This is a genomic window from Desulfovibrio sp. (assembly GCF_009712225.1).
In the GTDB taxonomy this organism is placed as follows: domain Bacteria; phylum Desulfobacterota; class Desulfovibrionia; order Desulfovibrionales; family Desulfovibrionaceae; genus Desulfovibrio.
Genome location: NZ_WASP01000003.1, coordinates 187,289 through 235,950 on the forward strand (window position 1 = coordinate 187,289; position 48,662 = coordinate 235,950).

44 protein-coding genes, 1 other RNA gene and 1 pseudogene are annotated in these 48,662 nt (G+C 57.4%); 25 read left to right on the top strand and 21 right to left on the bottom strand.

The features are described from left to right. Nucleotides 1-111 precede the first annotated feature (111 nt). The 4 genes from F8N36_RS01875 to F8N36_RS01890 are packed head-to-tail and all read left to right on the top strand — an operon-like array spanning nucleotide 112 to nucleotide 3,725. The gene (locus F8N36_RS01875) at nucleotides 112-1,020 is read left to right on the top strand and encodes a branched-chain amino acid ABC transporter permease LivH (RefSeq protein ID WP_291331052.1); all 909 of its coding nucleotides are present in this window, start codon (nucleotides 112-114) and stop codon (nucleotides 1,018-1,020) included. A gap of 2 nt (nucleotides 1,021-1,022) precedes the next feature. Continuing rightward, the gene (livM, locus tag F8N36_RS01880) at nucleotides 1,023-2,243 is read left to right on the top strand and encodes a high-affinity branched-chain amino acid ABC transporter permease LivM (RefSeq protein ID WP_291331053.1); all 1,221 of its coding nucleotides are present in this window, start codon (nucleotides 1,023-1,025) and stop codon (nucleotides 2,241-2,243) included. Next, nucleotides 2,243-3,028 carry an ABC transporter ATP-binding protein gene (locus F8N36_RS01885; RefSeq protein ID WP_291331054.1) on the top strand — a complete coding sequence of 262 codons (786 nt, stop codon included), beginning with the start codon at nucleotides 2,243-2,245 and terminating at the stop codon, nucleotides 3,026-3,028. Before livM ends, F8N36_RS01885 begins: the two co-directional genes overlap by 1 nt. Next, complete coding sequence (locus tag F8N36_RS01890; RefSeq protein WP_291331055.1) at nucleotides 3,021-3,725, top strand: ABC transporter ATP-binding protein; 705 nt, start codon at nucleotides 3,021-3,023, stop codon at nucleotides 3,723-3,725. Before F8N36_RS01885 ends, F8N36_RS01890 begins: the two co-directional genes overlap by 8 nt. A gap of 162 nt (nucleotides 3,726-3,887) precedes the next feature. Here F8N36_RS01890 and F8N36_RS01895 read toward each other — a convergent pair whose 3' ends face one another. Further along, nucleotides 3,888-5,546 (bottom strand): ribonuclease J, encoded by a 1,659-nt coding sequence (locus F8N36_RS01895; protein ID WP_291331056.1) that lies wholly within the window; start codon nucleotides 5,544-5,546, stop codon nucleotides 3,888-3,890. A 44-nt stretch (nucleotides 5,547-5,590) separates the two neighbouring features. Beyond that, entirely contained in the window at nucleotides 5,591-7,027 is a 1,437-nt protein-coding gene (locus F8N36_RS01900; protein WP_291331057.1) for a TolC family protein, read from the bottom strand. A 553-nt stretch (nucleotides 7,028-7,580) separates the two neighbouring features. Here F8N36_RS01900 and tolQ point away from each other — a divergent pair. From tolQ to ffs, 9 genes are all read left to right on the top strand, one after another. Next, nucleotides 7,581-8,276: a protein TolQ gene (gene tolQ, locus F8N36_RS01905; protein ID WP_291331058.1), complete on the top strand. Its 696-nt coding sequence runs from the start codon at nucleotides 7,581-7,583 to the stop codon at nucleotides 8,274-8,276. A 1-nt stretch (nucleotide 8,277) separates the two neighbouring features. Next, complete coding sequence (gene tolR / locus F8N36_RS01910) at nucleotides 8,278-8,730, top strand: protein TolR (protein WP_291331059.1); 453 nt, start codon at nucleotides 8,278-8,280, stop codon at nucleotides 8,728-8,730. Nucleotides 8,731-8,739: 9 nt separating this feature from the next. After that, entirely contained in the window at nucleotides 8,740-9,723 is a 984-nt protein-coding gene (tolA, locus tag F8N36_RS01915; protein ID WP_291331060.1) for a cell envelope integrity protein TolA, read from the top strand. A gap of 185 nt (nucleotides 9,724-9,908) precedes the next feature. Continuing rightward, complete coding sequence (locus F8N36_RS01920; RefSeq protein ID WP_291331061.1) at nucleotides 9,909-11,117, top strand: TonB family protein; 1,209 nt, start codon at nucleotides 9,909-9,911, stop codon at nucleotides 11,115-11,117. 32 nt (nucleotides 11,118-11,149) lie between these two features. Continuing rightward, nucleotides 11,150-12,463, top strand: a complete 1,314-nt coding sequence (locus F8N36_RS01925; protein WP_291331062.1) for a translocation protein TolB — start codon at nucleotides 11,150-11,152, stop codon at nucleotides 12,461-12,463. 230 nt (nucleotides 12,464-12,693) lie between these two features. Next, nucleotides 12,694-13,161: a peptidoglycan-associated lipoprotein Pal gene (gene pal, locus F8N36_RS01930; RefSeq protein ID WP_291331063.1), complete on the top strand. Its 468-nt coding sequence runs from the start codon at nucleotides 12,694-12,696 to the stop codon at nucleotides 13,159-13,161. A 336-nt stretch (nucleotides 13,162-13,497) separates the two neighbouring features. Next, nucleotides 13,498-14,466, top strand: coding sequence for a D-2-hydroxyacid dehydrogenase (locus F8N36_RS01935; RefSeq protein WP_291331064.1), 969 nt, complete (start codon nucleotides 13,498-13,500; stop codon nucleotides 14,464-14,466). 9 nt (nucleotides 14,467-14,475) lie between these two features. Further along, entirely contained in the window at nucleotides 14,476-15,309 is an 834-nt protein-coding gene (locus F8N36_RS01940) for an amidohydrolase family protein (RefSeq protein WP_291331065.1), read from the top strand. Between the two features lie 32 nt (nucleotides 15,310-15,341). After that, an RNA gene (gene ffs / locus F8N36_RS01945) (signal recognition particle sRNA small type) lies at nucleotides 15,342-15,427 on the top strand. A 235-nt stretch (nucleotides 15,428-15,662) separates the two neighbouring features. Here the strand turns inward: ffs and F8N36_RS01950 are convergent. Beyond that, entirely contained in the window at nucleotides 15,663-16,457 is a 795-nt protein-coding gene (locus F8N36_RS01950; RefSeq protein WP_291331066.1) for an FCD domain-containing protein, read from the bottom strand. A 331-nt stretch (nucleotides 16,458-16,788) separates the two neighbouring features. On the opposite strand from F8N36_RS01950, the gene F8N36_RS01955 reads away from it, so the two are divergent. Next, the gene (locus F8N36_RS01955) at nucleotides 16,789-18,036 is read left to right on the top strand and encodes a malic enzyme-like NAD(P)-binding protein (RefSeq protein ID WP_366247026.1); all 1,248 of its coding nucleotides are present in this window, start codon (nucleotides 16,789-16,791) and stop codon (nucleotides 18,034-18,036) included. Between the two features lie 509 nt (nucleotides 18,037-18,545). On the opposite strand, the gene F8N36_RS01960 is transcribed toward F8N36_RS01955, so the two are convergent. From F8N36_RS01960 to F8N36_RS02005, 10 genes are all read right to left on the bottom strand, one after another. Next, entirely contained in the window at nucleotides 18,546-19,925 is a 1,380-nt protein-coding gene (locus tag F8N36_RS01960; protein WP_291331068.1) for a sigma-54 dependent transcriptional regulator, read from the bottom strand. A 9-nt stretch (nucleotides 19,926-19,934) separates the two neighbouring features. Next, nucleotides 19,935-21,392: an ATP-binding protein gene (locus tag F8N36_RS01965; protein WP_291331069.1), complete on the bottom strand. Its 1,458-nt coding sequence runs from the start codon at nucleotides 21,390-21,392 to the stop codon at nucleotides 19,935-19,937. Between the two features lie 287 nt (nucleotides 21,393-21,679). After that, nucleotides 21,680-23,020 carry a glucose-6-phosphate isomerase gene (locus tag F8N36_RS01970; RefSeq protein ID WP_291331070.1) on the bottom strand — a complete coding sequence of 447 codons (1,341 nt, stop codon included), beginning with the start codon at nucleotides 23,018-23,020 and terminating at the stop codon, nucleotides 21,680-21,682. Nucleotides 23,021-23,061: 41 nt separating this feature from the next. Then, the gene (locus tag F8N36_RS01975; RefSeq protein WP_291331071.1) at nucleotides 23,062-23,445 is read right to left on the bottom strand and encodes a hypothetical protein; all 384 of its coding nucleotides are present in this window, start codon (nucleotides 23,443-23,445) and stop codon (nucleotides 23,062-23,064) included. After that, on the bottom strand, nucleotides 23,445-23,957 hold the full coding sequence (locus tag F8N36_RS01980; protein ID WP_291331072.1) for a YchJ family metal-binding protein: 513 nt from the start codon (nucleotides 23,955-23,957) through the stop codon (nucleotides 23,445-23,447). The genes F8N36_RS01975 and F8N36_RS01980 overlap by 1 nt, the downstream gene beginning before the upstream one ends. Before the next feature lie 181 nt (nucleotides 23,958-24,138). Beyond that, nucleotides 24,139-25,035: a hypothetical protein gene (locus F8N36_RS01985; protein ID WP_291331073.1), complete on the bottom strand. Its 897-nt coding sequence runs from the start codon at nucleotides 25,033-25,035 to the stop codon at nucleotides 24,139-24,141. A 56-nt stretch (nucleotides 25,036-25,091) separates the two neighbouring features. After that, nucleotides 25,092-25,403 carry a hypothetical protein gene (locus F8N36_RS01990; RefSeq protein WP_291331074.1) on the bottom strand — a complete coding sequence of 104 codons (312 nt, stop codon included), beginning with the start codon at nucleotides 25,401-25,403 and terminating at the stop codon, nucleotides 25,092-25,094. 98 nt (nucleotides 25,404-25,501) lie between these two features. After that, entirely contained in the window at nucleotides 25,502-26,098 is a 597-nt protein-coding gene (locus F8N36_RS01995) for a DUF4881 domain-containing protein (RefSeq protein ID WP_291331075.1), read from the bottom strand. 13 nt (nucleotides 26,099-26,111) lie between these two features. Continuing rightward, complete coding sequence (locus F8N36_RS02000; protein WP_291331076.1) at nucleotides 26,112-27,176, bottom strand: sulfite exporter TauE/SafE family protein; 1,065 nt, start codon at nucleotides 27,174-27,176, stop codon at nucleotides 26,112-26,114. A gap of 15 nt (nucleotides 27,177-27,191) precedes the next feature. Next, nucleotides 27,192-27,497 (bottom strand): DVU0150 family protein, encoded by a 306-nt coding sequence (locus tag F8N36_RS02005; protein WP_291331077.1) that lies wholly within the window; start codon nucleotides 27,495-27,497, stop codon nucleotides 27,192-27,194. Between the two features lie 262 nt (nucleotides 27,498-27,759). Between F8N36_RS02005 and F8N36_RS02010 the strand changes: the two genes are divergently transcribed. The 8 genes from F8N36_RS02010 to F8N36_RS02045 all read left to right on the top strand — a co-directional run bounded on the left by F8N36_RS02010 (nucleotide 27,760) and on the right by F8N36_RS02045 (nucleotide 38,563). Continuing rightward, nucleotides 27,760-30,450 (top strand): sigma 54-interacting transcriptional regulator, encoded by a 2,691-nt coding sequence (locus F8N36_RS02010; RefSeq protein WP_291331078.1) that lies wholly within the window; start codon nucleotides 27,760-27,762, stop codon nucleotides 30,448-30,450. Nucleotides 30,451-30,618: 168 nt separating this feature from the next. After that, complete coding sequence (locus tag F8N36_RS02015; RefSeq protein ID WP_291331079.1) at nucleotides 30,619-33,183, top strand: PEP/pyruvate-binding domain-containing protein; 2,565 nt, start codon at nucleotides 30,619-30,621, stop codon at nucleotides 33,181-33,183. Nucleotides 33,184-33,260: 77 nt separating this feature from the next. After that, on the top strand, nucleotides 33,261-34,520 hold the full coding sequence (locus F8N36_RS02020) for an MFS transporter (RefSeq protein ID WP_366247024.1): 1,260 nt from the start codon (nucleotides 33,261-33,263) through the stop codon (nucleotides 34,518-34,520). Between the two features lie 164 nt (nucleotides 34,521-34,684). Then, nucleotides 34,685-35,317 carry a DUF2796 domain-containing protein gene (locus F8N36_RS02025; RefSeq protein WP_291331081.1) on the top strand — a complete coding sequence of 211 codons (633 nt, stop codon included), beginning with the start codon at nucleotides 34,685-34,687 and terminating at the stop codon, nucleotides 35,315-35,317. A 5-nt stretch (nucleotides 35,318-35,322) separates the two neighbouring features. Beyond that, nucleotides 35,323-36,093, top strand: a complete 771-nt coding sequence (locus F8N36_RS02030) for an ATP-binding cassette domain-containing protein (protein ID WP_291331082.1) — start codon at nucleotides 35,323-35,325, stop codon at nucleotides 36,091-36,093. Further along, entirely contained in the window at nucleotides 36,090-37,361 is a 1,272-nt protein-coding gene (locus F8N36_RS02035) for an ABC transporter permease (RefSeq protein WP_291331083.1), read from the top strand. Before F8N36_RS02030 ends, F8N36_RS02035 begins: the two co-directional genes overlap by 4 nt. A 13-nt stretch (nucleotides 37,362-37,374) precedes the next feature. Then, complete coding sequence (locus tag F8N36_RS02040) at nucleotides 37,375-38,019, top strand: DUF3299 domain-containing protein (protein ID WP_291331084.1); 645 nt, start codon at nucleotides 37,375-37,377, stop codon at nucleotides 38,017-38,019. Continuing rightward, the gene (locus F8N36_RS02045; protein WP_291331085.1) at nucleotides 37,991-38,563 is read left to right on the top strand and encodes a hypothetical protein; all 573 of its coding nucleotides are present in this window, start codon (nucleotides 37,991-37,993) and stop codon (nucleotides 38,561-38,563) included. The genes F8N36_RS02040 and F8N36_RS02045 overlap by 29 nt, the downstream gene beginning before the upstream one ends. A gap of 121 nt (nucleotides 38,564-38,684) precedes the next feature. Here the strand turns inward: F8N36_RS02045 and F8N36_RS02050 are convergent, their stop codons facing one another. From F8N36_RS02050 to F8N36_RS02075, 6 genes are read right to left on the bottom strand one after another with little or no spacing between them, the layout of a single operon-like run. Next, a complete protein-coding gene (locus tag F8N36_RS02050; protein ID WP_291331086.1) occupies nucleotides 38,685-39,068 on the bottom strand; it encodes a 4Fe-4S binding protein in 384 nt (127 codons plus the stop codon). Between the two features lie 6 nt (nucleotides 39,069-39,074). Then, nucleotides 39,075-40,157: a nickel-dependent hydrogenase large subunit gene (locus tag F8N36_RS02055; RefSeq protein ID WP_291331087.1), complete on the bottom strand. Its 1,083-nt coding sequence runs from the start codon at nucleotides 40,155-40,157 to the stop codon at nucleotides 39,075-39,077. Further along, nucleotides 40,154-40,630, bottom strand: a complete 477-nt coding sequence (locus tag F8N36_RS02060; protein WP_291331088.1) for an NADH-quinone oxidoreductase subunit C — start codon at nucleotides 40,628-40,630, stop codon at nucleotides 40,154-40,156. The genes F8N36_RS02055 and F8N36_RS02060 overlap by 4 nt, the downstream gene beginning before the upstream one ends. Before the next feature lie 18 nt (nucleotides 40,631-40,648). Continuing rightward, nucleotides 40,649-41,209: an NADH-quinone oxidoreductase subunit B family protein gene (locus F8N36_RS02065; RefSeq protein WP_291331089.1), complete on the bottom strand. Its 561-nt coding sequence runs from the start codon at nucleotides 41,207-41,209 to the stop codon at nucleotides 40,649-40,651. A gap of 12 nt (nucleotides 41,210-41,221) precedes the next feature. Beyond that, nucleotides 41,222-42,073 (bottom strand): NADH-quinone oxidoreductase subunit H, encoded by an 852-nt coding sequence (locus tag F8N36_RS02070; RefSeq protein WP_291331090.1) that lies wholly within the window; start codon nucleotides 42,071-42,073, stop codon nucleotides 41,222-41,224. Continuing rightward, entirely contained in the window at nucleotides 42,073-44,028 is a 1,956-nt protein-coding gene (locus tag F8N36_RS02075) for an NADH-quinone oxidoreductase subunit L (protein WP_291331091.1), read from the bottom strand. Before F8N36_RS02075 ends, F8N36_RS02070 begins: the two co-directional genes overlap by 1 nt. Nucleotides 44,029-44,340: 312 nt before the next feature. On the opposite strand from F8N36_RS02075, the gene F8N36_RS02080 reads away from it, so the two are divergent. After that, nucleotides 44,341-44,484: a hypothetical protein gene (locus F8N36_RS02080; RefSeq protein WP_291331092.1), complete on the top strand. Its 144-nt coding sequence runs from the start codon at nucleotides 44,341-44,343 to the stop codon at nucleotides 44,482-44,484. Between the two features lie 60 nt (nucleotides 44,485-44,544). Here the strand turns inward: F8N36_RS02080 and argF are convergent, their stop codons facing one another. Both argF and F8N36_RS02090 read right to left on the bottom strand, forming a co-directional pair. Then, complete coding sequence (argF, locus tag F8N36_RS02085) at nucleotides 44,545-45,567, bottom strand: ornithine carbamoyltransferase (RefSeq protein WP_291331093.1); 1,023 nt, start codon at nucleotides 45,565-45,567, stop codon at nucleotides 44,545-44,547. Nucleotides 45,568-45,627: 60 nt separating this feature from the next. Then, nucleotides 45,628-46,176 (bottom strand): N-acetyltransferase, encoded by a 549-nt coding sequence (locus tag F8N36_RS02090; protein ID WP_291331094.1) that lies wholly within the window; start codon nucleotides 46,174-46,176, stop codon nucleotides 45,628-45,630. 255 nt (nucleotides 46,177-46,431) lie between these two features. Between F8N36_RS02090 and F8N36_RS02095 the strand changes: the two genes are divergently transcribed. Together F8N36_RS02095 and F8N36_RS02100 are read left to right on the top strand one after the other, a co-directional pair. Continuing rightward, nucleotides 46,432-47,874 carry a histidine-type phosphatase gene (locus F8N36_RS02095; protein WP_291331095.1) on the top strand — a complete coding sequence of 481 codons (1,443 nt, stop codon included), beginning with the start codon at nucleotides 46,432-46,434 and terminating at the stop codon, nucleotides 47,872-47,874. Nucleotides 47,875-48,150: 276 nt separating this feature from the next. Then, nucleotides 48,151-48,662 (top strand): annotated as a pseudogene (locus F8N36_RS02100) (hypothetical protein); the annotation flags it as partial.

A 48,662-nucleotide genomic window follows, 5' to 3' on the forward strand; every position in this document is an offset into this window, starting at 1 on the left:
CGGCCGCGCCCGCCCCCCCCCCCGGCTTTTCACGCATCTGCCGGTCGTAGACGGCATTAACGGGACAGGCGGAACGAACGGGCATTATTCCCGTACCGCTCGCGAGTTTGCATGGACATTCAATTTTTTATAGAGCTCTTTTTCGGCGGTCTGACCAGAGGCAGCATTTACGCGCTGATTGCCCTTGGCTACACGCTGGTTTATGGCATCATCGGGCTCATCAATTTTGCCCATGGCGAAGTGTATATGCTGGGCTCGTTCACAGCCCTGCTGATAGCTGGCGCGCTTGGCGTCTATGGCTTTCCGGCTGGCGGCATCCTTATTGTTGCAGCGCTGGCGGCCATTGTCTGGTGTTCGGCCTATGGCTACACGCTGGAAAAAGTCGCCTACAAGCCGTTACGCGGTGCGCCCCGCCTGTCGCCGCTCATTTCTGCCATCGGTATGTCCATCTTTTTGCAAAACTATGTGCTGCTCGCGCAGACATCTGACTTCGTGCCTTTCCCCAACCTGCTGCCCGAAATGAATTTTCTTGAGCACATCGACTATGTCATGGGTGCCAGCGATTTTCTGATTCTGCTGGTCAGCACCATTGCCATGGTTTCGCTCTCGCTCTTTATTCGCTACACCCGTATGGGCAAGGCCATGCGCGCCACCGCACAGAACCGCAAGATGGCCCTGTTGCTGGGCATCAATGCCGACCGCATCATTTCGCTCACGTTCATCATCGGTTCCGCCTTGGCGGCCCTTGGCGGCGTACTCATCGCCTCGCACATGGGGCAGGTCAACTTCGGTATCGGCTTTCTGGCTGGGCTCAAGGCCTTTACTGCCGCAGTACTCGGCGGCATTGGCTCCATCCCCGGTGCCATGGTGGGCGGCCTCGTGCTCGGCCTGGCCGAAAGTTTCACCACTGGCTACTTCTCTGGCAACTATGAAGACATGCTGGCCTTCGGCATTCTTATTCTCATTCTCATTTTCAGGCCCGACGGCATTTTGGGCAAAGCCACAGTGCAAAAGGTGTAGCCATGCAGCGCATTATCAAAGCCGCCATCGCCGCCCTGTGGTTCATGCTGCTCACCCTTCCGGTGCTGGGCATCAAGCTGAACGTCGCGGCAAAGAGCGTAATCTGGCGTTTTGACCGCCTGCTCGCCCTTGGCGCGGGCATATTTGTTCTCGCCCTTATCTGGGACTGGTGCTTTAGCCGCAAGGCCTCGGGAAACAAGATCATCAACCTGCCAGAATGGTTCAATCTGGGCGAAATGGTTGAAGCCTTCCGCAACCGCGCCGGCCTCAGGCTGGGCGGCCTTGTGGTGCTGGCCGTAGTGCTGGTGGCCATGCCGCTGGTCAGTTCCTTCTACCAGACCAACATCATGATCTCGGCCCTGCTGTATGTGATGCTGGCGCTGGGCCTGAACATCGTTGTGGGTCTTGCGGGCCAGCTGGTGCTTGGTTATGTGGCCTTTTACGCCATTGGTGCCTACACGTACGGTCTGCTGAACCAGTATTTCGGCCTTGGCTTCTGGACCTGCCTGCCCATTGGCGGTTTTCTTACCGTGCTGTTTGGGCTTGGCCTGGGCTTTCCCGTGCTGCGCCTGCGCGGCGACTATCTTGCCATTGTGACCCTTGGATTTGGCGAAATTGTGCGCCTCACGCTGCAGAACTGGAACAGTGTTACCGGTGGCCCCCGCGGCGTGAGTGATATCCCCCGCCCCGGCTTTTTCGGCATGAGCATGGATATTACCGCCTCCACCACCTACATTTACTATCTGGTGCTGGCGGCTGTGGTTGTGACCATTGTTGTCATCACGCGGCTCAAGAATTCGCGTGTGGGTCTTGCCTTGCAAGCCCTGCGTGAAGACGAGATTGCCTGCGAGGCCATGGGCGTGGACATCACGCGTGTAAAGCTTTCGGCCTTTGCCCTTGGTTCGTGCTGGGCTGGCTTTGCCGGTGTAATTTTTGCCGCCAAAACCACCTACATCAACCCCTCGAGCTTTACCTTCATGGAATCGGCCATGATCCTTTCCATGGTGGTGCTGGGTGGCATGGGCTCCATTGCTGGCGTGGTGATTGCCGCGCTGATTCTCATTCTTGCCCCGGAATACCTGCGGGCATTCTCTGACTATCGTATGCTGCTTTTCGGAGCCATCATGGTGATTATGATGCTCTTCCGGCCACAGGGCCTCATCAGCGGTGAGCGCAGGCGCTACCGCATCAGCAACCTGCACGGTGCTGAAGGGGGCCGCTAATGAAACCGGTGCTGGAAGTTAAAGATCTTTCGCAGGATTTTGGCGGCCTGCGGGCGCTAAACGAACTTTCGCTTACTGTTAACAGTGGCGAGATCGTGGCCCTCATCGGCCCCAACGGCGCAGGCAAGACCACGTTCTTCAACTGCGTGACGGGCATCTACACCCCCACCGAAGGGCAGATGTACCTGCACAGCGCTGACGGCGACAAGCAGTTGCTCAACGGCAAGAAGCCCCATCTCATCACAGCCATGGGTATGGCCCGCACGTTCCAGAACATTCGCCTGTTCAGCGAAATGACCGTGCTTGAAAACGTGATGATTGGCCGCCATTGCCGCACAAATGCGGGCATCTTTGGCGCCATTGTTCGTGACGGGCGTACCCGCCGCGAAGAACAGGACTGCATTGACCGCAGCTATGAACTTCTTGAGCTGGTGAAGCTTCAGGATTTCTGGAATGAAACGGCCAACAACCTGCCCTACGGTGCGCAACGACGCCTTGAAATCGCTCGCGCCATGGCCACGGAACCGCGCATGCTGCTGCTGGACGAACCGGCAGCGGGCATGAACCCCCAGGAAACCAACGAGCTCAAAGAGCTTGTGTGCTCCATACGCGACAACCAGAAGCTTTCCATCCTGCTCATCGAGCACGACATGGGCATGGTCATGTCGCTTTCTGACCGCATCTACGTGATGGAATACGGTTCCTGCATCGCCACCGGCACACCTGCCGAAATCCGCACCAACCCCCGCGTTATCAAGGCATATCTGGGAGAAAGCGATGCTTGAGCTGCGTAATGTAGACACCTATTACGGCAATATTCAGGCTCTGCGCGATATTTCGCTCAAGATTGAAGAAGGCGAAATCGTCACCCTGATCGGGGCCAACGGCGCAGGCAAGTCCACCACGCTCATGACCATCTGCGGCATCAATCGCCCCAGAAACGGCGAGATTCTGTGGTACGGCAAGCCCATCCACCAGCTGCCCTCACACGAAATAGTGACCCTGGGCATTTCGCAGGTGCCTGAAGGCCGCCTGATTTTCCCCGACCTGAGCGTGAGTGAAAACCTCGACCTCGGCGCGTTTTTGAGGCGCGACCCCGCAGGGGTAAAGGACGATCTGGACTACGTGTTCAGCCTCTTCCCCATTCTCTCCGAACGCCGCAAGCAGGCTGGCGGTACACTTTCTGGCGGTGAACAGCAGATGCTCGCCATCAGCCGCGCACTCATGGGCCGGCCCAAGCTGCTGCTGCTGGACGAGCCATCTCTTGGTCTTGCGCCCATCATCATCCAGCAGATATTTTCCATCATCCAGAAAGTCAACGAAAACGGTACTACGGTATTCCTGGTAGAGCAAAACGCCAACCAGGCTCTGCGTATCGCCAACCACGGCTACGTTATGGAAAATGGCCGCATAGTCATGCGCGACACTGCCGCAAACCTGCTCTCCAGCGAAGAAGTACGCACGGCCTATCTGGGCATGTAGCTTCCTCTACAGCTGTCTGAATTATTCACGGCGCTTTTTCGGGCTGTTGCACTTTGCGGCATGCCCCGAAAAAGCGCCGCTTTCATTAAAAAAACCGCCGCCCGAGTATTCCAGGCAGCGGCTTTTTGCGTTTTATGACTAAAGGCAGCGATGGGCCAAGGTCTAGACCTCGCTGATGATCGGCACGACCACCGGGTCGCGCTCGAGCACACGGCGGAAAAAGCGCCGTAAAGACGAGCGTATGCCTTCCTGCATGCGTCCGAGCTGACCGGGCCGCGCTGCCTCAATTTCGTCCAGCACGAGGCACTTGGCGTCTTCCAGCAGGTGGCTGTAGTGCTGTTCAAACACAAAGCCCTTAGAGATCATTTCCGGCCCGTGCAGCACGCTGCCGGTTTCGGAATCTACCACCAGCACCACAATGACCATGCCTTCATCGCCGAGGATACGCCGTTCCTTGAGCACCGCATAGCCCACGTCACCCACACCCTTGCCGTCCACCAGCGTACACTCTACCGGCACGCGGGGCTCAAGCCTGAAGGAATCCTCAAGCAGGGTCAGGGGCTGACCGTCCTCAAGCAGAATCACGTTGTCCTGCTTTACGCCACATTCCACAGCAAGCCGACCGTGCTTTACAAGGTGCTGGTATTCGCCGTGCACAGGTACAAACAGGTTGGGGCGCACAGCTTCAAGCATGTCGCGCAGTTCTTCGCGCTGGGCATGGCCTGAGGCATGGATGGCGTGCACGCTTTCGTACAGCACCTCTGCGCCGATGCGATACATCTCGTTGATAAGCTTGGAAATGGCCTTGGCATTGCCAGGAATCATGCGCGAACTCATGACCACGGTGTCGCCCTTGCGGATCTCCAGCTGCCTATGGCCGCCGAGTACCATGCGCGAAAGAGCGGACAGAGGTTCGCCCTGCGCTCCGGTCACCACCAGCACCAGCTGGTTGTCCGGTAATTCGGGCACGCCGTTGTGGGCATTGAAAAATGACGGCGGCAACTTGGCAATTCCCAGATCGCGCGCCATTTCGATGTTGTTGGCCAGTGATTTGCCACTGATAACCACCGTGCGCCCGTGCTCGCGCGCGAGGTCAAAAACTTCCTGAATGCGCTGGATGTGGCTGGAAAAAAGCGTAATGACAATGCGCCCTTCCGCCTTGGCAAATATCTTGTCCAACGAATCCTTAACTTCACGCTCTGTCAGCGAGCGGCCATCGCGCACCACATTGGTGGAGTCTGAGAGCAGCAGACGCGCGCCTTCCGGCCCGGCAAAATTGCGAAACAGGTTCAGGTCTGTGCCGGTGGCATCAAGGGGATGCGGGTCGATCTTGAAATCACCGCTGTGCACCACGCGGCCCACAGGCGTTTCTACGCCCAGGCCGAAACCTTCGGGAATGGAATGGCAGACGGGGAAAAAGCGGAAGGTCAGATCGCCCAGCGGCAGCACGGTATTGATATCAACGGGGCAAAGTTCGACCCAGTCGAGGATCTCGCGCTCACGCAGCTTGTGCTCCACAAGGGCAAGGGTAAAACGCGAACCATAAATGCGCGTTCCCTTGATTTCAGGCACAATCCAGGGCAGCGCGCCAATGTGGTCTTCGTGCCCGTGGGTCAGCACGATACCGAGCAGCTTGTCCTTGATGGCGCTGACAGCACCAAAATGGGGGATAACAACGTCCACGCCCAGGTGGGCATCGTCAGGAAACATGAGGCCACAATCGACCATGACCACGCCGCCTGCGGTTTCCCACAGCTGGCAGTTGAGGCCGATTTCTCCTAACCCGCCGAGAGGGGTTATGTTCAGGTAAGGTTCATTCATTCGTTATCGCTTTTGGGGCGGCTCGGCAAAGGCAGTGCCCGTGCTCAACGCCGCATGAGATCAGGGTGAAATTCGCCCATGGCTACATAAATCTGCGCCAGAGCTGTCAGATAGTCGGCCTTGGCTCCTGTTAATGTCGCCTGGGCAGTGGTGAGCTTGGACGAAGCGTCCAGCACGTCAAAGTTGGTGCCCACCTGTTCCTGATAACGGGCCAGGGCCACGTTGTAGGCTTCGGTAGACTGCTCCACGCCCTTTTCCGCCACGGTTATCCGCTTTGCGGCTTCCTGCACTGCCAATAGCTTCGACTTGATGTCATAGCCAACGCTAAGCTTCAGATCTTCTTCGGCGTAGCGCATCTTGGTAACCAGCCAGCCAGCCTCTTTGTCGGCATAGTAGGTGGTTCCCCACTGAAAAGCATCCCAGGTTGCACGCGCGCCCACTTCCCACACAGCGCTGCGCGAACCACGGTCGCCACGGTTTTGCAGATCAAGCGAATTGCCGTTCTGCGTAATGTTGTAATAAGCCTCAACCTGCGGATAGTACGCGCTCTGCACCTGCTGCTGCGATTTGCCCGCAATTTCAACCGAACGGGCCGCCATGTACAGGTCGGGCCGCTGCCGGTAGGCTGCCTCGAGGCACTGCTCGAGCGAGCGGGTAAAGGGAACGTGGGTAAGCGCCCCCTTGAATTTGATCCTGGCTGTTGCAGGCAGGCCCAGCAGGGTATTCAGCTTTGCAAGGCTGGTGTCGCGGCTGTTCTCTACCTGAATAAGAGTATTTTCTGCCTGCCGCACATCAACCTCGGCCTGAAGAACATCAAGCCGGGGGCGCAGACCAACATTGAAAAAAGCTGTTGTGATGCGCAGCTGGTCCTGCAGGCGGGCCAGGGCATCGCGCTGGCTGCGCACGCTTTCTTCGTACCGCAGGTAGTTCAGAAACTGGGTCTGAACATTTTCGGTCATGGCCAGCTCAGCGTTACGCACGCTGGCCTTGTCGCTATCGGCCTGCAGGGCAGCCTTCTGGTATGTTGCCAGCAGCTGGAACCCCTGAAACACCGGTTGCGAAATTTCCACGGCCCAGGTGTACGTGCCATTCTGAGCTGGCCGGGTACTGCTGGGGGTGACAGGGTCAGTCTTTCTTTCCTGCTTTGAAACGGAATAGGTCGTTCCAAGCTTGGGGCCAAAGGCACCACGCGCTGATTTGCGCGCTTCTTCAGACGACTGGCCCTGCGCCTCTTGCGAACCAAGACTTGGATTATGCCGCAAGGCCCTATCCACAGCTTCTGGCATGGTTACATCGCCAGCAGGCAGGGGATTATCCTTGGCCGACGCGAGCTTCCTGCCGCTAAAAACGGGCACGGCTGCGCTGCCAGAGGCGTTGACGGACGAAGAAGAGGATGCGGCGAGGGCATCACTGTAGCCCACAGGGCCTGCAAGCGCGCCTACCACAAGAAAAACCAGGCTCAGTTCGGGAATGCGCTTCATATATTTGCTGCGAAAAAAATTCCGCTACCCTTTAAAAATTATTTTACGCAGATTTCATACACCGCAGTGTGCGGCATTGGCAACAGATACCAACAGATGATGTTCTATCGCAACTTGCGTAATCTGTCATTCAGTAAAAAACAGTTGCACCCCAAACAGGCACTGCAAAAAATATCCACGCATTTATTTACCGCTGAATACAAGTAAGGACCATGCAACTGTCCCCACTTCCCGGCGTGATCCCCCAATTATTCCGCGCCACACCTGTGGTTGGAGTGGAAAAAAACAGTTTTTTTTAATCAGTCCTTCTGTTGCAAAATGCACTATCCGCCCATGCAGTAAATGTCATTTTTTCAGGTTTTGTGCGGGCAGCGCGAGGATTCTAAAAAATTTCTTGAAAGTTTACCTCAACCGTAGCATGCTGCGCAGCAGAGTCCTTGCGGGATTCCGCAGCTCCGCCGTGACGGTTGGCGCGTCTTCGCGTCTGCCGTGCTGGCATTTTTTGCGGCGCACTGAAAACGACCACAGTTGTTGCGCAGATATGGAGAACCTCATGGAATTCAGTTTTTTTTCAATGATCGCCCAGGCAAGCCTGGTGGCCAAGGCGGTGCTGGCGTTTCTGGTCATGATGTCCATCGGGAGCTGGGGGCTGATGATCCAGAAATTCATCGGTCTGAGCGCTGCCAACAAAAAGGCACTCAGCGGCACAGAACGGTTCGAAAAAGCGGCCAATCTGCGCGAAGCCGTGCAGTCGCTGGGTTCTGACCCAACTTCGCCGCTCTACTACATTGCCCATCAGGGCGTGCTTGAATTCAACCGTTCCAAGGAACTGGGCAACAGCAGTGATGTGGTGGTCGACAACGTTCGCCGCGCGCTGCGCCAGGGCGTGGGCACGGAACTGGCCCGCCTGCAAAGCTCGCTTTCGGTGCTTGCCACCTGCGCCAACACGGCCCCCTTTATCGGTCTGTTTGGTACGGTCTGGGGCATCATGAGCTCCTTCCACTCCATCGGCATGCTCAAGTCGGCCTCTCTGGCCACCGTTGCCCCCGGTATTTCCGAAGCCCTCGTGGCCACGGCCATCGGCCTTGCAGTGGCCGTGCCCGCCACTATTGGCTTCAACATCTTTATGGGCAAGCTTTCGCAGGTTGATACACTGCTGGTAAACTTTGCCGGCGTGTTCCTCAACCGCGTACAGCGCGAGATCAACGCCCACCGTCCCGTGCAGCGCACGGGCGCAACGGAGATGTAGCATGGGCGCTAGCGTTGGCGGCGGCGGCAAATTTGTTTCGGAAATCAACGTAACGCCCTTCGTGGACGTCATGCTGGTGCTGCTGATCATCTTCATGGTCGCAACCCCCATGATGAGCCAGGGGCTTGAAGTGGATCTGCCACAGACAAAGCAGGTGGAAGTGCTCTCTACAGAGGCCGACCACATGGTGTTGACCGTGCGCAATGACGGCAAGATGTTTCTTGATGAATACCCCGTAGATAACATGGAAGACCTTGAGGGCTACTTGCAGCGCCTGGTTAAGGAAAAGAACAAGACGCTCTTCCTTCAGGCCGACAAATCTGTTCCTTACGGCACGGTGGTTGAAGTCATGGGTCACATCAAGGCCGTAGGCATTGAAAAACTTGGCGTTATCGCCGAACAGCCCGACGATGCCGCGTCCAAGGGCGGCAAGCCCGCCCGCCCCCGAAAGTAGGATTGCTCTATGCGCCTGGCCTCATACGTTCTTTCATTCTGCCTGCACGCAGCCATATTCTTGCTGATATGGTTCTGGCCCAGTCGCCCGCCCATCAAGCTGGACACGCCCCCGGTCATGATCAGCCTGGTGGAAGGCGCTACAGGCGGTAACCGCACGCCCTCGCCCATTCTTGGGCATATGGGGCAGCCCAGCGATGGCCCTCTGGCGCCTACGCCTCCCGCTCCCAAGGCGGAAGTCGCCGCCCCAGAGCGCGCTGAAGTCAAAGAGCCCAAGCCTGTTCCGCCGCAGCCCAAGCAGGACGCGGCCGCAGAGGTGAAAAAACCGGAGCCAAAGCCGGAACCCAAACCTCAGCCCAAGCCGGAACCCAAGGAAGAAGCCAAACCCATCGCGCAGAAAAAAGAAGAAAAACCCAAACCCAAGGAAGAACACCCCAAGGAACCGCCCAAAGAGACGACCAAGGACCAGAAAAAGCCTGAACCGCCCAAGGCTGATGCCAAGAAAGACGCCAAGGAATCCAAGGACGCCAAGTCCAACACTGATCCTGTGGCTGCGGCATTACAGCAGGCGCGCAAGGCTACCTCGCGCGCAGAATCGGGCGACCGAGGCAACGCTGTGGAACAGGCCCTGGCCCAGGCCCAGCGTCGTGCCGGCGGTAACCGTGGCGGTGGCGGCGGCGAAGGTACAGGCCCCGGCGGCGGTGGCCTTGGCGATGTGTACATGGGGCAGGTCATGCTGGCCGTGCGCCCCAACTGGGGTTTTGCCTCGGCTGGCCGCGTAAATCTGCGCTGCATCATCAACGTCAAGGTAGACGCGCAGGGAAAGGTGTTGCAAACTGCAGTAACCCACAGTTCGGGAAATTCGCAGTTTGACGCCTCGGCCGTGAACGCGATTATCCGTACCAGCCAGAGCGGGCAGTTCCCGCCTCCGCCTTCGGCTGATTACGGCGACCTTGATCTTGTGTTTACACTGGACGAACTGATGGGCCGCTAGGCCCACGGATAAACAGGCGCAAGGGCAGGGCCAGCGCCACCAGCCGCCCGTATTACGGGGTTGGGTTGCCACCCGGCAGCAGGCTGATTCTACGCATCCCTGCCCGGCAAACAGGTTATCAAATTGGGGCCGCATGCGCCCCGACAGACACGCGCATCGGTAACGCGCGCACTCAAGGAGGATACATGCCTTCCCAACCGCGCACCAACCTTTACAAGGCCTGCATTCAGCCATGCCGCGGCGCCGTGGCGCTCTACCGCGCCACGGTTGCCGGGGCATTTGCAGCTTCTGCGGCCAGTGCCGACCAAAGCACCTACGCCGGAAACATGCTGGACAAGATTATCGAGATATGGGCTCCGCCCCCGGCTCTCAAAAGCGACTTCCGGGTCAGGCTCAAGGTCAGCATCAACAGCCGTGGACAGGTTGAAGACTGCAAGCCCGTCAAATCCTCGGGTCTCGAAGCCTTCGACAATTCCGTTTGCGGCGCAGTGCGCCAGATAGGTTCGTTTGGCACGCCGCCCTATGGCGCGCCCACCGACATACACATGACCTTCTGGAACGGCACGCCCAAGGGCAAACCCAGGGTGGAAACGCTTAGCAACGAAGAAGCCATGCGGGCAGAGGTCAAGGCCAGAAGCAAGGCCGAGGCGGCCATGGGCGACACCCGGGCAGAAGCCGCGGAGGACCGCGCCCGAGAACGGGCCGAAGCTATTGCCAAATCTGGCGGCAAGGACATGCCCGAAGTGCGCCCTGCCCCTGTTGCCCCCCGACCTGTGCAAAAAGCAGATGACAACAGCAAAAAAACTGCTACCAATAATCAGCGCCGCACGGCAGGCCTGAGCAACGAAAATGGCCCTGCCACACAGATTATGGGCTCAACCGGCCAACCCGGGGAAGTCAAAAGCCCAACACCCAAGCAGGCACCTCAGGCTGCAAGCCAGAGCCGCAAACCGACAGACAACCTGCCCACTTACGGAGATCCCGCCCTTGGCGGACACGGCGAGGCTGGAGAGGCAGGCGTAACGCAACAGGCCGCAACCAAGGCGGAGGCTGCAAAAACCGAGGCAACCCAGGAGCAGGCCAGTCGCCTTGTGACTCCAGCCTCTGGCGATCAGTCGGCCGACCGCGCAAAATACCGTAAAGACGTGGCGCGGCAGCTGCGAGACAACGTGCTGATTCCCGCGGAGACAGAGCCTGGCGAATACCAGACCAAGCTGCGACTTACGATTTCTCCTCAGGGAGAAATAACTGATTTCAAGGTAATTACGCCCACGGGCGACAAGCTTCTTGACAAATATGTACAGCGGGGCATACGCCGTGCAGGCAGCTTGCCCCCTCCGCCCGCCGAAGTGGGGGGAACGCTGGACATCACCCTTACACTGGTGCGCCGCTGAGGCGCGCTGCTTGAACGAGGAATACTGACGCCATGAAAAAACAGCTTCTTCTCCTGACCCTGGGGTTCTGGCTGGCTCTCGGAAGCGGGGCGCAGGCCGCCATGCGCGTGGACATTTACGGTCCGGGGCAAAACATTGTTAACCTTGCTCTGGCGGCCCCGCTCAAAGGCCCCCAGGCCGAGGCAAGCGGCATGGGCGCTGACCTGCAAAAGATTGTGCAGCAAAACCTGAGCTTTTTGCCCTTCATGCGCCTTACTGATCCCAGAGCAGTACTGGGCGGCGTTGTGCTGGCCGGTTACGAACCGCCGTCCCTCGACTTCAAGCGTTTCCAGCTTGCCGGGTCGGACATTGTGGTGACCACCTACTGGCCTGAAGGCGACAGCGGTACGCGCCCCGTGCAGATTCGCGCTTTTGAAACCAACACCGGTGGCCGCCTGTTTGGCAAGGAATACCCCAAGGTTACTTCTGGCGACCTGCCTGAAGTGGCCGACAGATTCTGTGCCGACCTGCTCGAAGCACTTACCGGTAACGGTTCTTTCTTCCGCTCTACCCTTGCCTTTGTCAAAAAGACCGGCAAGATGAGCGCCAACGTGTGGCTGGTGAAGCCCACGGGCCGCGACCTGCGCCAGATCACCAACATTCCCGGTGAATCCATGTCGCCCGCATGGTCGCCTGACGGCCGCTTTGTGGTTTTTACCCACATTGACGAAAAGTCGCACGCTCTTGGCGTGTGGGACCGTTCCAGCGGCAAGGTGCAGCGTATCCGCTTCCCCGGCAACGTGGTCATCGGGCCTGCCTTTATGCCTGACAACAAGGTTGCCGTGGCCCTGTCCAACGGCAAGTACCCTGTTATCTTTCAGCTGAACCATGTTTTCCAGAAAGAACGTGTGCTCGAACAGGGCGATTCTATTAATGTTTCGCCAACATTTGACAGCACGGGCACCAAGATGGCATTTACCTCTTCACGTATGGGCGGACCGCAGATTTTCCTCAAGGATCTGAGCAGCGGTTCCGTTACGCGCGTGAGCAAAAACGGCACTTACAACACCGAGGCCAACCTGTCTCCTGACGGAACCCTGGTGGTGTACAGCCGCATGACCGATTACGGTCATCGCATTTTTGTTCAGGATATGCTTACCGGTATGGAACGCCAGATCACTTTCGGCCCGGGCAGCGATGAACAGCCCGCTTTCTGTGCCGACAGTTATTTCATAGCGTTCTCCTCGACGCGCAGTGGCCATGGTATCTACCTGACCACTCGTCATGGCGGTGACGCCAAGCAGGTTCCTACAGGCGGGGGTTCTGTTTACTTCCCGCGCTGGGGTATGCCCGGTCAGCAGAAATAGCTGAAAATAACAGATTGGCATCTTGACCGCGTTTTTACTCGGTTTTCCCGCCCCTACGGGAAGTCATGGGTAAAAAATATTTTACGAAAGTGCGTCGAAACCCCCTTCCACGCCTTGACAAAAATTGCGGGCCAGATACCATCTGTTATGCGAGGACGAAACGGCCTCGCGTGTGCAGAAAGGAAAGGTATCAATTTTTTTGGAGAATGAGCTGTTCAGGAGGACACACAATGAAACGCTATGCTCTTATTCTCGCTCTGGTTATGGCCCTGGCCGCCGGCTTTGGCTGCGCTAAGAAAACCACCAGCGAACCCGGCTATGACGATGGCCTGACCCCCGAAATGCGTGCGGCCATCCAGCAGATCACTGACGCCCGCGTCTACTTCGCTTTCGACAAATTCGACATCAAGCCCGAATACAAAGAAATGCTGAAGACCAAGGCCGATCTGCTGAAGAAGTACTCCTCTATCCGCGTGCGCATCGAAGGCAACTGCGACGAACGCGGCACCCAGGAATACAACCTCGCCCTCGGCGAACGCCGCGCCCGCGCTTCCTACGAATACCTGGTTACGCTTGGCGTGAACCCCAGCCAGCTGGAAATGATCAGCTACGGCAAGGAAAACCCCGCTGTGCAGGGTAACAACGAAGCCTCGTGGTCCAAGAACCGCCGCGACGACTTCCGCGTGGTTGCCCACTAGTCTTAACTAGACCAGTGTTTAAAGAGCCGCCCTTATTGGGCGGCTCTTTTTTTTGCCCTGTTGCGTCTCAGGCTTAACGCAACAAGATCAAACTATTGCGCTATCATTTATTGCCAGCAGTGTCCGCACGCGCTGCACTGGCAGGAGCGCACGGCATCTTTGCCTGAATCTTGAGAGGCAAGTAAACAATTATGCACTGCATGGGGCACCATTTACTTACTATTTTATACGAAATAAAAGCCTAAATTTATGGCGCAAAGTGGCACGGACTACAACCCCAGAACCTTGCGGGCCTGCGCATCACAGGATACAGTGCAGCCAACAGAGGTTACTTGCATGAAAATAGCCATTCTTGACGGCGCCGTGCTCAACCCCGGCGATGTGGACTGGAGCCCAATCACATCACTTGGTGATGTGTCCATCTATGATGCCACCCCCACCGAAGCGGTGGCGGAGCGCACCAAGGGTGCCGATGTGGTGCTTGTCAACAAAACGGCCCTTACAGGCGCCAATCTGGAACAGCTGGACAGAAGCGTTCGCATGGTTGGCGTGTTGGCCACGGGCTACAACATAGTTGATACCGATGCGCTTGCCGCCCGTGGTATTCCCGTTTGCAATGTGGTTGCCTACGGCGTGAGCGATGTGGCCCAGCATGCCATGGCCTTGTTGCTCGAACTGTGCCGCCACACCACCTTGCACTCTGAAAGCGTAAAAAATGGTGACTGGCTCAAATGCAAGAGCTGGTGCTACTGGAAAATTCCGCCTCTGTGCCTGGAAGGCCTGACCATGGGCCTCATTGGCTTTGGTTCCATCGGCCGCCGCATGGGCGAGCTGGCCCACGCCTTTGGCATGAGCGTGCTGGCACACTGCCGCACCCCCAAGGATCCGCCTTCTTACGGCCCCTTTGCCTTTGCCACGCTTGAGCACCTGCTTTGCGCTTCTGACGTTGTATCGCTGCACTGCCCGCTCACCAAGGAAACTCGCCACATCATCAATGCCAAAACGCTTTCTTCCATGCGCAAGGGAGCCATACTGCTCAATACATCGCGCGGACCGCTGGTGGATGAAACTGCTGCGGCCGAAGCGCTAAAATCCGGCCATCTGGGCGGCCTCGGCACAGACGTTCTTTCGCAGGAGCCCCCACAGGACGACAATCCCCTGTTCACCACGCCCAACACCATCATTACACCCCACATTGCCTGGGCCACCACGCGCGCCCGGCAGAACATCATTGACCTCATGGCAGAAAATATCCGCCGCTGGCAGGCAGGCACACCGGTCAATGTGGTGAATGGAGTCAAGTAAGCTTCAGTCATGTACATCGACATACACACCCACGCCTTTCATCCCAAAATCGCGCACAAGGCAGTGGATCACCTGAATAGTTTTTATAGCCTCACCTGCTCTGGCGATGGCACCATTGCCAATCTGCTGGAACGGGAGAAGGAAGCCAGGCTGGAAAAATGCGTGGTTCTGTGCGCGGCCACCGCCCCGGCTCAGGTTATACCGGCCAACAGCTATGCCATCAGCCTGCAAAGGGAGCATCCTGACCAGGTCATTGCATTTGGCACTGTGCACCCGGGCTATGAAAACTGGGAAGGTGAACTGGCACGCCTTAAAGCTGCCGGCATTCGCGGCATAAAGCTGCACCCGGATTTTCAAAGCTTCTGGCTTGATGATCCCCGTCTTTTGCCCATATTTGAAGCAGCGCAAAATGACTTTGTTTTTGAAATCCACATTGGCGACAGGACTACGCCAGATAAAAACCCCTCCTGCCCCTACAAGCTGGCCAGCATATTGCGCCAGTTTCCCGGCATCAGGGTTATTGCCGCGCACTTTGGCGGCTACCGCATGTGGAACCACGCGCTTGAGGTTTTTGCTGGCAACCATTTTGAAAACCTGTGGTTCGACACCTCGAGCACAACGCCCTTTGCCACGCCAGAGTTGGCCCACAAGCTACTGAATGCGTTTCCGCGGGAACGCATCCTTTTTGGTACAGACTGGCCCCTCTACGACCCGGTTGAGGAGCTTGCAAGGCTGCAGGCGCTGGGCGGGCTGAGCGACAGCGAAATGGAAGTTATCATGAGCAATGCCTCTGCCCTGCTGGCCCTCAACAACGAACAGGGGAAAAGCCAGCACGACCATTGACAGTTTACCCTCTTTGCGGGTAAGTCATTTGCCAAGCCGGACGGCGGCAACACTGCCAACCCCGTCAGGTCCGAAAGGAAGCAGCGGCAACAGACGTTGCCGGGTGTCCGGCCCACAAAAAACCGCAACGGTGAACCGTTGCGGTTTTTTGCGTTTGCGAGCAGCAAAGCTGCCAGACAGGCATGTGCAAACATGGCTGCGGGCTCGTATCTTTCAGCCCGCAGAAAGATACCTGGCGGCAGGCGATGCTGCCAGCCGCCACGATCTCATGCAATTTCAGGCTGCTTCCAGCCGACTTCGGCTACTCCGCCGTATCGCCTGTCTGACTTTTTTCGAATTACAGGGCAGATCGGCTAACTCTGCTGCGCCCCATCCTGCTCGGTCTTGTCTTCCACCATCACATCCACCTGATAAATGCCACGCATTTCGTCCAGGTGGGCACGCATGGCCTTTTCCGCCAGATCGGGGTCGCGCTTTTTCAGGGCTTCGTACACGCCAACGTGGGCGCGGTATGAGCGCTCACTCTGTTTGCGCACCTGCAAAGAGGCATAGAGGGGCGTAATCAGCCAGCCAGCAAAGCCCTCTGCCAGCAGCCCAAGAAAATTGTTGCCCATGCACTCCACAAGATAGCGGTGAAAATCAATATCTGCCTCGGCAAAAGCGCGGATTTCCGTGGCATCGAGCAAACGGCGCTGGTTTTGCAACAGTTCTTCAATGTGGGCCAGCTGTTCGTCGGTGGCCTCAAGGGCCATACGCCGCACAACAGCGGTTTCAAAAAATAGCCGCAGGTCGTGCAGCTGCCGCCAGCCCTCCGCCGAGCTGGAATATATTTCAAGCGTGGCGCGCATTTCGCGCAGCAGAGGCTTGAGGGTCAGCCTGCACACGCGGGCGCGCATGCCGGGTGAAACTTCTATCAGGCCCATACGCGCGAGCCCAGAGAGAGCCTCGCGCACAGCAGGGCGGCCCACGCCAAACTCGTCCATCAGCTCACGTTCAGACGGCAGCTTTTGCCCTACCTGATAAACGCCGTTCTGGATATCATCCAGCAGGCAGCTGAGCACTTCTGTATGTACGCGCGGCCGCTGGATGCTGCGCCTTCTTGCGGCTTGTACCTCGGCATCAGTGTTTTTTGCATTTTCGGTATTCATGGCGAAACTCGCTTCTCCTTGCGCTCTGCGGACATCCCGCATCATTTAATAAATATAAGAGTTTATGCAGTTTCAGGCAATAATCCCACAAAAACGTTTACATAACTTTCATAAGATATTTCCTTACCCCGCAAATTTCTGTATACCCATAAAAGGCCACACGCGTGGAGCGTTCAGCATTTGGGCTGAAAACGGGGCTGCCCGTACCAGATGCACCGATTCATTACGTTAGTGTCTACTTCCAACTGAGGCTGCCCAGCGCCGCACCCATGCGCAATTTTTTTACTGCTTCGGCAGAGACAAACAGACCAAGGAGCAAGTGATGTCACGGATCAAGAACCTGCGGGAAGAAGCCCTTGCGATGCACAAGGAATACCAGGGCAAGATTGAGGTTCGGGTCAAAGCCCCTGTGCGCGATAACGACGACCTCACCCTGGCGTATTCTCCCGGCGTTGCCGAACCTTGCATGGAAATCCACAAAGATCCCGCAATGCTTGATGTCTATACCAATCACTCCAACTTTGTCTGCGTTGTATCAAACGGTACAGCCGTGCTGGGACTTGGCAGCATCGGCGCTGGCGCCGCCATGCCCGTTATGGAAGGCAAATCACTGCTTTTCAAAACCTTTGGCGATGTGGATGCCTTCCCCATCTGCGTGGACACCAAGGACACCGGCAAGATCGTTGAGCTTGTGGAACTCATGGCTCCGACCTTTGGCGGCGTGAATCTTGAAGACATCAAGGCTCCTGAATGCTTTGTCATTGAAGACACCCTGAAAAAGAACGGCGTCTTCAAGGGCCCCATCTTCCACGATGACCAGCACGGCACTGCAGTTGTTACCCTGGCCGGCCTGATCAACGCGCTGAAAATTGTTGGCAAGAAACTCGATGAAATCACCGTGGTCACCAGCGGTGCGGGCGCTGCGGGCATCGCCATCATCAAGCTGCTCATGGCTGTGGGCCTCAAAAACGTTATCATGTGCGATTCCAAGGGCGCCATCTGGGAAGGCCGCCCCGAAGGCATGAATCCCTACAAGGACGAAATCGCCAAGCACACCAATCCCAACAAGGTCAAAGGCGGTCTGGCCGAAGCCATCAAGGGCGCTGATGTTTTCATTGGCGTTTCCGCGCCCAATTCCCTCAACGAAGACATGATCCGCAGCATGGCCAAGGACCCCATCGTCTTTGCCCAGGCCAACCCCATTCCCGAAATCTGGCCCCTGCAGCGCGCCTTTGACGGCGGCGCCAAGGTGGTGGCCACGGGCCGCTCTGACTGCCCCAACCAGATCAACAACGTGCTTGCCTTCCCCGGTATCTTCCGCGGCGCCATCGACGTACGCGCCACCGACATTAACGATGCCATGAAGATTGCCGCTGCCAAGGCTCTGGCTGAACTCGTAAAACCCGAAGAACTCAGCCCCAGCATGATCATTCCCTCTACCCTGAACCCCGATGTGGCCCCGCTGGTGGCGGCGGCTACTGCCAAGGCGGCCATGGAAAGCGGCATTGCCCGCGTGCACATGGATCCCAATCAGGTGGCGGAAAACCTCAGAAAGCGTCTGGCCAAGCGCCAGGGCTAAGCTTTGTTGCCCAGGCTGTGGCAAACCTTTTGGTTGGCCGATAGCCGACATTCAGGGCCGTGCGAAGCGCGGCCCTTTTTTTGCGCCTGTGGGCCCGCACGGGCCGAGTCAGACACGCCTGATCTGCCAGTACGCTTTTACCCGGAAAATGCTGGCATCAATCAGCCAACATACCGGAATCACGCCCTGTTTGATTGCTCGTTCTGTCGATAGTATAACATTTTAAGAAGTGATACCACGCAAAATATTTGTGGGCAATCAGTTGCTCAAGCCAGCGGAACCTGCAGCCATTCAAGTTGCTGACTGTTTAATCAAACTATAATAAAATATAGTTTCTGTAAATACCGCTGACGCAATTTTGCAACTTGTTTTGGTGGGTTACGGGAGCCTCCTGTTTCCTATTAATTTGGTATTTCATTGTTTTTTATTATTGCTGCATGAAAAAATGTTACAAAAAAAAGACGCCCAAGACCGAAGCCGGGGCGTCTACTGCAACATATTGCGGAAGCTTAATGCCCCGTTATGCCGTATTTTTTGAGCTTGTACTGCAACAGGCTTTTTGAAATTCCAAGATACTCTGCGGCCTTAACCTGCACCAGCTCTGCCCGTACAAGGGCACGCCGTATAAGCGCCGCCTCAATTTTCTCAAGCGTATCGGCCAGATCAAGCTGCACTGGCAAAAGATCGACGGCGCTTTTGAACTGTGATTCTTCATCACGAATTTCTGCGGGCAGGTTGTCCACATCAATGATGGTGCCAGGCACCAGCACAAGGCAGCTTTCCACCACATTTTCCAGCTGGCGGATGTTGCCCGGCCACTCGTAACCCGTAAGGTAGTTGAGCGCTTCCGTGCTGAATGTTTTGGGCGGCATGGAGTTGTCGTTGCAAACCTTTTCCACAAAGTGGGCCACCAGTGGCGGAATGTCTTCGCGCCGTTCCCGCAGGGGGGGCAGGGGGATCTGCACCACGTTGAGGCGGTAGTAGAGGTCGTCGCGAAAAGCACCCTTCTCTACCAGCGAGGCGAGATCCTTGTTGGTGGCAGCCACAACGCGAATATCCACCTCAATTTCCTCACCACCGCCCACACGTTCAAAACGCCTTTCCTGCAACACGCGCAGCAGCTTTACCTGCAGATCTGGCGTGAGCTCGGCAATTTCATCCAGAAACAGCGTGCCCCCGTCGGCCTGCTCAAAGCGGCCCCGCCGCATGGCCACAGCGCCGGTAAACGAACCCTTTTCGTGACCGAAAAGTTCGCTCTCGAGCACTCCGGGGTTCAGCGCCATGCAGTTTACAGAAACAAAGGGCTTGTCCTTGCGGGGGCTTGTGTAATGGATGGCGCGGGCCACCAGCTCCTTACCCGTACCGGACTCACCGGTAATCAGCACTGTGGAGCGGCTTGGCGCGGCGCGCTCAACCATCACCAGCACATCGCGTATGGCTTTGCTGCGCCCCACAATCTTGTGCACGCCGTAGCGGTCTTCCATAACCTCCTGCAACAGTCGATACTGCCTGTGGGCACGTGAGAGCTCAACGGCATTGTGTATCGAAAGCAGAAGCTCGTCGTTGGAAAAAGGCTTTGTGATGTAGTCAAAGGCCCCGTATCTCATGACTTCCACCGCGCTCTCGATGGAGCCAAAGGCAGTCATGATAAGCACGGGTATGTACGGCCAGTTCTTTTTGACCCGCTCAAGCACCTCGCGACCAGTGACCTTGGGCATTTTCATGTCGGTCACAACCACGTCCACTTCGCTTTCGTCCAGAAATGCCAGCGCTGTTTCAGGGTCACTGATGGCCGTAACGGCATAGCCCTCGTCTTCAAGCAGGGTTTGCAATACCAGCAGGTAGTTTTTTTCGTCGTCGATAATCAGAAGATGCGCTTTTTCACTCATTATGTATTCCTATGCGCCAGCGGGGGCCTTGGGTAACAGAACCCGCACCAACGCCCCGCCATTGGGGCCGTTTTCAAGCTGAATAGTGCCGCCGTGGCTTGAGATAATAGACTGCACAATGGGCAAACCAAGCCCTGTGCCGCCGTCCTTGGTGGTAAAAAAAGGATCCAGCAGGTTGGGCAGTGTGGTGGGGTCAAAGCCGGGGCCGGAATCGAGAAATTCAATGCAAACGCGGCCGTTTTCCTCGTTGCGACCAGAAATGCGCACAACGCCCGGCCCTTCCATGGCCTGCTGGCCGTTTACAAGAATATTGTAAAATGCCCGATACAGCAAATCCTTGTCGCCGGGCGTAAACAGCGAGTCTTCGCACTGCCGTTCAAGCGCTACACCGCAGCGCCCCATTTCCCCTTCCAGAAAGGCCAGCACCTGATCAAGCACCAGGTTAACATCTACCACATCCTGCTTGGGCTGGCGAGGCCGCGCATAATCCAGAAAATCGTTTACTGTTTGTGATAGCCGCACGGCCTCATCATAGATGGCACCAAGAATACGGCGCGTACTGGCATCGGCCTTGTCTGTACGGCGCTGCAAAAGCTCTGCGCTCGAGCGGATGATACCCAGCGGGTTACGGATTTCATGGGCAATGCTTGCCACCACCCGGCCCATGCTTACCAGCCGCTCGTTGCTGTGCAGCTGGTTTTCGAGAATGCGGTTTTTGTACATACGGGCTGCCAGCACACGCTCAGACCTGTGAATGAGCATGAGCAGCAGGCCAAACATCACCACCGAAGAAAGCAGGCACATGACAACAATAATGCCCTGAAAGGTCAGCACCTGCTCATAGTCGCCGGTAATATCCTGTGTAAGCTCCAGCGCCCCCATAATCGGGGGTTCTTCGCCAGGGTGCAGAGGCTCCCCGCGCAGGGGATAGAGCACGCGCAATACAAATGACCCTTCCTGAAGGGGAACGCGAAAAGGTGCCTGCCACCCCGGCATGGACGAAATAATCTCGGACCGGGGCGCGCCGCCTTGCAGGATTTCATCAATATACGGCGGCGAAAGCCCCGCGCGGCCCAGATCTTCTTTCTTTGTGGAATAGGCAACCAGACGCGAGAAATCATAAATGCGCAACCGCTCTACCGGTAAGCCGTGGATTACGGACTGCACAACCTGATCAAGCCTTTCGTACTGTTCAGGCTGGCGCAGGGCGATGCGACCATAACCCAGAAGTGTGGGTAAGGCGAAGCGTCGAAAAATCTGACTGTTAAGATTTTCCACCAGTTGCTGTGCAAAATTTTCTTGCCGGGTGAGCAGAGCTTCGCGGGCAGAATTGGAAATAAAGAATGAAAGCCCAAGGCTGGTCAGCAAAATAACCACCAGCGAGAGCCACGAAAGCGTGCGGGCATAACTGGGCAGGGCTACTTCCGCCTCTACCGTTTGCGCGCAAATATCCTCGCATTGGCGCATGCAAGCATCGTTGCGCTGCTTTTTTCCAAACATTTCATGGCCTTTGCGCGCGCGGCGGCGATGGGCGGCGCAGCACGGTAGCTACGCCGTCGGAGCGTACGAAAAACGACCGCTACGCTCCGCCGCAAAGCCGCCGCCACGCGACAGGTTACAAAAACCCCAGGCAAATCCGAAAGCCGCCAATCCGGCGGGCTGGACATTCCCGAAGCAAAATACTGCTCACACAATAAACATCAGAGGCAAGGCACATTACCCAGCAAAAGCTGCATGGCCCTCACCTGCCCAGACTAGAAGCACTGCTCCTCGCGGGGAACGGCAAGGTAATCCGCCAGATCGGCCTCTTCCTTTACATACCCACCCGCACCAAGGCGGGCGTTGGCAAGGCGCTTGCCCAACTCTACCGCAGGCTGGTCAAGGGGATTGATACCCATAAGCCAGCCAGTGAACAGCGTGGCCGCCTCAAGCAGCAGCATAAGCGAACCGGCCGCACGGGGGCCGCTGTTGTGCATTTCTACATGCAGCAGGGGTACGCCGCTCTGGCACAGAGCCATACGCGTTCCCAGGGCTTCGGCCTCCAGCAGGCTGCCAAAGGGCTTGGCACGCAGCCAGGCCCAGTCGTCGGGCACATCCATGCCAAAATTCGGCCCTTGCGCCTGATCGCGGCTGGTCAAAAAGATACACCCCTTGTTGCGCGGGCCACTCAGAAACATCTGGTTGATGGAGTGCTGATCGGTCACGCCCGTGGCTGGCACAGGCTGACTGCCCTGCCCGTCCTTGCCCAGACTTTCGGCCCAAAGCTGGGCAAACCAGTCGCCGTAGGCCGCCCATTGGGGAATGTAGCTAAAGAAAATCAGCTGACTGTAGTCGTGGTCTTCAAGAGCTTTGGCCCAGCAGGCCAACGCAAATGACGGATGCTCAGCCACAAGTTCTGGTGTCTGCACCAGAGGTTTGGCCACGCTGGCCGCACCGTCGAGCAGGGCCTGCCAGTCAATGCCCAGAAAGGCCGCAGGCAAGAGGCCCACAGCAGAGAGTGCCGAATAGCGGCCGCCAAGATAGTCCGGCACTTCAAGAGCCGTAAGACCATAGCGATTGGCCTCTTCACGCAGGTAGCCCTTGCGCTCGTCGGTCACCACTATCATCTGGTCCTGCCAGCCTTCACCCACACTGGCCTTGAGCCAGTCACGCACCAGAAAATACTGCGAAATGGTTTCGATGGTGCCGCCAGACTTGCTGATGCACACAACCACAGTTTCTGCGGGGGTCAGCTTGCCAAGCAGGGCTTCAAAACGTTCTGCGCAGACATTGTCGGCAATCCACAGGCAGGGGCCGCGATGATTTGGGCCATCCTGCCCCGGCGCAAAGGCCTGCTGCATGGCGCGGGCCCCAAGGGCCGAGCCGCCAATGCCGAGCACCAGCATGTGCCGGTAAGCCTTGATGCGGGGGATGAGCGGAGCCATTTCCACTTCCAGCTTGGCGCGGAAAGGCAGCGAAAGAAAGGGCAACTCGCCAGCGGCCAGTTCGCGCTTGAGCCTCTGGGCGATTTCGGGGGCGCGCGCCTTGAGCGGAGCAGCCGTATCAGCCGCGAGGCGATGCGCGTAGGCCCTTGACCATTCGAGCATATGAGGCATGGATACCTCCTGTGTGGTGGCGCCGCGCATGCGGCGGCGCATTATAAAAGTCGTAAGGGCTTGGGAGCAAAAAAACGCCGCCGCACTGCCTTGTAGGTTTGCGGGCGAACCCCAAACCGGCAATGCCACAAGGCGCAGGCCTCGCGTGCCGCACAGGCGCGCACCTCTGCCCTGTCGCCCGCGCAGCCCATGCATTGCCTGCGTATGGCGCGCAAAGCCTGACGCGCGGCTTCTTCTGCAGGTGCGGGGCATGATTCGCCCGCCAGCACAGCCAGCCGCCAGGCCCAAAGGGGGCAGTCTTCGTCAGCGCAGGCGCGCACTGCCTTGGCAGACGCCCCCTGACACTCCAGACAAAACTGCCGGATAACCGTCAGAGGGCCGTTCTTGCCACGACCAGAATTTTTTGCTCGTTCAGCGTCCGGCATCAGGATTTGGCAGCCCCGCAGCATTTCTTAAATTTTTTGCCGCTGCCGCAGGGGCAGGGATCATTGCGCCCCACCTTGGGTTCCTGCCTGCGGTAGGCATCGGGCCTGAGGCCCACGCCGTCCACATAATATACTTTATCGTCCTGACGCTGAAAAAAACTGCGTTCACCGATCTGACGGGGAATGCCCTCCAGCTCGTAGTAAGCATAAAATTCTACAACATCAAAAAGCTCGCCGTTTTCACCGGCGGCAACGTTGTTTTCAGTGGCGGCAATATCAAGCCGCAGCCAGGTAATGTCCTTGGTCTGTTCGGCCAGCTTGTCAGCGTCCACGTCTTCCCGGTAGTCGGGGTGCGTGGTTTCCACCAGCCACTGGTGACGGCCAAGCACATAGGCAGTGTAGCGCGAACGCATGAGGCTTTCTGCGGTCTGGGGCCAGGATGCGCCATCAATATGGGGGCCACAGCACTGGCCCAGATCAAGACCGCTGCCGCAGGGGCAAAGTTGAGACATGAAAAATTCCGCCTTTGTTTGAGCCCTTCAAGGGCATATGCAACAGGATAAGCATAGCTTATGCCAAAGCAGGCGGCAAGAGCGGCAAGGCGGGATGAATGCGGCGGGCAAAAAAAAATGCGGCATGCACAGGTGACGCGCCAAGTGCATGCCGCTGGGGTGACCGATCGGCCTATCTGTCTTAATCCGGAGGAGAGAGCGGTTTTTGGGGCCGCAATTGGACAAGACAGCCGGACCGAACGGCGTTAGAAGCTGCACCGGCATCTGCCGCCGGGCTGGTAAACGAATCAAAATTCAGTTCAAGCGTACCCTTGTTGACCTCTGCCGCCCGGGCGAGGCCAAGCTGCGCACCCTGAGCATCGTACACCGCGCACAGCGTGCCAGAGGCAGGCGCGCGCAGGCCGTACAACAGGCACCAGATATGGCCGGGGCGAGGCTGCTGCCCATTGCCAGTCTCGTGCTGCACGCGCACAATCTCGCCGCAGCCAAGGTTTGTAAGCTGGCGAATGTAGCTGCAGCCAAGGCGGTACACCAACACGCCCGCCAACAAGGCCAGACCGCAGCAGCCTGCTGCCAGCACAAAGGGGTTGTAGCCCGTAATGCGCCGCAGGTATGAGGTAGAGGCGGCGCGCATGGCATCATCGTCGGCGTACACCGTTATTTTGTAGTTTTGCGTGGTGCTGGCTGGTGCGCCCCTGAAAACAACCTTGAGCGTGTAATCGCCGGGCTGGGCGGTCACATCGGCGCGCACGGCGGCGCGCCACATGCCGTTGCCAAACCAGTAACCGGCAAAGAATCCTTCCAGATCATACACAAGGGAGTTACTTTGAGGGGTAAACTGCGCCTTGAGGTCGCTGCTCACAGGGTTCTTGATAGTCAGCGGCCCGGAAATGGGCACGCTGTAACCGGGCAGCACTTCGATAACATCTGCGCCAGACCGGGCCAAACCTTGCAGGCCGTCGAGCATTCCCAGCATGACAAACCCCATCAGCATGGCGCAAATTGCGCCCCAGAAACGCTGCCGCATGCGGGTTTGAAGGCAGTTTTGCCAGCCCCTGGAATTGATGAAATCTCCCATGGGTTCCTTCCTGCTTGCCTGAGGTATGGTCATAACGCACGACATGGTCAGTTCGCCTATCTGCGCACAAGCACAGGACACACGGTGGATTCGGCAACATTCCAGGTTACCAGGCGCTGACCGAGCCTGGGCAGTTCCACGAGGCTCTGGAATTCAGCGGGATACTTGTCCCGCACCCTTCTGGTCAGCCAGAAGGCTCCTGCCCATGTGGGTACGGTAATGCCAAAGAACCATGCGCAAAACACCAGTTCCGAGGCCTCGACACTGTGGGCAGACTGATACATGCCCACAAAAATGGCTGCCACCATTATGGCGTTTGCCGCCACTCTGATTATGCCTGAATAGAGGGTCTGATGGTAGCTGTTCATCTGTGCTCTCCTAAGTTTTTGCCCCACTCCGGGTGAGGTGCGCTGGAGCGGCGCAGATACCGCTCCAGCGCGCAGGGTGGGGGTAGTCACCCTAGGGTTTACTTCTTGAAGATGTTGGTCTTGCTCACGTTCATGATGCGCATGGACTGGGTCTTGTCGGCATTACGGAAGGCGATGCGCATTTCGTCGCCGGCAGTCCACGCATATGCGGGGAAGTCCTGGGCTTCAGCAGGTACCTTGAAGGTGATCAGCGACTTCTGGCGGCCAGAGTACACGGTCACGGTCTGCTGTTCCTTGTCGATCATGGGGAAGGTCTTGCCCTTCACCTTGGGATGATCGGAGCCGACGTTCTTTTCCACATCGGTGAACTGCACGGGCACTTCACGCACGCTGTTGGTCTTTTGGTCATACACAAGCACCATGTTCTTGGCGGTGTCGATCATCAGACGGCCGCCGGGTGTGGGGGCCGGGCCCATGTCCTGGGATTCAACAGGCAGCTTGAAGGTATGTGTGCCGCCGCTGTAGTGCGGGTTAAACTGGTCATGGGTCACGTCCACCACGATGGTGAGGGTTTTTGCGTTGGCGTCATAGCCCACGCAGCGTCCCTGTTCCACGCCTCCGTCAAAGTTGCAGCCGGTAAGCAGTGCGACCGAGAAGGCCATCGCCAGCATCAGTACCAGATTACGAATCTTCATGGCGTGTCTCCTCTTAGTTGGCCGCGGGCTGGTTCTTCTTGGCGGCAATTTCCGCCTTGGCGCCCTGTACCATCTTGACGGTGATGTAAAGGGAGATAGCCGTCACGAAGCCAAGCACGTCAATGGTAGCGGCGGGGCTCAACAGCCAGCTCCAGGCCGGGAATTCAGCTTCAATCAGCTTGCACAGAACCGAAACCAGGCAGCCGATGACGGCCAGACCGAACACAAAGCGGATGCCGTAACCCTTCACATACTTGGTGGCGACAACGCCTATCTGCGCGCCAATGGCAGCACCGCACAGCATGATGAGGGCGGCAAGCAGTTCCACGCGGCCCTTGTATGCGTACGAAGCCGTACCATAAAGACCGGAGATGGCGACTTCAAAGAGGTCCGTACCCACCGCCAGATGGGTGGGGCAGCCCACAAGGTAGACCAGGGCGGGCATGCGGATAAGACCGCCGCCGATGCCAAGGATACCAGCCAGCCAGCCAGTGAAGAAGCTGACGAAAATGGGCAGCCAGGCAGAGCAGGTGATGTTGGCCTGCTTGAAATGGAGCACAGGGGGGATCTTGATGGCGTGCAGGCGGGTAGCCCAGTCAACGCCAGTAGCAGCGTGGTCGAGTTCCTTGTTTTGGGCACGGGCTTCACGTTCCTTCTTGCGACGGGCGGCGATATCGTGGAATACAAGCCAGGCCAGCAGCACAAGCAGAACCACGTACAGCCAGCGCACAACCTTATCAACAGAGCCAAGTCGTTCCAGCCACATGACCATCTGGGCGCCAACTTCCACGCCCACGATGGTACCGACCAGCATGGTCAGGCCCAAGCCGTAGTCAACGTTGCCAAACTTGCCGTGACGCATGGTGGAGATAAGCGATTTGCCCGCCATCTGCGCAACGTCCGTACCAATGGCGAATGCCATGGGGAAGCCGAGAATGTTCAGGCCGGGGGTAACCATCCAGGCGCCGCCCATGCCGAAAAAGCCGCCGATAATACCAACGCCCAAACCTAGGATAACGAGGCCCGGCCAGAAAATGTACACGCCGGAGATGGGCATCAAAATATACAACCAGTCCATACTTGCCTCCCTTCCTTACTTCTCGGACAGTTCGCGGTGCCTGAGGTCAATACCCATGTGGGTCATGACAACGTCTGCCAACCAGCCAAGTATGCAACCCACAACGGGGATGATGGCCATGGTCAGAATAGCAAAGAACAGGTGGCTTTCATTGTACATTTCAGCCCACCAATACAATATGCCGTCAAGCTTGCGCGTATCGGCTACCACAACCACGTTGGCAACCTTACCGCCGCCAGCGGCAAGGGCCATACCAGGTAATGCCGCTACCATCAGCGCGCACCCCGCAAGCCATGTCCAGAGCCTCTGCATCTTTTTCATAACTTCCTCCACGTCAAAATTTGACATCTCCACTGCGTCCACAATTGCCATTTTTCCATTTTGCGACCCCCCTTTATGCCCAGGAGGGTTCGCCTTGTTGCCTCGAATGTGAAAGTTATAGCAAAGCCCGTGCCATTGCATGATTTTTGCTCATAATTGCGGCTTTTTTACTATTTTTGCGCGAAAAATCTTGTCACAAGAGCGAATGTTTTTTACAATCATTTCCACGATTGCGCTTTTTTGCACAAATCAGGGGAGCACTATGCGCTTACACAGAACTCTTCCCCAGGGCAACTCGCTGGAGTTCGCCTCATTCTTCATGAATCGCAGCCTCGTGAACCGCATGCTCATGCTTGGGCTACCGGTTTTGGCAGTGGTTTTGTTGATTATTTTTACTGCTACTGGCAGCAGCATAGAAGACATTCTCGATCGCGCAATTGCGCGCAATGCACAGCTTCAATCCCAGGCGATGCGTCTTGCGCTGGAACAAGCGCTTGAAGAAACGCGCAACCAGCTACTTATTCTTGCTGCTGGCTCCATGGAACAGAAAGACATGGTCAACCGGCTCAAGTTTCGCGCCAAGGCCGGGGGATTGCGTTATAGAGAAATTGCCTTTGAAGGCCTTACCCCCGACAATCGCTACCTGCTTGTCAACGCAGACGGCGAGGTCATCAATGTTCCCATGCGCCAGGCCCTGGCCAGCCCCACAGGTCCTTTCCACGGCATTGCTGGCGAACATCGCATCGGTCATGTAAGTGTTGCGCAGCCCGTGGAGGTCACCTATTCAATGGTGCCCGTTAAGGGCAGCAACCAGAATATCTCCCTGTATGTGCTGCGCTTTGCCACCCCGGTACAGGGTGCGGACGGCGAATTTGTGGGCTATCTGATGCTCTCGCTCGATCTGCGGGAACTGCGGGATATAATTTCTGCCTACTCTGCACCCAATGCCCCCATTGCTGCAGCTGGCACAGACGTGCGCGTGCGCACGCTTTTTTTTGACCGCGAAGGCTGGATGCTCTTTCAGTCTGAAGTTCCAGACGCGGGCCTGCCCCAGCGCAGTCTGGCAACTGATGCCGTGCGCGCAGGTTTTACTGGCGATTTTGGCAGGCCTGGCTTTAACACGGCATTCCGCCCCGGCCCGGAGCATATCAATTACTGGAACATGGTATCCGACGTTCAGGAGGGCAAAACCGGTCAACTTGCCCTGTCTGAAACCACCACGCTGTGGAGCAACAGCCAGATGCGCGTGGAAAGGGTCAGCTATGTGCCTGTTTCCTTCAGCCCTATCTCGCAAGCAGATTCTATTGTTCTGGGCGGTCTGGCCGTATTGGACACCAGCTTTACCACTACCCGCACGGGCGGGCAGCTTATGGGCATATATATTGGAGCCTTTGTTGGCGGCACGCTGCTGCTCGGCCTGAGTTTGTGGTGGCTTGCACGCCAGATGACCCGTTCTCTCAATGCTGTCACCTCCGAGCTGGAACTGCGCAACATATCAGGCGATGACGGCAACATTGACCTGCCGCCGATGCCGCGTGAACTTGAGCGGCTCAAGGGGGGGGTCAACGATCTGCTGGAACGGCTACGCAATGCCGCAGAGGCCCGACGCCTGCGGGCGGCGGAAGACGATGCCCAGGCGCAACGCGAACCGGTGGCAGACCTGCCCCACCCGGAAGACCTGCCCGTAAATGGCCTTATTGGCACATCACCCGCCATGCTGACCCTGTGCGACAACGTGCGTAAAGCATCGCAAGTAATGGCCGACGTGCTTGTGGTAGGCGAAACCGGCACTGGCAAGGAGCTGGTTTCTGAGGCCATTCACAGGCTCAGCGCCAGAAGTGCAGGGCCATTCATCACCATCAACTGCGGCGCGCTGGACGAAAATCTGCTTATGGATACCCTTTTCGGGCATGTTAAGGGGGCATTTACCGAGGCGCGCGCACCGCGCAAGGGGGCCTTTTTAACAGCGCAGGGCGGTACGCTCATGCTCGACGAGGTGGGCAATGCGGCCCCCAAGGTACAGCAGGCCCTGCTGCGGGCGCTCTCTACCCGCCGCATACGCCCGCTTGGCAGCGATGAGGACGTTCCCTTTGACACGCGCATTATCGCCGCCACCAACGCCTCGCTGATCGACGACGCCCAGAGGGGTTCGTTCCGCGAAGACCTGTACTACCGGCTGGCGGTTATCACCATCAACACACCGCCCCTGCGTGATCGAAAGTCCGACATTCCTTCGCTCACCGTGTATTTTCTCTCAGAGGCGCTCAAGGCCAAGGCCAGGCTCAAGGCAGACGCAGGAGCATCCACCCCTGCCATCCCCCCCGTCATTCCCCAGATCAGCAAGGGGGCCATGACAAAGCTCATGGAGTACGAGTGGCCCGGCAACGTGCGTGAGCTTAAAAATACGCTTACGAGAGCCCTGGCTTTTTGCGAAAGCGGCATTCTTTTTGCAGAAGATATTCAGCTAGGTCACGCAATTCAGGGTCAGGGTGAGGCCTTTCAGAACGAAAACGCCTCCGTCCAGTTGCAGGATTCGCGCAATCAGCAGGATACCCCCTGCGAGCAGGGTTTCTGCACTGCCCCGCCGGTTGATGCTGGTGCAAGAGCCAACGGCCTGCCTGGCAGGCTCGCAGAGCAGCCCCCCGCCGAGATGGTGGGAGCACAGGACGAAAGCGAATTTGCAGCACCACGGCAGCAGCCTGACCCCACCGAGCCGCAGGGCAGCCTGCAGCACGGACTCAATGTGGCGGAAAAACTCAATCGCCGCATCATGGACGCGTGGCCGACCATTGCCGCCGCTGGCAGTATCAGCCGTCAGGAGTATCAATCACTGGCTGGCAAGGATATTTCCATGCGCACCGCGCAATACGACCTGCAGCTACTGGTTCAGCAGGGGCTGGTACGCAAGGAGGGTCGCGGCCCGGCGCAGCGGTATGTGGTCATTGGCAGGTAGCGCCAGCACAACCATGCGTTTTTTTCTGCTGTAGACATATGGCTGGGCCGACATTGTTTTACTCCCAGCCGCACGAACAGCATAAAACAGACAACGTGACGGCAGTGCGCTGGCGTTTGGCATCATCGGCTCAGGTCTTGATGGCAAACTGCAACCAAGGATGAACGCATGGCCTCACTGCTGAAAAAACTGTTTGGCATTGCCCCGCGTGTGAGCCGCGAGGCGGCAATGGAGGCCTTTAACAAGCGCTATGCCTCATTCAAGGATCTGCTTCAGGCCAACGCAGATCTTGCTGGCGTGATGGCCGGGCTGGATGCGACCCTGCGCGGCGACAAACACATGGAAACCAGCGAGGTGCGCAAGCAGGCCCGCCGAGCCATTTTCCATTGCGAGCGCATGGCTTCCACCCTGAGCGAAATGTCGGGGCAGTGTGATATATCACTGGGTACGGCTGTACATGCCATTGCCTCGCGCATCGAGCATGAGCTGGACCAGCTTGCCCGAGGCGACGTGCCGCAGTTTACCCTGCCACTCTCAGAAGTAGATTCAAGCATGGCCTACAGCGTGGGAGGCAAAAACGCCAATCTGGGCGAGTTGCGCAACATGCTTGCCATGCCAGTACCGCGTGGCTTTGCCATCACCATTCGCGCTGGCAGCTATTTTTTACTGCGTACGCCAGGGCTGTTCAAAAACCTCTTCAAGCTGCTCAAGTGCGTTGACCCCGATAAACCCGCCCTCATTGCAGAGATTTCGCAGCAGGTAGAAAACCTGGTGCTTGAAGCGCCCATCCCCGCCGAGGTTGAGCACGCCCTGTTTGCTGAATGGGATTCGGCCTTTGGCAAGGATGCCGACGTGGTGGTAGCCCTGCGCTCAAGCGCCATTGCAGAAGATGGCGTGCAGTCTTTTGCTGGTCAGTACCGCAGTATTCTTGGCGTTACCTGTCAGGAGCTGCTGTCTGCCTTCAAAAAGGTGGTTGCCAGCCTGTTTTCGCCCCGCGCTCTCACCTATCGCGCAGAGCACGGCTACGACCTCGATGCCACGGGCATGGGCCTGTGCTGCGTTGAAATGGTCCGGTCCAAGGCCGCTGGCGTGGCTTTTTCTCGCCACCCGGTAGACCTGCGCTCCAACGCCACCGTAATCAACGGATTGTGGGGGCTTGGCGAAATGGTGGTGGACGGATCAGGGACCCCCGATCAGTGGCTTGTTTCGCGCGCCACAAAAAAAATCACCATGGCCACCATTGCCCACAAAACCGTGCGGCTGCGCCTTACACGCAGCAAAAGCGGAATTGTGGACAGCGTGCTTGAGCCCGTACCCGATACCCTGCGCAACGTCCCCTGCCTCAGCGACGATCAGGTGCGCAGGCTTGCAGAAATGGTCATGGAGCTCGAGCAGCACTATCAGTACCCGCAGGATATGGAATGGGCCGTTGACGAAGACGACCAGATTGTGCTGCTGCAAACGCGCCCCATGGGACTCGACAACGCATCTGAAGAACATTCCGCCCCGGCCTTGCGGCACCTGCGACCCCTGCTTTCTGGCGGCGACATTGCCGCCCGGGGTGTGGGCTGCGGCCCCATCGTGCACGTGGGTGAGGGCGAAGATATGACGCACTTTCCCGAAGGCGCTGTCATGCTGCTGGCCCATTCATCGCCCAACGCCATGGCTGCCATGCGCCGGGCAACGGCCATAATAGCCGAAACTGGCAGCCTTACCGGTCATATGGCATCCATCTGCCGCGAATTTGGCGTGCCCACGATCATGAATATGCCCGGAGCAAACAGCATTCTGTCTGACGGGCAGGTGGTAACTGTCGATGCCCTTTCGGGCAGGGTTTTTGACGGCGAGGTGCAGGAACTGCTGGCGTTGCGGCTGGTACGGCCACAGGCCAAGGCCAGCAGCCCCGCGCTGGTGTTATTGCGGCGCATTGCCCCCTACATTCTGCCCCTGCACCTTGTGGACCCGCGCGCCGATACATTTACGCCCCGCCACTGCACCTCGCTGCACGATATAATGCGTTACGTACACGAACTGAGCTACACGCAGATGTTCCAGATTTCTGACCGGGTTACCGACAACAGCGCTGGCATTGCCAGCAAACTGGCCTGCACCGTGCCGCTTGACCTGCACGTCATCGATCTGGGCGGCGGCCTGCGCAATCCTGAATCGCGCCAGGTTACGCCCAACGATGTGGTCAGCGTGCCGCTCAGATGTGTACTTGAAGGCATGCTCAACCCGGCAGTGCAGGCCAGAGGGCCAAGGCCGGTAAACATGCGCGGTTTTCTGTCGGTAATGGGGCAAACTGCCATTGGCGGCAATCAGGAGGGTTGCTCGCGTTTCGGGCAGCGCAGCTACGCCATCGTATCTGACCGCTATCTCAATTTTTCCTCGCGCGTGGGTTACCATTATGCCATTCTTGACTGCTGGTGCGGCGAAACACTGAGCAAAAACTACATACGCTTTGAATTTGCTGGCGGTGCGGCAGCCAACGCCCAGCGCATACGGCGCGTGCTCTGCATCGGGCTTATACTCAAGGAGCTGGGCTTTACCGTGGAGATAACGGGTGATAGACTGCGCGCACGTTACCAAAAATACCCCAGGCATGAGCTGTGCGCGCGCCTGGATCAATTGGGACGACTTCTGATAATGACCCGCCAGATGGATATGCTTATGGTGGACGACGCTGCCGTTCAGGCCTATGCCACCAAGTTTCTCAATGGCGAATATCATTAGCCGCACGCCCTAAGCGGGGGTGAGCCCGGCCCCGCACGGCGGCCTGGGCCATCGCGGCAAAACACGATTGAGGCCCCATGCCGTCGCTAGTTGCGTCGTCTGCCCAAACCCCGAAAAGCAATGCCTTTTCCGAGCCGCCGCAGACGCTTTTAAGCCGTGATTTTGTTCTGCTGTTTTGCATGACCATGTTCTGCAACAGCTTTGTGGCCGTTTTTTACTGTTTTGAACAATGGCTCGAGGCGCTTTCCGTCAGCCCCAACTGGCGCGGAATACTGCTCTCTTCCATGTTTGTCATGGTGCTGATCTTCAGGCAGGTGGCAAGCGTGGTTCTGCTGCGGCGCGGCAAGCTGTTGCCCATGGCTGTTTCCATACTGGTTTCAGGCGGCGTAATGCTGGCCTACCCGTATGTGGGCGGGGCGCACACTATTGGCCTCGTTCTGCTGCTGCGCGTGGTGCAGGGTATTTCGCTGGCCGTATTCTCGTGCTGCACAGTGTCTGTGCTGGTAAGCTGCATTCCCAAGGGACAGAGCGCCCGGGGGTTTGCCATTTTTTCGCTTACCCTGCTGCTGCCCTATTCCATTATTCCTGCCGTGGGCGAACAGATACTGCCCCTGCTGGGCGGCGAGCCCCACCTTTTTGCCGTCACGGCTCTGCTAACCATTCCCTCACTGCTCATGCTCATTCCTCTGGCACCCCGTCTGCGCACGCCCGAAATGGCCCAGGAGGCAGAGGGTGGCTTGTCTGGCCGCGAGCTGTGGCATGCGGTGAGCCATTCTGGTCTGTTTTTTGTTTACATGAGCTGCCTGACCTTCAGCATCATGACCGTGCTGGCCATCTTTTTCATGAAAGGCCTGTGCTCAATCACCGGCGCTCACCCGGCCTGTTTTTTTACCACCTACACACTCACCATCATTCTGGTTCGGCTGGTGGGCAGCAACCGGCTTGATACCCTGCCACGTCACAAGATCACCATGCTGTGCAGCGCCCTGCTGGCCTGCTGCATGTTGGGGCTGGCCTGGGGGCCGCTGTGGGCATTTATTCCCCTTACACTCCTGTACGGGCTGGGGCTGGGCCTGCTCTACCCCCTGCTGGCGGCCATGGTCTATGACCGCTCAACCCCCACAACCCGTTCCATCAATTCAAATGTGATGATGGCCACCTTTGATTCCAGCGGCATGTTTGCCCCCATCATCGGTGGACTTGTGATGTATGAAGGCTTTGGCTACCGCGGAGTTTTTGCCGCCACCGCCGTTTCCATCTCACTGTGCGGGCTCTCCATGCTGGCCGACAAGCTGCGCCTTGCGCGCTGGAAGCGCCAGGGAATCCAGCTGCCATAACCTGCTACATTAACCGGCATGTTCATTAAGGGCCTGTCCGCGCGCGATTGCACTGCGCGCTGGCAGGTCCTTTTTCTGTACCCATTGACAAAAATGCAACGTTATATCATTTCAAAAACATCTACCAACCCATCAAGCAACTACGTTTTTGAACGGGAGATATAATGAAACGCACGATCCTTCTGGCGGCCTGCGCTGCCCTGCTTACCTCCGGCCCCACTCTGGCCCACGGCCCGCACGAACACGGTGCAGCCCATCTCAATGTGGCCGTTGACGGTTCAACCGTAACCATCGACCTTGAAAGCCCCCTTGCCAACGCTCTGCCTTTCGAACACTCACCCTCCACTCCGGCCCAGCGTAAAGCAGTGCAAAACATGGCAGCCACCCTGCGCAAGGCGGAAAATATTTTTATCCTTCCCGCTGCCGCCCAGTGCCGACTAAAGGAGGTGACGCTCGAATCAGCGGCACTGCCTGCAGAGCTGCTTACCGCCCCCCACACGCAACAACCTGCAAAATCAGAGCATAACGATCATATTGCCCATGGCGCAGATCACGTTGCAGGCAAACCTGAGCATGCAGACCACGCTGACCATGCACCTGATGCCACTGAGGCCGCGCATGCGGATCTGGACGCATCCTTTGTTTTTGAATGCGCCAATGCGGATGCCCTGAAAAGTATGGATGTCAACCTGTTCGCAGCATGGCCAGCTCTGCACGAACTGCGCGTGCAGCTTGTGAGCCTCACGGGCCAGCACGCTGCCGAGCTGACTGCCGAGGCGCACACCCTCAAATGGTAGTCCCCGTGCAATCCACAGTTCAATCCACTCCGCGGCTTGTGGCTGCGCCAGCAATGCCCCAACCGGCAACAAAGCTTGCGGTACAGCTGGAAGACATTACGTTTTACTGGCCCGGTCAGGAGCAGCCCACCCTGCGCATTGCCTCTTTTGCACTTGCGCAAGGAGAAACGCTCTTTCTCTCCGGCCCCAGCGGCGGCGGCAAGAGCACCCTGATCAGCCTGATCGCGGGAATTTTGCAACCAGCTACCGGCAGCGTACACGTCAACGGCATGCGTATGGACACTTTGCCCCGGGCTGCGCGCGATGCCCTGCGTGGAGATTTCATTGGGATTATTTTTCAGCAGTTTAACCTGATTCCGCATCTTTCCATGCTCAACAATGTGCTGCTGCCCTGCCGCTTTTCTGCGTTGCGGGCACGGCGGGCTGCGGATAGAGATGGCAGCCCCGAGCAATCTGCCCGGCGCCTGCTTGAAAGTCTGGGTCTAGCCCGAGAGCTGTGGGGCCAGAATGTTGCCCGCCTTTCTGTAGGACAGCAGCAGAGAGTGGCTGCCGCCCGAGCGCTGGTGGGTGCTCCCCCGCTGATCATGGCCGACGAACCCACATCTGCGCTGGATGCAGACCGCCGCGCGGATTTTCTGCACCTTTTGCTGCGGCAGTGCGCCGAAGCGGGGTCGAGCCTGCTCTTTGTGAGCCACGATTCAACCCTGGCGGATGCATTTGCCAGGCGCGAAAGCATGGTGCCCATAAACAGGCCGCATGGTGGGGAACAGTCATGACACGTTGCAAGTTTCTGCTGTCGCTGGCTTTTTCTAGCGCCTGGAACCGCAAGGGCACGCTGAGCCTGGTGGTCTTTTCCATTGCTCTTTCCACTACCCTGCTGCTGGGCATGGAGCGTGTGCGCACCCAGGTGCGCGAAAATTTTGTGCAGGCTGTTTCAGGCACTGATCTGGTGGTGGGCGCGCGCGGCAGCGAACTGCAACTGCTGCTGTACGCCATTTTCCACATGGGCAAAGCATCCAGCAACATGGGCTGGGACAGCGCCCAGCGCATTGCCGGGCGCAACGATGTTGCCTGGACCATTCCCGTGTCGCTTGGTGATTCGCACAAGGGTTTTGCAGTGGTGGGCACAACGGCGGATTTTTTTATGCGCTACCAGTACCGCCGCCATGCCTCCCTGCAATTTGCCCAGGGCCAGCAATTCGAAGGAATCTTTGACGTTGTGCTGGGGGCTGAGGTGGCCGCCAGGGAACACTACAAACTGGGCGACCGGGTGCTGCTGAGTCACGGCACGGGCGACACGCGCCTCAGCCTGCATGCCGACAAGCCCTTTGCCGTATGCGGCATACTGGCCCCAACCGGTACGCCAGTGGATCGCGGCCTGTACATAAGCCTTGCCGCCATGGAGGCCATTCACATCGACTGGCAGGGCGGCGCGCCCATCGCGGGTTTTCATGTACGACCAGATCAGGTAAGCAAATTCAACCTTACGCCCAAGAGTGTAACAGCAGTGATGGTAGGGCTGAAAAACCGCGCCCGCGTGTTTGCCGCCCAGCGCGAAATAAACGCAGACCAGCAGGAAGCCCTGATGGGCGTGATGCCCGGTGTTGCCCTCGACCAGCTGTGGAGTCTGCTGCGCACTGGTGAAAGCGCCCTGCGCGTTCTTTCGTGGCTGGTTACTGTGGCCGGGCTGGCGGGGCTTGCGGCAACCATTCTCGCCGGGCTTGGTGAACGCAGGCGCGAGCTGGCCGTATTACGGGCCGCAGGCGCAAGCCCGCTGGACATCGTGGCCCTGCTTTCGCTGGAGAGCATGCTGCTGGTGCTGGCGGGCGCACTGGCTGGCACACTACTCACGGCCACCCTGCTGACGATCTTCAGCCCGATACTGTCCAACAGCCTTGGCCTGAGCCTTTCGCTTTCATGGCCCACGGCAACAGAGTGGCAACTGCTGGGCGCAATCTCTATCGCAGGCTTTCTGGCCGGGCTGATCCCCGCCTGGCGGGCCTATCGCATAAGTCTGGCCGACGGGCTCAACGCCTCGGCGTGACAAAGGAAGCTGCATGATAACCAACACCGCAACAAGGCGCATGTTCTGCCTGCTGGCGGCATTGCTGTTCTGCTGGCACAGCGCAACGGCGCTGGCCCTTACCGATGACTATACTCGCCAGCAATCCGAGCAGTGGCAGCCCACGCGCGAGGAGCTGGCCAAGGCCGCCGAGGCCAGAAAGAGCGGGAAATATACTGAAATTACGTGGGAGAATCTGATCCCGCCTTCATGGGATCCGGCCAAGGTGTTTGACAAGTTCAACTTTGACCGCTTTAGCGATGACGATCCCAGGGCAGGCAAGGCCCTGAAGGAATTTCAGGCCCTGTGGAGCAATGCCCCCGCCAACAAAGAGCTGGGCGGCAAACTGGTGCGCATTGCCGGCTTTGTGGCTCCCCTTGATTTTCTGGGTGGCGACCAAATGTCGGAGTTTTTGCTGGTGCCCTACTTTGGGGCGTGCATTCACGTACCACCGCCACCAGCCAACCAGATTATCTACGTTATTCTTGAAAAACCCATGGGCATCCAGATGATGGATACCGTCATGGTGTACGGCAAGCTTGAAATAGAAAAATCAGAAAGCGACATCGGCGACGCGGGCTACCGCATCAAGGCCGTGGCGGTGGAACCCTATGCAGCAGAAGAAACTGAATCAAACTGACCGCCCCGCGCCACCCAGTGCCGCAGATGTTCTCAGCGCCTGCCAGGGTTTGCGCCTTACGCGGGTGCGCCGCATGGTGCTTGAATTTTTGCTCGGTGCCCAAATGCCCGTCAAAGCCTACGACATTCTCGATGCATTGCGTCACGGTGCCCCCAAGGCTCTCACCCCCGCCAGCATCTACCGCGCACTCGACTACCTGCTGCAGGAGGGTCTGGTGCACAAGGTTGGCACACTCAATGCTTATGTAGCCTGCGCTGAAGCCTGCCCGGAAACCTGTGCAGACACCAACGCCGCCTGCACGGAAAGCTGCGCAGAAAACTGCACCTGTAGTCGCGCCGGAAGCCACAGGGTTCGCCACGCCCCGGTTTTTATGCTGGTATGCCCCGGCTGCCGCAAAAGCAAAGAAATCTGCGACCCAGCCCTGTACCAGACCATCTTTTCTGCCATGCAAAGGCAGGGTTTTCAGCTGCAGGGCGATACGGTTGAACTGACAGGCATCTGCCCCGGCTGCGCGCAGCAGCAGGATCAGAGCTGCACCATATAAACAGGATGGCGGCGCATGTTCCAGCTGAAACATGCGCCGCCAAACCCGTCCGGCAAATAGACGGTGGGAGCAGTCAAAACTTTCAAAACAAAGGGCCTTTTCAGGCCCTTTGTTATTTCATCTACTTTTCAGTTTCTTCCCCGCTCTTGGCCTCGGCCTTGGCCTTCTTGACGCGGGGGGTGCCAGTACGGTGCACCACAAACTTGCTGATAGAGGGTTTGCGATGAATGGGCTCCTGCTGCAGGCACTTTGTGGGGCATTTTTCCACACACGCAGAGCAATACACACACAGGAAGGGATCATAGTTCCACTTTCCGGCCTTTGCATCCACGGTAATGGCGTCTGTGGGGCATACTCTGGCGCAGGAATTACAGAATATGCATTTTGCGACATCGTTGGTAATTACGCCACGGTAGGCGGGGAATGGTTCGCGCTCTTCCAGAGGGTACAGCCTCGTGGCGGGCTTGCCCGAAAGATTGCGCAGCACGTTAGGAAGCATATACATGATGGGCTACCTCTCTGTGCATGAGATGCACGGGTCGATACTCAGCACGATAACCGGCACATCGGGCAGCTTGCAGCCCGGCAGCATGTGCAGCAGGGGCGGCACGTTGGCAAAGGTAGGCGTGCGCACGCGCATGCGTTCCAGATGCTTTGTGCCGTTGGCCCGCACATAATAGAACAGTTCACCGCGCGGCTGCTCCACACGGAACACCGATTCGCCTTCGGGATTGCCGGTAACCTTGACGGTCAGCTCGCTCTCGGGCAGGCGGTTCAGGGCTTCGCGGATAAGTTCTATGGAGTGCAGCACTTCATAAAAACGCACCTTGGAGCGGGCGTAACAGTCGCCGTCGTTCTCAACCACGGGAATGAAGTTGAGGTCCTTGTAGGCTGCGTAGCCGTGCATACGTTCGTCGATTTCCCAGCCGCTACCGCGCAGAACGGGGCCGGCAGCGCCGAGCAGACGGGCGTCGTCCTTGCTCAGGATGCCGATACCGCGAGTGCGTTCCTGCACGGTGTAGTCGTCAAGCATGGTACGGGTAAGCTCGCGCATGCCCTTTTCCAGCTCGTCCAAACGACCATGCATCCAGCGGATCTGGTCGGGGCTCAGGTCGCGGCGCACGCCACCAACCACGTTGACCGACAGGATAACGCGGTTGCCAGCCGTGGCTTCGCAGATGTCCATGACATGTTCGCGGATGCGCCAGAACTGCTGGAACACGCTTTCAAAACCAAAGGCATCGGCAAAAAGCCCAAGCCACAGCATGTGCGAATGGATACGGTGCAGCTCCGACCAGATGACCCGCAGAAACTGGGCGCGCGGCGGGGCCGTAATGCCCATCATGTCTTCAATGGCGTTGCAGTAGCAGTTGGCATGAATGCACGAGCAGATGCCGCAGATACGCTCAACCACAAAAACCATCTGGTTGTAGTCCTTAAGGCGCACCAGGCTTTCAAGCCCACGGTGCACAAACCCCAGCTGCGGCACAGCCCCCACCACGGTTTCGTCTTCCACCACAAACTTGATGTGCAGCGGTTCGGGCAGCACCGGGTGCTGCGGCCCGAAAGGAATCACGGTTGTGCGGTTGCTCATGCCTTCTCTCCTTTGGCCGTGTCATCCTTGGCGGCCTCGGCCTTGGCGGCAGGCCGCCGTACCGTGGTCATGGTAAAGTACGGCGCATGGGTAACCTCGCCTTCCAGATACATGGCCCCTTCGTAATCGAGGGGCAGATCCGCAAAGCGCACGCCAAACTGGTCCTGCGTTTCGTTCTCGATGAGCACGGCGCAGAAGTAGATGGGCGTGATGCTGGGGATGCGCTCTTTTCTGTTCACATCCATGCGCAGGTGCACCATACCCTTTGCGTCTGTGGGCTCCCACACGCACAGCTCGGCGTTGTGGCGCAGGTCGGACATGGTGAGGTTCACGTCAAAGTGGTAATAAAGCCGCAGCGTGTGCTCGTCCATGACAGTCTGCGACATGGTCACAAAACGATATTTGGCGTTAGCCAGCTGCTGCACTTCTGAAAGCAGCGTTTGCGGCGTCACTTCCTTGGCTTCAAAAAACATGGCTCTATCCTTTCCGGGTTAACCCGCGTTTTGCAGTGGCTTTTCGGGGGCTTCTTCCGGCGCGGACTCCGCCTGCGGCGTCATGTCGGGAGTGCCGTCCTCGTCGCCCGGCATAAAGGTGGGCACCGGTTCGGGGCCAAGACCCATCTTGGCCTTGAGTACGCCAAGGGCCTGCACCACGCCATCAATGATGGCCTCGGGTTTGGGCGGGCAGCCCGGCACAAACACATCCACAGGAATGATGTTGTACGCGCCGTTCAGCACGTTGTACGTATCCTTGAACACGCCACCCGAAAGGTTGCATGCACCGATGGATACCACAGCCTTGGGCGAAGGCATCTGTTCGTAAATCTGCCGCAGCACGTGCTGGTTGCGGTGGTTTACCGTGCCGGTAACCAGCAGCACATCGGCGTGCTTGGGGTTGCCCGCGTTGACTACACCGAAACGTTCTACGTCATACATGGGCGTCAGACAGGCCAGCACCTCGATGTCGCAGCCGTTGCAGGAACCGCAGTCAAAATGAACTATCCACGGAGACTTAAGCCGGCTCCGCTTGATCATATTGTCGACGAAACCCATATTCCGGCCTCCTTACGCCACGTACAGCCATAAAAGATTAACCAGGGCCAGACCCATGCCGAGCAACAGGGACTTCTTTTGCACCATCCACTGCCAGGTCAAACGGGCGGTGATGTTGTCGATAAGAATTTCTGTGAACAGCGAGGCGCCCACGAGAACGGCCATTCCCACAAAGCTGGTGTGCCAGAACATGGCGCACAGCCCAAGAATAAGCACCAGATCAAGCCAGTGGGCAATTTCAATAAGCGCAAGATAGGGACCAGAGTATTCGGTCTGCACGCCACGCACCAGTTCCTGGTGGCCGTGGTGGCTGGCCGCGATATCAAAGGGCGACTTGCGCAGCTTGATGGTCAGGGCGTAGCCAAGGGCCAGGAACAGCAGCGGCATCTTGAGCAGTAGGGGCTGTTCAAGCTGGAATACTGCGGCGATGGAAAACGACCCCGTGCACATGGCAAAACCCACGAACACCAGAATCAGGATGGGCTCATAAGCCAGCATGAGCAGCAGCTCGCGCTGGGCGCCCATGTTGCTGTAGGGCGAGGGCACGCACACGGCGCCCACTACCTGAAACACAGCACCCACGGTAAGCACAAAGAACAGCAGCAGCAGGTCTCCGCCCATAAAGAAGAGCAGCAGAGAAAGCACTGACGAAATAAGCGTTACATACGCGCTGAACACAAGCCAGGCATTGGTTACCTGCGGCTGTTTGCCCAGCAGTTTGAAGATATCATAAAAAGGCTGAAGCAGCGGAGGCCCAAGACGGGACTGAAGGCGCGCCGTAATGCGGCGATCAAGTCCGGTAAGCAGCCCGCCCACCAGGGGCGACAGAATCAAACCGCCGATTGCGCTGAAGATGGTGAGCATTACAGCAGACCTCCTACCAGTACGACCAGGAATGCGGTGGAAATGATGTCGATGGCCCGCGTAATCTTGCTCTCGCCAAAATACTGGCTGAGATAGAAGTTGGCCACGCGTACTGGTTCAAAGGCATTCATGGGCCCCTTGAAGCCAACCACGCCGTCCTTTACTTGCGTAAGACCCGAGAAATAGGGCTGTGCGTGAGCAGATTCGGGAACCCTGCGGGCTTCGCGCCAAGCATACCACACACCCAGACCCAGCAGAAGGAACAGGAAGTAAATCCACACGTACCCTTCGGCCCCGGTAAGGGTAGCACCGGGAATGAAGCCCTCAGTCTGCAGGTTGAAGCGTGCGTACACGGCCCGCACCGAGGGTTCCACAAAAGTCTGAAGCACCATGGGCGAAATGAACGAGAAGCCCACCGCAAGACCGCACAGCGAACGCAGTGCAAACATGACCGAAGGCTTGGGGTGACCGTGGGTGGGGCGTTCGTGCATCTTGGAGGAAGAAACAAGTACGCCAGCCCAGCGGGCCCAGAACAGTACGGTAAAGGCCGAGCCCAAGGCTACGAAAAAGACGATGGGCGTCATGGCCTGGGTGGCGCGGGCAATAGCCTCGATGGCCATCCACTTACCAATCAGCATGCCAAAGGGAGGCAGCATCATGGTAAAAATGCCGATGACGGTGATAATGGCAGTACGGGGCATCTTGCCGTACAGGCCGCGCATGTCTTCGATATCGCGCGAACCGATGCGCTGCTCAATGGCGCCCACGCACATGAACAGCAGGCCCTTGGACACGGAGTGGTAGATGATGATGGTGGTTGCCGCCATCATCGAGGCCGCCGTGTTAATACCCACACAGGCAATAATGAGGCCCAGGTTTGCGATTGTGGAGTATGCCAGCACCTTTTTGGCGTTGCTCTGGCTCACCGCAAGAATACAGGTTGCCACAAAGGTAAATGCACCAAACAGGGCCACAATGGTGGACATGGTGGTTCCCGCAAAGGCGGGGGCCATGCGCAGCAAGAGGTAGGTACCCGCTTTCACCATGGTAGCCGAGTGCAGCAGGGCCGAAACAGGCGTGGGCGCGACCATGGCGCCGCAAAGCCAGCTTTCAAAGGGAACCTGCGCCGACTTGGTAAAGGCGGCCAGACAGAAGAATGCAAAAGGCAGCAAAATGGCCGTGTTCTTCACATCCATGGCGGTCATTTTTTGCAGCACAAGCTCGGTAGAGAGCGTGCCGAGGCTCTTCTGAATGAACAGCATGGCCGAGACAAAGGCCAAGCCCCCAAGCACGTTCATCCACAAGGCGCGTTGCGCGTTGGCTTTTGACTCGTCTGTCTGGTCATGCCCTATGAGCATGAATGAACACAGCGTTGTAATTTCCCAGAAAAGGAACATCCATGAGAGATTGTTGCAAAGCACCAGACCGTTCATGGCTCCCAGGAAGCAGAAAATAATGGCAAAAAATCGGGGCTGGCGCGAAACACGCAGGTGCAGGTGCTCCTCGTGCAGATCCATGTAGCCCATACCGTAAATGGTGATAAGCCCGCCCACCACGGTGATGATGATCACCATGATCAACGAAAGCCCGTCTGCCACAAAGGCAGTGATGGGCACTTCATGCCCGGGGAGAACAAATTTGAGGTAAAGCATGCCCACAAGCTGAAGCAGGGTCATGCCCATGATGAGGCGGCTGCCAAGTTTCCAACCTATGCCGAGAATGTAGACCAGCAAGAGCAGGTCCAGCACGCTGAACACGGAATCGGCCGAAAGGCCAAGTATGGAACCGACCTCAAGCCTGAAAGCGCCATTCGCGCCCAAGGTCACGGCTGCCACTGCCATGATCGTAATCGCCGCAGGCACTATCAGTTTACGTGTGCCGCTGCTTTGCGTGAAATAGAGCACAAGCGCCATAATAAACGGCAGTGCTACACAACAAAAAACAAGTGTACTCATCTTCATTGCCCCACTACATTGCGAGTTGTGAAAAACTTCACTCTAGATAACTTCCTCACAACATAAAAAAATCACAAACCTCCTTACATCCTTTGTCCATTTTCTTTCTTTTAGAGTTAATCTATGTACATTCTTGCGTCAACATATTTGCAAAAAATTGCCACACTGTTTGTTTGATGAACAAAACATACTTGGAGATTTGTATTTTATCCGCCTGAATTTGAGCAGCAATTTTTGGCCAGAATAGGCATATTTCTACTCGGGATTTCCACCGCGTTGCACGTAAGTTGCCAGCGGCCTGACCTGCCAGGGATGGAAAAAAATCTGAAATGGGGGGTGAAGAAGTGGCAAACCATGGCGCAAAAAATGAAAAATGCGCGCAAAAAAGCAAGCGTCCCGGCCACACCATTTTGCACAATTACTGTGCAGGGTGTGGCAAGGACGCTTGCTGTATAGTGCCTTGCAGGGCCTTGGCGCGCGGGATCCGCTAGCGGTGCGGAGCGCGCAGAATCAGGCTCAGGCGTCGAGCACCAGAGGCTCTTCGGCCATGGTGGCGACCATGACGGCCTTGATGGTGTGCAGACGGTTCTCTGCCTCCTCAAAGGCCATATTGCGGGGCGATTCAAACACATCATCGCTCACTTCCATGCATTCAATGCCGAAGCGCTGATAGATGTTTTCGCCAACTGTAGTATCGCGATTATGGAAACTGGGCAGGCAATGCAAAAACTTGCAGTCTGCATTGCCCGTCATTTCCATTGTTGCCGCGTCCACACGGTACGGCGTTAACAGCTCGATGCGCTCTTTCCAAACAGAATCCGGCTCGCCCATGGACACCCAAACATCGGTGGAGAGAAAATCGCAGTCTTTAACGCCTTCCTGCACGCTTTCTGTACGAGTAATGCGCGCACCTGTGGTTTTGGCTATGCGGGTTGCCGTTTCAAAAACCTCGTCAGACGTCCACAAAGCCTTGGGAGCTACGGAACGGAAGTCGAGGCCCAGCAGGGCTGACCCAACCATCAGAGAATTGCCCATATTATAGCGCGCATCTCCAAGATATGCCAGCGTTTGCTTGCACAAAGGTTTATTGCAGCATTCGCGCATGGTAAGCATGTCTGCCAGAAACTGGGTGGGGTGCCACTCGTTGGTAAGACCGTTCCACACAGGCACGTTGGCGTGCTTTGCCAGGGCCTCTACCCTCTCCTGCTCAAAGCCACGGTACTCGATGCCATCATAAAAACGGGCAAGCACGCGGGCTGTGTCAGCCAGTGATTCTTTTTTGCCCATCTGTGAACCTGAGGGGCCAAGATAGGTTATGCGAGCGCCCTGATCATAGGCCGCCACTTCAAAGGAACAACGGGTGCGCGTGGAATCTTTTTCAAAAAGAATGACAATATTTTTGTCTGCCAGAAACTTTGGCTCTCGACGCGCCTTTTTGGCCCGTTTAAGCTGGGCGGCCAGATCCAGCAAATAGGTGAGTTCTTCCGGCGTGAAGTCGGTTTCTTTCAAAAAATCCCGCTGATACAGCTTGTTGCTCATGACGCATTCCCACCTTTTGCAGACAGTGTGCTCCCCTGCGGCTGGGCCGCAAGACAAAAACTATAAGTAGAGTAACATTCCAATTTCGTCACAGCAGTAAAACTTGGGACATTTACTGCATTCAACCCACACAATGGCAGGCATGTCTTCTCGCTTGAATTCGCTGAATCCACACCTGGAAAAAAAAGGCGCTGCCAGGGTAAAGGCAAAAACCCGTGGCAGGCCAAGATTACGGCATCGGTCCACCAGAGCGGCCACCAGCCTTTTGCCAAAGCCCTGCGCCTGACAGGCGGGGTGCACGGCAACAGAACGAATTTCCGCCAGGTCTTCCCACAACACATGCACGGCACCACAGGCCACCACCACATCCTGACCGTCAATGGAGGAAGGCGCCGTAGCAACCATGTAATCCTGTATATGCTGGTAAAGATACTGCGGGCCACGCGCCAGCATTACATTGGACGATGCGTAGTGGTTGATGAGCGCAGACATGCCGTGCACGTCGCGCACTGTCGCCGACCGGATGACCAGGGAAGAAAGATTATCAATCTGCACATCCTGAACAAGCGGTTTTTCTTCAACTCCTACACGTGGAATGGCAATGGCCATCATGCTCCCCAAAATCTGAAGTGTGCCTTTACCCCCACACAGGGTAAAAGAAGCCTGAAAGGTTGACCAAACAAGTGCACGCCAAACTCTGCCGCAAAGAGTAAGCATAATAACAAGCTTTGCGCTGTGCAAGCAGTTACGGCCCCAATGCGCACAAAATTTGCCCACCGCAACACATTTACCCCCTTTCAACCAGCAAATCGGCGTTGCCCGCATACGCCTTTGCAGCTATGATGCCTCCACCAAGGAGAAAGCATGCGTTCTGCACTACGGTTTACCATAATCTGCCTTGTCTGCGCACTGTTGTGCCATGTGCCCAGGTCAGTCATTGCTGCCGATCAGGGGGGCGACCATCCCCGCCTGACCAAGATCGTGGCCCTTACCCGTCATGGAGTGCGTTCGCCAACACAAACTGCCGCTACACTCTCGCAGTGGAGCACCCGCACCTGGCCCCAGTGGCCCGTGCCAAGGGGGCACCTGACGCCTCGCGGCGCACGCCTTGTTACCGCCATGTGGGAAGACATGCGCGGGCGCATGCTGAACCTCGGCCTGCTGCCAGACGCAGTCTGTCCCCCGCCCGGCAAGGTATTTGTTCGCGCCGACGTGGACCAGCGCACCCGGGCCACCGCCAAGGCACTGCTTGATGGTCTTTGCCCCGATGGCAGCCAGTCTTACGCGGTTTCGGGCCAGTCGCCCGACCCGCTCTTTCACCCCGTGCAGGCGGGGATACAACGCTTTGACCCCGCCTCTGTGGCCGCCAGCATCATAGACAATGCCGGTGGCGATCTGGACAGGCTGCACGAAGACAACGCAACCACACTGACCCACATGCAGCACCTGAGCTCCCCGCTGGGTGCGGAAATGTGCGCCCGGTATAATTTGCCGCCCTCGTGCGGGCTGACCGACCTGCCCAATTCCGTAAGTGTGGAAGCTGACGGCAGCGGCGCGGGGCTTTCAGGCGCGCTGGCCGCAGCCTCTGGCATGGCCGAGATCTTTTTGCTGGAATACGCCCAATGGCCCGATGTTTCTGCGGGCTGGGGACAGGTAGACGCACGCGTTCTGCGCGAGGTGCTGCCCGTGCACACCAGCGTGTTCAACACTGTAAACCGCGCACCTGTGGTAGCCCGGCTCAAAGGGGCTTCGCTTCTTTCAGAGATGATGGCCGCCCTTGAGGGCTCGCACCGCGACCAGCGCTGTAATGCAGCCTCGCTGGTGGTTTTTGTGGGGCACGACACCAACATCGCTAATGTTGGGGCACTGATGGGTGTTAACTGGCAAATCTCGGGCTATCCCGACAATGCCACCCCGCCCGGTTCTGCCCTGATGCTCGAACTGTGGGAACGGGGCGACAGCAAAGAGGTGCGAATACGCTTTTTTGCCCAGACACCAGAGGCGCTGCACGCACCCTTTGAAGAACAGCGCCAGCCTGTGGGCAGTTTTGTTGTCACACCCCAGCTTACCGACCCCGCCAGAACTCACAAGGCCACGGCGGCCCAGGTTACAGCCCCGCCGGTTGTAGGCGAAGCCCGCTTCAGCCTTGAGGACTTTACCCAACGGGTAAGCAATGCCGTGCAAAACGCGCCCCTCGCTCCGCAGGAAGTGCCGCCACTACGTCTGCGGGCAGATATAGAGGCCGACAGCACCACAGCCGCCACTGCAAAACCAGAATCCACCCCGGGCACAGCAGTCACCAGATAAAAAACAGCATCCACCTGCTGATTTCAGTAAACGCCGTCTCATTCGATGCGGCGTTTTTCCTTTTACTGCGTCCCCAAAACCACGGTTTCCGCGGTCCACAAGGGTTGCGGCAAAAATTTCCCCCCTATTTCAGGGAACAGTTTTTGCACATTTTTTACCGGGAATTATTTTCCCCGGCTGATACGCGACACAGGGAGGTGCGCTTACAGTACTCGGCCACGCCCGCAGTGGATTGCAGGCGTTACCGGCTATGTCCTCACGGACTGGGAGACAGTTATGAGCGTCAGTGCGTTATCATCATCTTCTTCATCATATTGGGAGAAGATGCTTGCGCAGATGAAGGGTTCCAGCGAATCACAAACGCAGGACAATCTGGCAGGCAAGCTCTTTGGGGATCTGGATTCTGATGGGGACGGCACGCTAACCCTCTCTGAAACCGGACTGAGCAAGGATCTCTACAGCAAGATCGACGCCGATGGCGACGGTACGGTTACGCAAACCGAACTGCAAAAGGCCATCGAAACCCAGCGCAATGCCATGTTCACCAGCATGCAGCTGGGCCAGAGCCAGACTGGTTCTGCCACCGACACCTCGACCACAGGGCAGCCCACCGCCAAGGACCTGCTCTCGTCCATTATGAATGGACAGGTTCCCGGTGGAATGCACGGTGCTGGCAAGGGCAAAAACGGGGATGACCTTGCATCCAAACTTTTCTCGGCGTTGGACAGTGACAGCAGCAACGGCCTGAGCGTGGACGAAACCGGGCTCAGCCAGTCGGTTTTCGATTC

Bases quoted from the DNA above. Each gene is read 5' to 3' on its own strand.
- F8N36_RS01875 (WP_291331052.1), top strand. From the start codon at position 112: ATGGACATTCAATTTTTTATAGAGCTCTTTTTCGGCGGTCTGACCAGA.
- livM (WP_291331053.1), top strand. From the start codon at position 1,023: ATGCAGCGCATTATCAAAGCCGCCATCGCCGCCCTGTGGTTCATGCTG.
- F8N36_RS01885 (WP_291331054.1), top strand. From the start codon at position 2,243: ATGAAACCGGTGCTGGAAGTTAAAGATCTTTCGCAGGATTTTGGCGGC.
- F8N36_RS01890 (WP_291331055.1), top strand. From the start codon at position 3,021: ATGCTTGAGCTGCGTAATGTAGACACCTATTACGGCAATATTCAGGCT.
- F8N36_RS01895 (WP_291331056.1), bottom strand. From the start codon at position 5,546: ATGAATGAACCTTACCTGAACATAACCCCTCTCGGCGGGTTAGGAGAA.
- F8N36_RS01900 (WP_291331057.1), bottom strand. From the start codon at position 7,027: ATGAAGCGCATTCCCGAACTGAGCCTGGTTTTTCTTGTGGTAGGCGCG.
- tolQ (WP_291331058.1), top strand. From the start codon at position 7,581: ATGGAATTCAGTTTTTTTTCAATGATCGCCCAGGCAAGCCTGGTGGCC.
- tolR (WP_291331059.1), top strand. From the start codon at position 8,278: ATGGGCGCTAGCGTTGGCGGCGGCGGCAAATTTGTTTCGGAAATCAAC.
- tolA (WP_291331060.1), top strand. From the start codon at position 8,740: ATGCGCCTGGCCTCATACGTTCTTTCATTCTGCCTGCACGCAGCCATA.
- F8N36_RS01920 (WP_291331061.1), top strand. From the start codon at position 9,909: ATGCCTTCCCAACCGCGCACCAACCTTTACAAGGCCTGCATTCAGCCA.
- F8N36_RS01925 (WP_291331062.1), top strand. From the start codon at position 11,150: ATGAAAAAACAGCTTCTTCTCCTGACCCTGGGGTTCTGGCTGGCTCTC.
- pal (WP_291331063.1), top strand. From the start codon at position 12,694: ATGAAACGCTATGCTCTTATTCTCGCTCTGGTTATGGCCCTGGCCGCC.
- F8N36_RS01935 (WP_291331064.1), top strand. From the start codon at position 13,498: ATGAAAATAGCCATTCTTGACGGCGCCGTGCTCAACCCCGGCGATGTG.
- F8N36_RS01940 (WP_291331065.1), top strand. From the start codon at position 14,476: ATGTACATCGACATACACACCCACGCCTTTCATCCCAAAATCGCGCAC.
- F8N36_RS01950 (WP_291331066.1), bottom strand. From the start codon at position 16,457: ATGAATACCGAAAATGCAAAAAACACTGATGCCGAGGTACAAGCCGCA.
- F8N36_RS01960 (WP_291331068.1), bottom strand. From the start codon at position 19,925: ATGAGTGAAAAAGCGCATCTTCTGATTATCGACGACGAAAAAAACTAC.
- F8N36_RS01965 (WP_291331069.1), bottom strand. From the start codon at position 21,392: ATGCGCCAATGCGAGGATATTTGCGCGCAAACGGTAGAGGCGGAAGTA.
- F8N36_RS01970 (WP_291331070.1), bottom strand. From the start codon at position 23,020: ATGCCTCATATGCTCGAATGGTCAAGGGCCTACGCGCATCGCCTCGCG.
- F8N36_RS01975 (WP_291331071.1), bottom strand. From the start codon at position 23,445: ATGCCGGACGCTGAACGAGCAAAAAATTCTGGTCGTGGCAAGAACGGC.
- F8N36_RS01980 (WP_291331072.1), bottom strand. From the start codon at position 23,957: ATGTCTCAACTTTGCCCCTGCGGCAGCGGTCTTGATCTGGGCCAGTGC.
- F8N36_RS01985 (WP_291331073.1), bottom strand. From the start codon at position 25,035: ATGGGAGATTTCATCAATTCCAGGGGCTGGCAAAACTGCCTTCAAACC.
- F8N36_RS01990 (WP_291331074.1), bottom strand. From the start codon at position 25,403: ATGAACAGCTACCATCAGACCCTCTATTCAGGCATAATCAGAGTGGCG.
- F8N36_RS01995 (WP_291331075.1), bottom strand. From the start codon at position 26,098: ATGAAGATTCGTAATCTGGTACTGATGCTGGCGATGGCCTTCTCGGTC.
- F8N36_RS02000 (WP_291331076.1), bottom strand. From the start codon at position 27,176: ATGGACTGGTTGTATATTTTGATGCCCATCTCCGGCGTGTACATTTTC.
- F8N36_RS02005 (WP_291331077.1), bottom strand. From the start codon at position 27,497: ATGAAAAAGATGCAGAGGCTCTGGACATGGCTTGCGGGGTGCGCGCTG.
- F8N36_RS02010 (WP_291331078.1), top strand. From the start codon at position 27,760: ATGCGCTTACACAGAACTCTTCCCCAGGGCAACTCGCTGGAGTTCGCC.
- F8N36_RS02015 (WP_291331079.1), top strand. From the start codon at position 30,619: ATGGCCTCACTGCTGAAAAAACTGTTTGGCATTGCCCCGCGTGTGAGC.
- F8N36_RS02020 (WP_366247024.1), top strand. From the start codon at position 33,261: ATGCCGTCGCTAGTTGCGTCGTCTGCCCAAACCCCGAAAAGCAATGCC.
- F8N36_RS02025 (WP_291331081.1), top strand. From the start codon at position 34,685: ATGAAACGCACGATCCTTCTGGCGGCCTGCGCTGCCCTGCTTACCTCC.
- F8N36_RS02035 (WP_291331083.1), top strand. From the start codon at position 36,090: ATGACACGTTGCAAGTTTCTGCTGTCGCTGGCTTTTTCTAGCGCCTGG.
- F8N36_RS02040 (WP_291331084.1), top strand. From the start codon at position 37,375: ATGATAACCAACACCGCAACAAGGCGCATGTTCTGCCTGCTGGCGGCA.
- F8N36_RS02045 (WP_291331085.1), top strand. From the start codon at position 37,991: ATGCAGCAGAAGAAACTGAATCAAACTGACCGCCCCGCGCCACCCAGT.
- F8N36_RS02050 (WP_291331086.1), bottom strand. From the start codon at position 39,068: ATGTATATGCTTCCTAACGTGCTGCGCAATCTTTCGGGCAAGCCCGCC.
- F8N36_RS02055 (WP_291331087.1), bottom strand. From the start codon at position 40,157: ATGAGCAACCGCACAACCGTGATTCCTTTCGGGCCGCAGCACCCGGTG.
- F8N36_RS02060 (WP_291331088.1), bottom strand. From the start codon at position 40,630: ATGTTTTTTGAAGCCAAGGAAGTGACGCCGCAAACGCTGCTTTCAGAA.
- F8N36_RS02065 (WP_291331089.1), bottom strand. From the start codon at position 41,209: ATGGGTTTCGTCGACAATATGATCAAGCGGAGCCGGCTTAAGTCTCCG.
- F8N36_RS02070 (WP_291331090.1), bottom strand. From the start codon at position 42,073: ATGCTCACCATCTTCAGCGCAATCGGCGGTTTGATTCTGTCGCCCCTG.
- F8N36_RS02075 (WP_291331091.1), bottom strand. From the start codon at position 44,028: ATGAGTACACTTGTTTTTTGTTGTGTAGCACTGCCGTTTATTATGGCG.
- F8N36_RS02080 (WP_291331092.1), top strand. From the start codon at position 44,341: ATGGAAAAAAATCTGAAATGGGGGGTGAAGAAGTGGCAAACCATGGCG.
- argF (WP_291331093.1), bottom strand. From the start codon at position 45,567: ATGAGCAACAAGCTGTATCAGCGGGATTTTTTGAAAGAAACCGACTTC.
- F8N36_RS02090 (WP_291331094.1), bottom strand. From the start codon at position 46,176: ATGGCCATTGCCATTCCACGTGTAGGAGTTGAAGAAAAACCGCTTGTT.
- F8N36_RS02095 (WP_291331095.1), top strand. From the start codon at position 46,432: ATGCGTTCTGCACTACGGTTTACCATAATCTGCCTTGTCTGCGCACTG.